This is a genomic window from Sporichthya sp. (assembly GCF_013815995.1).
Classification (GTDB): Bacteria; Actinomycetota; Actinomycetes; order Sporichthyales; family Sporichthyaceae; genus Sporichthya.
The window spans coordinates 1-57,671 of sequence record NZ_JACDFE010000002.1 but is presented as its reverse complement, the minus strand read 5'-3'; the positions used below and the strand labels follow the sequence as shown (position 1 = coordinate 57,671).

Annotated in this window: 53 protein-coding genes and 1 tRNA gene (1 of these 54 running past the window's edge); 17 read left to right on the top strand and 37 right to left on the bottom strand. The window is 68.3% G+C overall.

Translation table 11 applies throughout. The annotated features are described in order from the left end of the window. Positions 1-532: the 5' end (the start) of an NDMA-dependent alcohol dehydrogenase gene (locus H0X00_RS00595; RefSeq protein ID WP_293766522.1), read on the bottom strand. 587 nt of this gene lie to the left of the window's left edge; only the first 532 of its 1,119 coding nucleotides appear in the window; the start codon lies at positions 530-532; the stop codon falls past the left edge of the window. A 15-nt stretch (positions 533-547) separates the two neighbouring features. Continuing rightward, the gene (locus tag H0X00_RS00590; RefSeq protein ID WP_293766519.1) at positions 548-1,735 is read right to left on the bottom strand and encodes a cytochrome P450; all 1,188 of its coding nucleotides are present in this window, start codon (positions 1,733-1,735) and stop codon (positions 548-550) included. A gap of 122 nt (positions 1,736-1,857) precedes the next feature. Here H0X00_RS00590 and H0X00_RS00585 point away from each other — a divergent pair, with 122 nt between their 5' ends. Beyond that, entirely contained in the window at positions 1,858-2,733 is an 876-nt protein-coding gene (locus H0X00_RS00585; protein ID WP_293766517.1) for a hypothetical protein, read from the top strand. 12 nt (positions 2,734-2,745) lie between these two features. Here the strand turns inward: H0X00_RS00585 and H0X00_RS00580 are convergent, their stop codons facing one another. From H0X00_RS00580 to H0X00_RS00510, 15 genes are all read right to left on the bottom strand, one after another. Beyond that, positions 2,746-3,510, bottom strand: a complete 765-nt coding sequence (locus tag H0X00_RS00580) for a GntR family transcriptional regulator (RefSeq protein ID WP_293766515.1) — start codon at positions 3,508-3,510, stop codon at positions 2,746-2,748. 99 nt (positions 3,511-3,609) lie between these two features. Next, on the bottom strand, positions 3,610-5,736 hold the full coding sequence (locus H0X00_RS00575; RefSeq protein WP_293766512.1) for an acetate--CoA ligase family protein: 2,127 nt from the start codon (positions 5,734-5,736) through the stop codon (positions 3,610-3,612). A 38-nt stretch (positions 5,737-5,774) separates the two neighbouring features. Next, positions 5,775-6,233 carry a hypothetical protein gene (locus tag H0X00_RS00570; protein WP_293766510.1) on the bottom strand — a complete coding sequence of 153 codons (459 nt, stop codon included), beginning with the start codon at positions 6,231-6,233 and terminating at the stop codon, positions 5,775-5,777. Positions 6,234-6,244: 11 nt separating this feature from the next. Continuing rightward, entirely contained in the window at positions 6,245-6,769 is a 525-nt protein-coding gene (locus H0X00_RS00565; RefSeq protein ID WP_293766507.1) for a MaoC family dehydratase N-terminal domain-containing protein, read from the bottom strand. A gap of 71 nt (positions 6,770-6,840) precedes the next feature. Then, the gene (locus tag H0X00_RS00560; RefSeq protein WP_293766505.1) at positions 6,841-8,193 is read right to left on the bottom strand and encodes a cytochrome P450; all 1,353 of its coding nucleotides are present in this window, start codon (positions 8,191-8,193) and stop codon (positions 6,841-6,843) included. Positions 8,194-8,206: 13 nt separating this feature from the next. Beyond that, complete coding sequence (locus tag H0X00_RS00555) at positions 8,207-9,544, bottom strand: cytochrome P450 (RefSeq protein WP_293766503.1); 1,338 nt, start codon at positions 9,542-9,544, stop codon at positions 8,207-8,209. After that, entirely contained in the window at positions 9,544-10,884 is a 1,341-nt protein-coding gene (locus H0X00_RS00550) for a cytochrome P450 (protein WP_293766501.1), read from the bottom strand. Before H0X00_RS00550 ends, H0X00_RS00555 begins: the two co-directional genes overlap by 1 nt. Before the next feature lie 57 nt (positions 10,885-10,941). Next, complete coding sequence (locus H0X00_RS00545) at positions 10,942-12,474, bottom strand: FAD-dependent oxidoreductase (RefSeq protein WP_293766499.1); 1,533 nt, start codon at positions 12,472-12,474, stop codon at positions 10,942-10,944. Positions 12,475-12,491: 17 nt separating this feature from the next. After that, a complete protein-coding gene (locus H0X00_RS00540; protein ID WP_293766497.1) occupies positions 12,492-13,925 on the bottom strand; it encodes a CoA-binding protein in 1,434 nt (477 codons plus the stop codon). Next, positions 13,922-14,725, bottom strand: a complete 804-nt coding sequence (locus H0X00_RS00535) for an enoyl-CoA hydratase/isomerase family protein (protein ID WP_293766495.1) — start codon at positions 14,723-14,725, stop codon at positions 13,922-13,924. Before H0X00_RS00535 ends, H0X00_RS00540 begins: the two co-directional genes overlap by 4 nt. A gap of 14 nt (positions 14,726-14,739) precedes the next feature. After that, positions 14,740-15,519 carry a 3-oxoacyl-ACP reductase FabG gene (gene fabG, locus H0X00_RS00530; RefSeq protein WP_293766493.1) on the bottom strand — a complete coding sequence of 260 codons (780 nt, stop codon included), beginning with the start codon at positions 15,517-15,519 and terminating at the stop codon, positions 14,740-14,742. 6 nt (positions 15,520-15,525) lie between these two features. Beyond that, positions 15,526-16,689 carry an acyl-CoA dehydrogenase family protein gene (locus H0X00_RS00525; RefSeq protein ID WP_293766491.1) on the bottom strand — a complete coding sequence of 388 codons (1,164 nt, stop codon included), beginning with the start codon at positions 16,687-16,689 and terminating at the stop codon, positions 15,526-15,528. Then, complete coding sequence (locus tag H0X00_RS00520) at positions 16,686-18,704, bottom strand: AMP-binding protein (RefSeq protein ID WP_293766489.1); 2,019 nt, start codon at positions 18,702-18,704, stop codon at positions 16,686-16,688. Before H0X00_RS00520 ends, H0X00_RS00525 begins: the two co-directional genes overlap by 4 nt. After that, the gene (locus tag H0X00_RS00515; RefSeq protein WP_293766487.1) at positions 18,704-19,180 is read right to left on the bottom strand and encodes a MaoC family dehydratase; all 477 of its coding nucleotides are present in this window, start codon (positions 19,178-19,180) and stop codon (positions 18,704-18,706) included. Before H0X00_RS00515 ends, H0X00_RS00520 begins: the two co-directional genes overlap by 1 nt. Continuing rightward, the gene (locus H0X00_RS00510; protein WP_293766485.1) at positions 19,177-20,067 is read right to left on the bottom strand and encodes a CoA ester lyase; all 891 of its coding nucleotides are present in this window, start codon (positions 20,065-20,067) and stop codon (positions 19,177-19,179) included. The genes H0X00_RS00515 and H0X00_RS00510 overlap by 4 nt, the downstream gene beginning before the upstream one ends. A gap of 119 nt (positions 20,068-20,186) precedes the next feature. On the opposite strand from H0X00_RS00510, the gene H0X00_RS00505 reads away from it, so the two are divergent. From H0X00_RS00505 to H0X00_RS00480, 6 genes are all read left to right on the top strand, one after another. Next, positions 20,187-21,059: an LLM class flavin-dependent oxidoreductase gene (locus tag H0X00_RS00505; protein ID WP_293766483.1), complete on the top strand. Its 873-nt coding sequence runs from the start codon at positions 20,187-20,189 to the stop codon at positions 21,057-21,059. A 37-nt stretch (positions 21,060-21,096) separates the two neighbouring features. After that, positions 21,097-21,885, top strand: coding sequence for an SDR family oxidoreductase (locus H0X00_RS00500; RefSeq protein ID WP_293766481.1), 789 nt, complete (start codon positions 21,097-21,099; stop codon positions 21,883-21,885). Continuing rightward, on the top strand, positions 21,882-23,069 hold the full coding sequence (locus tag H0X00_RS00495) for a CoA transferase (protein WP_293766479.1): 1,188 nt from the start codon (positions 21,882-21,884) through the stop codon (positions 23,067-23,069). Before H0X00_RS00500 ends, H0X00_RS00495 begins: the two co-directional genes overlap by 4 nt. A 92-nt stretch (positions 23,070-23,161) precedes the next feature. Then, positions 23,162-23,932: a hypothetical protein gene (locus H0X00_RS00490; protein WP_293766477.1), complete on the top strand. Its 771-nt coding sequence runs from the start codon at positions 23,162-23,164 to the stop codon at positions 23,930-23,932. A 48-nt stretch (positions 23,933-23,980) separates the two neighbouring features. After that, positions 23,981-25,078 (top strand): nitronate monooxygenase, encoded by a 1,098-nt coding sequence (locus tag H0X00_RS00485; RefSeq protein WP_293766475.1) that lies wholly within the window; start codon positions 23,981-23,983, stop codon positions 25,076-25,078. A gap of 56 nt (positions 25,079-25,134) precedes the next feature. Beyond that, complete coding sequence (locus H0X00_RS00480) at positions 25,135-25,986, top strand: enoyl-CoA hydratase/isomerase family protein (protein WP_293766473.1); 852 nt, start codon at positions 25,135-25,137, stop codon at positions 25,984-25,986. Between the two features lie 4 nt (positions 25,987-25,990). Here H0X00_RS00480 and H0X00_RS00475 read toward each other — a convergent pair whose 3' ends face one another. The 3 genes from H0X00_RS00475 to H0X00_RS00465 are packed head-to-tail and all read right to left on the bottom strand — an operon-like array spanning position 25,991 to position 29,484. Beyond that, positions 25,991-26,953 carry a dihydrodipicolinate synthase family protein gene (locus H0X00_RS00475; RefSeq protein ID WP_293766471.1) on the bottom strand — a complete coding sequence of 321 codons (963 nt, stop codon included), beginning with the start codon at positions 26,951-26,953 and terminating at the stop codon, positions 25,991-25,993. Between the two features lie 33 nt (positions 26,954-26,986). Continuing rightward, positions 26,987-28,483: an aldehyde dehydrogenase family protein gene (locus tag H0X00_RS00470; protein ID WP_293766469.1), complete on the bottom strand. Its 1,497-nt coding sequence runs from the start codon at positions 28,481-28,483 to the stop codon at positions 26,987-26,989. Beyond that, the gene (locus tag H0X00_RS00465) at positions 28,483-29,484 is read right to left on the bottom strand and encodes an alpha/beta hydrolase (protein WP_293766467.1); all 1,002 of its coding nucleotides are present in this window, start codon (positions 29,482-29,484) and stop codon (positions 28,483-28,485) included. Before H0X00_RS00465 ends, H0X00_RS00470 begins: the two co-directional genes overlap by 1 nt. A gap of 119 nt (positions 29,485-29,603) precedes the next feature. On the opposite strand from H0X00_RS00465, the gene H0X00_RS00460 reads away from it, so the two are divergent. Next, positions 29,604-30,800: an FAD-dependent oxidoreductase gene (locus H0X00_RS00460; protein ID WP_293766465.1), complete on the top strand. Its 1,197-nt coding sequence runs from the start codon at positions 29,604-29,606 to the stop codon at positions 30,798-30,800. Positions 30,801-30,807: 7 nt separating this feature from the next. On the opposite strand, the gene H0X00_RS00455 is transcribed toward H0X00_RS00460, so the two are convergent. Further along, the gene (locus H0X00_RS00455; protein WP_293766463.1) at positions 30,808-31,227 is read right to left on the bottom strand and encodes a nuclear transport factor 2 family protein; all 420 of its coding nucleotides are present in this window, start codon (positions 31,225-31,227) and stop codon (positions 30,808-30,810) included. Between the two features lie 96 nt (positions 31,228-31,323). Between H0X00_RS00455 and H0X00_RS00450 the strand changes: the two genes are divergently transcribed. The 3 genes from H0X00_RS00450 to H0X00_RS00440 are packed head-to-tail and all read left to right on the top strand — an operon-like array spanning position 31,324 to position 34,717. Next, positions 31,324-32,157 (top strand): SDR family oxidoreductase, encoded by an 834-nt coding sequence (locus tag H0X00_RS00450; RefSeq protein WP_293766462.1) that lies wholly within the window; start codon positions 31,324-31,326, stop codon positions 32,155-32,157. Between the two features lie 47 nt (positions 32,158-32,204). Beyond that, positions 32,205-33,872: an NAD(P)/FAD-dependent oxidoreductase gene (locus tag H0X00_RS00445; protein WP_293766460.1), complete on the top strand. Its 1,668-nt coding sequence runs from the start codon at positions 32,205-32,207 to the stop codon at positions 33,870-33,872. Then, positions 33,869-34,717, top strand: a complete 849-nt coding sequence (locus H0X00_RS00440) for an SDR family oxidoreductase (RefSeq protein WP_293766458.1) — start codon at positions 33,869-33,871, stop codon at positions 34,715-34,717. Before H0X00_RS00445 ends, H0X00_RS00440 begins: the two co-directional genes overlap by 4 nt. Before the next feature lie 12 nt (positions 34,718-34,729). On the opposite strand, the gene H0X00_RS00435 is transcribed toward H0X00_RS00440, so the two are convergent. The 12 genes from H0X00_RS00435 to H0X00_RS00380 all read right to left on the bottom strand — a co-directional run bounded on the left by H0X00_RS00435 (position 34,730) and on the right by H0X00_RS00380 (position 49,141). Next, positions 34,730-35,836, bottom strand: a complete 1,107-nt coding sequence (locus H0X00_RS00435; RefSeq protein ID WP_293766456.1) for a zinc-binding dehydrogenase — start codon at positions 35,834-35,836, stop codon at positions 34,730-34,732. Between the two features lie 7 nt (positions 35,837-35,843). Beyond that, entirely contained in the window at positions 35,844-36,335 is a 492-nt protein-coding gene (locus H0X00_RS00430; protein ID WP_293766454.1) for a hypothetical protein, read from the bottom strand. Then, positions 36,332-37,600, bottom strand: a complete 1,269-nt coding sequence (locus tag H0X00_RS00425) for a hypothetical protein (protein WP_293766452.1) — start codon at positions 37,598-37,600, stop codon at positions 36,332-36,334. The genes H0X00_RS00430 and H0X00_RS00425 overlap by 4 nt, the downstream gene beginning before the upstream one ends. Before the next feature lie 41 nt (positions 37,601-37,641). After that, the gene (locus H0X00_RS00420) at positions 37,642-38,334 is read right to left on the bottom strand and encodes an ABC transporter ATP-binding protein (RefSeq protein WP_293766450.1); all 693 of its coding nucleotides are present in this window, start codon (positions 38,332-38,334) and stop codon (positions 37,642-37,644) included. Further along, entirely contained in the window at positions 38,327-39,064 is a 738-nt protein-coding gene (locus H0X00_RS00415) for an ABC transporter ATP-binding protein (RefSeq protein WP_293766448.1), read from the bottom strand. Before H0X00_RS00415 ends, H0X00_RS00420 begins: the two co-directional genes overlap by 8 nt. 65 nt (positions 39,065-39,129) lie before the next feature. Beyond that, positions 39,130-41,373 (bottom strand): ABC transporter permease, encoded by a 2,244-nt coding sequence (locus H0X00_RS00410; protein WP_293766447.1) that lies wholly within the window; start codon positions 41,371-41,373, stop codon positions 39,130-39,132. A gap of 358 nt (positions 41,374-41,731) precedes the next feature. Continuing rightward, positions 41,732-42,028, bottom strand: coding sequence for a hypothetical protein (locus H0X00_RS00405; RefSeq protein ID WP_293766446.1), 297 nt, complete (start codon positions 42,026-42,028; stop codon positions 41,732-41,734). Positions 42,029-42,042: 14 nt separating this feature from the next. Next, positions 42,043-43,533 (bottom strand): ABC transporter substrate-binding protein, encoded by a 1,491-nt coding sequence (locus H0X00_RS00400; protein ID WP_293766445.1) that lies wholly within the window; start codon positions 43,531-43,533, stop codon positions 42,043-42,045. A 122-nt stretch (positions 43,534-43,655) separates the two neighbouring features. Then, positions 43,656-43,982 carry a ferredoxin gene (gene fdxA, locus H0X00_RS00395; RefSeq protein ID WP_293766444.1) on the bottom strand — a complete coding sequence of 109 codons (327 nt, stop codon included), beginning with the start codon at positions 43,980-43,982 and terminating at the stop codon, positions 43,656-43,658. Positions 43,983-43,989: 7 nt separating this feature from the next. Continuing rightward, positions 43,990-45,459, bottom strand: a complete 1,470-nt coding sequence (locus H0X00_RS00390; RefSeq protein ID WP_293766443.1) for an aldehyde dehydrogenase — start codon at positions 45,457-45,459, stop codon at positions 43,990-43,992. A gap of 461 nt (positions 45,460-45,920) precedes the next feature. Further along, positions 45,921-45,997: transfer RNA gene (locus H0X00_RS00385), tRNA-Met, on the bottom strand. Between the two features lie 135 nt (positions 45,998-46,132). Next, positions 46,133-49,141: a UPF0182 family protein gene (locus H0X00_RS00380; RefSeq protein WP_293766442.1), complete on the bottom strand. Its 3,009-nt coding sequence runs from the start codon at positions 49,139-49,141 to the stop codon at positions 46,133-46,135. A 112-nt stretch (positions 49,142-49,253) separates the two neighbouring features. Between H0X00_RS00380 and H0X00_RS00375 the strand changes: the two genes are divergently transcribed. Beyond that, positions 49,254-49,922 carry a PPA1309 family protein gene (locus H0X00_RS00375; protein WP_293766441.1) on the top strand — a complete coding sequence of 223 codons (669 nt, stop codon included), beginning with the start codon at positions 49,254-49,256 and terminating at the stop codon, positions 49,920-49,922. A 6-nt stretch (positions 49,923-49,928) separates the two neighbouring features. On the opposite strand, the gene H0X00_RS00370 is transcribed toward H0X00_RS00375, so the two are convergent. From H0X00_RS00370 to H0X00_RS00360, 3 genes are all read right to left on the bottom strand, one after another. After that, a complete protein-coding gene (locus tag H0X00_RS00370; protein WP_293766440.1) occupies positions 49,929-50,987 on the bottom strand; it encodes a PDZ domain-containing protein in 1,059 nt (352 codons plus the stop codon). A gap of 57 nt (positions 50,988-51,044) precedes the next feature. Then, complete coding sequence (locus H0X00_RS00365) at positions 51,045-51,470, bottom strand: molybdenum cofactor biosynthesis protein MoaE (protein ID WP_293766439.1); 426 nt, start codon at positions 51,468-51,470, stop codon at positions 51,045-51,047. Between the two features lie 70 nt (positions 51,471-51,540). After that, a complete protein-coding gene (locus H0X00_RS00360) occupies positions 51,541-52,644 on the bottom strand; it encodes an NAD-dependent epimerase/dehydratase family protein (RefSeq protein ID WP_293766438.1) in 1,104 nt (367 codons plus the stop codon). A gap of 98 nt (positions 52,645-52,742) precedes the next feature. Here H0X00_RS00360 and H0X00_RS00355 point away from each other — a divergent pair, with 98 nt between their 5' ends. From H0X00_RS00355 to H0X00_RS00345, 3 genes are read left to right on the top strand one after another with little or no spacing between them, the layout of a single operon-like run. After that, on the top strand, positions 52,743-54,092 hold the full coding sequence (locus H0X00_RS00355) for a zinc-dependent metalloprotease (RefSeq protein ID WP_293766437.1): 1,350 nt from the start codon (positions 52,743-52,745) through the stop codon (positions 54,090-54,092). Next, positions 54,089-54,628 (top strand): NUDIX domain-containing protein, encoded by a 540-nt coding sequence (locus H0X00_RS00350; RefSeq protein ID WP_293766436.1) that lies wholly within the window; start codon positions 54,089-54,091, stop codon positions 54,626-54,628. The genes H0X00_RS00355 and H0X00_RS00350 overlap by 4 nt, the downstream gene beginning before the upstream one ends. Continuing rightward, a complete protein-coding gene (locus H0X00_RS00345) occupies positions 54,625-55,284 on the top strand; it encodes a PH domain-containing protein (protein ID WP_293766435.1) in 660 nt (219 codons plus the stop codon). The genes H0X00_RS00350 and H0X00_RS00345 overlap by 4 nt, the downstream gene beginning before the upstream one ends. 90 nt (positions 55,285-55,374) lie before the next feature. Here H0X00_RS00345 and H0X00_RS00340 read toward each other — a convergent pair whose 3' ends face one another. Continuing rightward, the gene (locus H0X00_RS00340) at positions 55,375-55,944 is read right to left on the bottom strand and encodes a M48 family metallopeptidase (RefSeq protein WP_293766434.1); all 570 of its coding nucleotides are present in this window, start codon (positions 55,942-55,944) and stop codon (positions 55,375-55,377) included. A 522-nt stretch (positions 55,945-56,466) separates the two neighbouring features. Here H0X00_RS00340 and H0X00_RS00335 point away from each other — a divergent pair. Together H0X00_RS00335 and H0X00_RS00330 are read left to right on the top strand one after the other, a co-directional pair. After that, the gene (locus H0X00_RS00335; protein WP_293766433.1) at positions 56,467-56,625 is read left to right on the top strand and encodes a DUF5679 domain-containing protein; all 159 of its coding nucleotides are present in this window, start codon (positions 56,467-56,469) and stop codon (positions 56,623-56,625) included. 106 nt (positions 56,626-56,731) lie between these two features. Beyond that, positions 56,732-57,671: hypothetical protein (locus tag H0X00_RS00330; RefSeq protein WP_293766432.1), on the top strand; the 940-nt coding region annotated here is incomplete at its 3' end.

Below are 57,671 nucleotides of genomic sequence, written 5' to 3'. Positions count from 1 at the left end.
CTCCCCACCCGGTGCCCACCGCACAGCCCAGCAGGCAGATCTTCGTGAGGTCGTACTCCTCGGGCACCTTCACCAGCGATCGCTGATCGACCAGCGTGTACTCCGAGAACGTGGAGGCCGAGGCGAGTTGGGCGACCGGCGCACCGTCCAGCGTCATCCGGAAGCTGCCGGGCTCTTCGAGCCGCTCGCCGGTGAAGGCGTGCAGGCCGTTGTTGCACAGGTTCTGCTGCCCCCGCGCGCAGTAGCGGCACCGGCCACAGCTGGGGATGAACGAGAAGACGACGTGGTCACCGGGCGCCAGGCCGACGACGGCCGACCCGACCTCCTCCACAACTCCGGCACCCTCGTGACCGCCACAGAACGGCAGCAGCGGCGGGATCAGGTCGCCCTTGGCAACGTGGTCGTCGGAGTGGCACAACCCGGATGCGACCAGGCGCACCAGCACCTCGTGCTGATGCGGAGTGTCGAGTTCGACGACAGCCGACTCGTACTCCCCCGGGGATGAGCGCAGGATCGACGCCTTTGACTTCACAGCCAGACTCCTCGTTCAGCCGACATTGGCGGCCGGCGGCTTGAGCCGAGGGCCTGGGGTGAAGCTGATGGGCAGGGACGTCACCGTGCGGGTCACGCCGCCGACGCGGACGACCTTCGAGCGATCAGGAATCGTGTAGTCCGGGATGCGGGTGAGAACCACGCGCAGGGCGGCCTCGAGCTCCAGCCGACCGAGCGGGGCACCGAGGCAGCGATGCGGCCCGGCACCGAAGGCGACGTGCTTCGAGGCGTTGCGATCCAGCTGCAGTTTCTCGGGTTCGGGGTACTGCTCGGGGTCGTGATTCGCCGCCAGGAACATCAACATCGCCCGGTCGCCCTTGGGAATCTTGCAGTCCCCCACTTCGAGATCAGCGGTCGCCGTGCGGGCCAGTCCGGGCAGCGGGGACACGTAGCGCAGCAGTTCTTCCATCGCGTTGGGAATCCGGCTCGGGTCCTCGATGAGCCACGCCCGCTGGTCGGGATTCGACTCCAGCAGGTCGAAGGAGTGCGCGCACGCGCTGACCACGGTGTCGAAGCCGGCAGAGAACACCGAGACGCACGCCCCGATGAGGTCCTGCTCCGGGATCGGCTCGCCGTCGACCCGAGCGGCGATGAGCATGCTGGGAATGTCTTCGCCCGGTTGCGCCCGACGCTGGCCCACGAGCTCGGCGAACGCCATGAACAACGGCATGGCAGCTTCGGGACCGCCGAGCTTGAGGGCGTTCACCGCGCTGCGCTCGATCTTCTCGGTCTGCTCCGGGTCGAGCCCGTACAGGTGCGAAAGCCCGACGGTCGCCATCGGGAACAGCACATCTCCCACGAGGTCGCACTCACCGCGCTCGATGACCTCATCGAGCAGGTCGTTGACGACCTCCAGCATCCGCGACTCGAGGGGCGCCAAGGCCGACCTGGACATGAGCGGCAGGAACATCCGGCGGTAGACCGAGTGGTCGGGTGGATCGCACTCGATCGGCAACAGGTTGATCGGGGAGTACCGGGGAATCGTGGCCCCGTTCTCGGCTGAGGACCAGGCCGCGGTGTCCAGCGCGGCGTTCCACACGTCCTCGAAACGCGTGAACGCGTAGAACCCTCCGTACTGCGAGGAGTGCGCAACCGGGCACTGCTCCCGCAGTCCGCGCACGATGGCGTAGGGGTCCACCTCACCGGCTAACGCGACGTGATCGAACTCCTCTTGGGCAACCATCCGGCGTCCTTCCGAGCCTCAGCGTCCTCGCAAACCGACGATCGCGCCGGGCAGCAGTCACAAAATATATGATATGACCGGGACGGGCAAGGTCCCCGAACGATCCGGGAAGGCGCACGCCGATGGACTGGACAACCAGCTTCAGCGACCAGGAGTGGACCGGGCTCGTCGGGCGCTACGACGCCCTGCTGGGTCCGGGCAAGCTCGACGAGGTCTTCGGCTTCATCCCGATGATGCACGACCTGCGGCCCGACACCCTCAAGCGGTTCCGTCTCGTCGCCGACATCGTGACCCAGGGCATGGGACTGGCCTCCGGCATGCCCAATCCCCCGGTGTGTTCGATGATCGCCGGCCACTACAACACGGTGATCGGCTACCCCGAAGGGATCGCCGCCGACCTGTTCCTGGCCAAGCGCATCGGTGGCCGACGGGACGAAGTCGCCGACATCCTCTCGATGGCCTGGTTGCACTCCGGCATGAGTGGGATGGCCACGGCGGCGCGTGTGTGTCAGCCACTGCTGGCGAGCTGGTCCCCCGCCGATGACGGCCCCGGACTGCCCTGGCCGCAGGGATGGGCTTCCGACAGCGAGGCATTCCGCAGTGGCGTGGACTTCGAGGACTACGACGGCGCCACCGAGGTGGACCCGGCCGACATCGCCGCGATCACGCGGTGGCACGAGAGGGTGCAGGGGGAGGTGCCGCCGTACGTTGCCTTCTTCGGCGAGCACTTCCCGCTGGCGTTGATCGGCTTCCGTGCCCGGTTCGAGACGAGCTTTTCCGGGGCGCTGCCGACGCAGTTCATCGCGTTGTGCCAGGTGCAGCTCGCGGCCTGTTGGAAACAGCCGGACGCCCTGCGCCGAGCCCTGTACATGGCGCGGCACTTCGGAGTGACCAAGGAACAGGCAGCCCAGGTGCTCGCCTACAGCCAGCTCTTCCTCGGTGATCTGGGGATGGATGCCGTCCTCACGGAGGCGTCGTCCTTCTTCGCCGACTGGTAGCGCGGCCGGACCTCAGCCCGAGGTCCGGCGTCGAGGGGCGCGGCCGTTCGCGGACGCGACCGACGCGACACTCCGACCCGCGGCCTTGACCTCGCCATCGTCGGTCCAGAGACCCTGCTCCTCGAGCGACGCGATCAGCCGGTCCGCGCCGGCGAGGATGTGGGTCTCCATGAGTCGACGCGCCTCCTCGGGCTTGCGCTTGCGCAGCGCGTCCAGGATCGCCGGGTGATCCTGCAGAGTCGCGTCGACGTGGCCCTCGATGGCCGCGTAGAAGCGGTTCGTCAGATGCTTGACGACCGATCCGAGCAACAGCGTCAGCCGATCAGAATCCGCCGCGATGTTGATCCGACGGTGAAAGCTGTGCCCTAGGCGTGCTACTTGATCGCCCGCGCTTTCGTTGACAGCACGCTCGTACTGGTCGAGCAGGTCGGACAGGTCCGCCAGCTCTTCCTCGGTCACGATCTTGGCGGCGCGCGCTGCGAGTTCACCGGCGACCATGCCCTGAACCCAGAACAGATCACGCACATCCTGACGCGTGAACTTCGCGACCACGAAACCGCGGCGCGGAACCAACTCCACGAAGCCTTCGTTGCGCAGGACCAGCAAGCCTTCGCGCACGGGGGTGTTGCTGACGCCCATCGCTTTCGTGATGGGTTCCATCCGCACGAACTCGCCCGGCCGCACCTCGCCGGACACGATCAGTTCGCGCACGTAGGCCGCGACCTGTTCCGGAAGCTGGTCGCGAGTGAAGCGGCCGGAGGAGATCTCGACGCTCACGGCAGTCCTCTCTACGCAGGGAAATGCTCGCATTATATATTAGGTTCGGGTCGGATAACAGGTGCCACGCCACGCGTGAGGCCGCGCACAACGCGCAGCTCAGAAGAGCGCAACCCGGGCGTCGACGAAACACCCCTCTCCGGAACCGTTGACCAGCAGCGGGTTGAGGTCCACCGACTCGACGTCTGGATGTTCGGCGAACCACTCACCCACCGTGCTCAGGTGGCGGACGAGTTCGCCCACCGCCGATGACGCGAGCCGTCCGAGCAACCCACCGATCCGCGACCGCTCGACCAACACCGGCAACTCGTCCGCCGCGCTCGGCCACGGCACGCTGAGTACGTCGCCATAAGCCTCGGCATAGCTGCCACCCAGGCCGAAGAGCACCATCGGCCCGAACTCCGGATCGCGTCGACATCCGACGAAGACCGCTAGCCGCGACTGCACGAAGCCTTCCACGATGACGCCCTCCCCCGCGGCGACAGCGGGCGGACCGGAGGGCCACCAGCGCGCCAGCATGCCCGCGGCAATCGTGCCCACCTCGGCTGCGCTGGGGACGAGGTCGTGGACGGCACCCACAGCGGCCTTGTGCACGATGTCGACGGAACTGGCCTTGACCGTGACCGGCATCGTCATCCGCGATGCCGCCGCCTCGGCATCCGCGGCCGTCGCCACGATGGCCGCGTTGTTGAAGGGCAGGTCGAGCTCGCCCAGGATCTGGCGCGACTCCCAATAGCCCAGGATGCGCGGCGCCGCCGCCAACGCTCCATCGCCACCGTGGTGCTGGCAGGACTGCGACCGCCGCCGGACGTGGCGGTCGAGTCGATCCGCCAGGCTGCCGGCGTAGTCGCTGTAGAGCCGCAGTGCTCCGACGAAGCGTTCGCAACCTTCGAGCACCGGCACCTGCCCAGCCGCCCACTCGAGTCGGGTGGGAAGGGCGTAGCTGGACACGACCCGGGAGGCCACACCCACCGGTCGGGCGTCCTCGGCGTGGTCGGCGATCCAGGTCGCGATCAGATCAGTCGCCGCGTTGGGCGGCATGTTCGACAGCGTGACGAGCAGGGCGTCGAAGTTGGAGTCCGCGGCCAGCGCCGACAGCGTGCTGTCGATCAGCGAGGGATCGGAGGTGAACTGAGCGGTGATGTCGAAGGGGTTGCCGAACTCGGCGAAAGAGAACAGCGGCTCCAGCTTCGCCACGGTGGCCGACGACAGCGGCGGGAGCTCGAAGCCGCTCGCTTCGGCGATGTCCGCGGCGATCGCGGCTTCGCCTCCGGACAACGCCGCCACGGCCAGCCGCCGGATCGGCGCGCGCGGAACTCCCCATCGCTGGAAGAGCTGGGCGACCTCCCACAGCTGATCGATGTCGTCGACCTGCACGACGTTCGCCTGGGCCAGCACGGAGCGATGCACCGCCGCCTCACCCGCGAGGGCACCGGAGTGGGTGGTGACGACCGCGGCGCCGGCCCGGGACGTCCCCACCTTCAACAGGAGGATCGGCTTGCGCGCCTCCCGCGCGGCCGCGGCGACGGCCAGGAACCGGTCGGGGTCCTTGAAGCCTTCGATGACCATCGCGATGATCTCGACGCGGTCGTCCTGGAGGAAGTACTCCGCGACATCCCACACGTCGATGTCGAACTGGTTGCCGGTGTGCACGACAGCGTGGACACCCACGCCGTGTAGCACGGCCTTGTTCAACGCGGTCAGGCCGAGGGCACCGCTCTGGGACACGATGCCCAGGTTTCCGGCAACCATCGTGTCGGCCGGGCCGAGGGAGGCGGCGCGCGGGGCGTACTTCGCGCGAAGGTTCACCAGGCCAGGCGTATTGGGGCCGAGGATCCGCATCCCGGTCTCATCGAGGGTGGCGCGAAGCGCCGTCCGGAACTGCTCCGCGTCGGCGCCCGCCGCACCTTCGGTCAGCCCGGCCGCCACCACCGTCGCCGTCCGGATGCCCCGCTCGGCGCACTCCCGCAGCACGGGCAGCACGGTGGCGGCGGGACTGACGATGATCGCGGTGTCCGGCACCTCGGGCAATGCCGCCACCGAGGGGTAGCAGACCCGGCCTGCCACCTCCTGGCGTCGGGGATTGACCAGGTAGATCTCGCCGCCGTAGCCGTGGGCGAGAAGGTGCGTCAGCGATCGGCCCGACATCCGGGTGCCCTCAGTAGCCCCGATGATGCAGACCGAACTCGGATTGATGATCGCGTCCAGTGCCTTGGTCGTATCCACGCCGCGAGACCCGCCTTCGGTTGAGCCGGACCGGATGGTCACGGCGTCTGCGCCACGGGCGTTCTCCGCGGCAGTGCGACCCGAACTACACCGGTCACGGCATCGCCGGTCGAGATCTCGGAACGCAGGGCGATCTCCACCAGAGCGCGATCGTCCTCGCTCCACTTCCTGGTCACGCTCGCCCGCACCGTCACCGTCTCGCCCGCCGTCGCGAACTGCTTCATCCGCAGCGGTCCGATGCGCACGATCACGCCGTCCAGACCGATGTACTCGCGGACGACGCGCTCCCACATACCGAGCAGCAGCACGTTGCTCGCGTACATGTCACCGGCGCCCTGTGCCCGGGCAACCTCGGTGTTGTGATGAATCTGCGCGAAGTCCTTGCTCGCGCCGGCGGCCACGATGAGCCGGTGCACGGACAGCGGGAAGCCCAGCGCGGGCAGGCTGTCGCCCTCCGCCACGTCCTCCCAGTACCGCTGGGACGTCCAGTCCGCCATGTCTGCTCCCGCTACCCGCGCACGCGGGCGACGTAGTTGTAGACCCCGAAGTGGACCTCGGCGATCAGCGCGTCCACCTGGTTGACGACCTTCGACTCCCAGGTCAAGAAAGCGCCGCGGCCGACTCGTGTCTCCTTGGGGGTGACGGAGGTCAGGATCCGCCCGCAGGAACGCAGCTTGTCCCCCACGGCGAACGGCCGCACGTAGTCGTACTGAAGGTCGGTGGCCGTGCGTCCGTTGATGTCCGGCCCTGGCGTGGGGTACGGATTCACCCGCCAGCGCGGGTGCGCATTGCGGTCGGCCCCGGCATAGATCGGCTCGTCGCCCGAGTTCCACAGCCCGGCCGAGATCCACGTCGCCAGGCCGCTGTACGGCGCGATGATCCCCGCATAGCCGTGGGCCGCGGCGACCTGCTCGTCGACATGCAGCGGACAGTCGAACTCCAACGGCTCAAGAAACCGCCGGACCGCGCCCGCCTCGATGGCGTCGAGGGCGTCGTACGAGCCCTCGGAGAAGTCCTGCCCGATCTGCGCCACCAGCGGGTCCCAGGCCCGCTCCCAGTCGTCGCGCTCGGCCCACGAGAAATCAGGGATGGTCGTTCCTCTTCTCAGGGAGCCGTGGCATTGGCCGCTTCGGCCTGGGGGTCCCACCGATCGAACACCACCGGGAACGACGTCCAGCGCACCACATCGATCGGCTCGCCTGCATCGTCGGTCGGCTGTACGACCTTCGCCGAGCGCGGCAGGATGGCCGGCGGGTTGTCGGGATCGGGACGCACGCCGACCGCGAAGAGCCGGGACAGCACGCGCAGGTGGGCGCCCCCCGTTCCGTCGCTGCCCATCACGACCCGCTGTCCCAGGCATTGGTGCGGCCCGACGCTGAAGCCGAGTCCGTAGGCCCGCAGATCACCCGGCGTCGTGCGGAGCGGGTTGAAGGCCGCCGCATCGGGACCCCAGACCGCGGTGTCCCGGTTCGCGGCCGGGATCGAGATATGAACTTCCTGACCCTTGATCACATCCTGATCGCCGATCCGGGTATCGCGGGCCGCCAGCCGGAAGAGATACGGGGCGAACGGAGACCGCAGCCGCAAGGACTCTTCCATGGCGGCGAACAGGAACTTGTCGTCCTCGCACCGAACCCGGTCCCCGGGGTGCTCTTCCAACCAGGCACTCAGGTCCGCGACGCAGTTGATGATCGTCTGGGTGCTGGTCCCGACCGATGCGTTGAACAGGATGAGCGACTCGCGGATGGCCTGCTGCTCATCCAGGTAGTCCGGGTGCGCTCCGCTGGCCACCAACTGCAGGAAGTTCATCGGCTCCGGATCAGCGTCCGGACCGGCGGCGTCCTTCTCCTTCAGCGCCAGCCTCTGCGCCTCCAGGGACGGGTAGTAGTACTCCTCGATGTACTTCGCCTTGGCATCCAGCGCCGCCGCGTGGATCTCGGCGCGGTTGTCGTAGAACGCCGAGCTGAAGGCCGCCGTGATCGGGCTGACGAGCGTCCGTAGCCGCTCCATCTGGTCGTCCGTGTCGAGCCCGACCAGGCCGACGAACTTCGCCGCGAAGTGCAGAAAGAGCCGGTCGCAAAACGGGTTGAGGTTGGCCCGGTAGCGGCCGTCGGCATCCGGACCGGTGACGAAGCGCGGCAGCAGGGTGACCGACTGGGGCTCGAGGATCTCGTCGCGGAATAGGTCCAGGGCGGCAGGTCGGACCAGTTGATTGAGCAGCTTGCGCCGGGTCCGATGGGCTTCCCCATTGGTGAACGTGATGTCGTTCTTCACGAACTCACGCAAGCAGGTCTCGGACTCCACGCCGGGCTGGTGGAAGATCCCGGCCCACATCTGGTCCGAGTTCCGCAGGTCCTTCGAGCGCAGCGCAGCCGTCGCCGCCGCCGAGCCGCGGACATGCGCCACGGGGCAGGACGTGAGCGGCGCGACCACCTCGTCGTCGTCTTGGATGCTCATCGGGTCCTCCATCTCATGGGCGCGCCGCCTCGGCCTGAGCCGGCGTCCAGTCCTCAAGCACAGCGGGGAAGTCGTACCAGCGCGGCAGGTCGAGCCCGTCCGACTTCGCGCCGGTGTCGGCCCGCTCGATCACGGCCGGTGGATTGTCCGGGTCCGGCCGGACCCCGGCGGCGTAGAGCAACTGCAGGACCCGAACGTGCGAGCCGCCGGTGCCGTCACTGCCCATGACCACGCGCTGGCCCAGGCACAGGTGCTCCCCGACCCCGAATGCGATGCCGTACCGGCGGACATCCTCGGGCACCTCACGCCGCGGGTTGAATCGGGCCGCGTCGGGCCCCCACACGCTCGGGTCACGATCGGCGCGCGGGATGGACACATGGAGCTCCTGGCCCTCCTGGACCGGCTCACCACCGATCGAGGTGTCGCGACGGGCCATCCGGAACACATACGGCGAGAACGGCGAGCGCAGCCGCAACGACTCCTGCAACGCGTCGAACAGGAACCCATAGTCGGTCCGGCGCTCGTGGTCCTCGGGATGTTCGGCGAACCAGCCGGCCAGGTCCGCCACCGTGTTGACGATGGCCATCGTGCTGGAGGCGACCGATCCGACGAACAGGATCACCGAGTCACGGATGGCCAGGTCCTGATCCGCGTACTGCGGGTCCGAACCCTCGAGCACGAGCTGCAGGAAGTTCATCGGCAGGTCGTCGGGGATCCGCCCGTCGGTGCCGGCCCGCCACTCGCGCTGCGCTTCCAGCGAGGGGAGGTAGAACTCCTTCAGGTACTGGTCCTTGGCCTCGAGCGCCTGCGCAATGATCGCCGCGCGGTCCTTGTAGAACACTGAGGTGACGGCGTTGGACAGCGGGGTGACGCACTCCCGGAGCCGCTCCATCCGCTCGTCGGTGTCGATGTCCACCAGCCCGATGAACTTCGCGGCGAAGTGGAGGAAGACCCGGTCGCAGAACTTGATCAGGTCGAGTCGGTATTTGCCGTCCTCGCCCGGTCCGTGGATAACGCGGGGCAGCAGCGCTGCCGCCTCCGGCGCGATGACCTCGTCCCGAAACACGTCCAGCGCGGCCGGCCGGACCAGTTGGTTCAGTACCCGGCGGCGGGTGCGATGGGAGTCGCCGTTCGAGAACGTCAGGGCGTTGCCGATGAATTCGCGGAGGCAGACCTCGCCCTGTCCGCCTGGCTCCGGGTCGCGGTGCGCGCCGGCCAGGATCGCGGCGGAATGAACGATGTCCTTGGACCGGAGCGTGGCGACCACGTCGTCCCAGCCGTCCACGGCGAAAGCCGGGCACGACGTGAGTGGCTCGACGTCGACTTCGGGATCGAATTTTCTGTTGGCCATCAGGAGTCGGTCGGGTCGAGGTCGTCGAGCACGACCGGGTACGACGTCCAGCGCTTCAGGTCCACCTCGAACGGGTCGGGCTGCTCCCGCACCACCCGCTCGATCGACTTCGGCGGGCTGTCCGGATCCGGTTGCACGCCCGCGCGGTACAGGGTCTGCAGAACGCGGACGTGCGCCCCGCCGGTGCCGTCGCTACCGAGAACCACCCGCTGACCCAGGCACTGGTGCGGGCCGGCGCTGAAGGCGATTCCGTGGCGGTTCCAGCCCTCGGGGGTTGGTCGCCGCGGGTTGAAGGCCGCTGCGTCGGGGCCCCACACCGAGGGATCCTGACCCGCGGTCGGCAGATAGACGTGGATCTCCTGACCCTCGGCCAGCGTGTGCTCTCCGACGACGGCTTCGCGGGCTGCGACCCGGGTGACGTAGGGCGAGAACGGGGAGTTCAGGCGCAGCGCCTCCTGGATCGCATCGAGGAGGAAGTTGTAGTCCGTGCTCTGCTCGTAGTCCTCGGGGTGCTCGGCGAACCAGGTGGTCAGGCCCGCGACGGCATTCACGATGGTCTGCGTGCTCGATCCGACGCTCGCCGAGAACAGCAGGACGGAGTCCCGGATGGCCAGCGCCTCGTCGTCCCATTCGGCATGCACGCCACTAGCGACGATCTCCATGAAGTTCCGCGGCGGCTCGACGGCGCCCGACTCATCCGCCGGACGGTCGGCGAGGGCGGCCCGCGCGGCGGCCAGCGAGGGGAGGTAGAACTCCTCGATGTAGCGGGCCTTGGCCTCGGCAGCCGCGGCCAAGATGCCGGCCCGATCCTTGTAGAACGCAGAGGCGACGGCGCCCGACAGCGGCCCGACGCACCCCCGCAGACGTTCCATCTGCTCGTCGGTTTCGGTCCCGACGAAGCCGATGAACTTCGCGGAGAAGTGCAGGAACACTCGCTCGCAGAAGGTCACGAGGTCGAAGCGGTACCGGCCCTCGGCGTCCGGCCCGGTAGCCAGTCGCTGGAGCAGCTCTCGCGACCTCGGCAGGACGATGGTGTCGCGGATGACGTCGATCGCTTCCGGGCGGACCAGCTGGTTCAGCAGGCGCCGACGACCGCGGTGGGACTCCCCGTTGGCGAAGGTGATGACGTTGTCGGTGTACTCGCGCAGGCAGGTGAGCGCCTCGGGGGTCGGGTCCCGGTGGGCAGCAGACCAGATTGCCGCCGAGTGCAGGACATCCTTCGACCGCAGCGTCGCGAACGCGTCCGCAAGGCCAGCGATCTTCTCCACCGGGCACGTGATGTCGATCCTCTCCACAGGACACGTGGTGCCCGGGGTCGGCGCCAGGTCGCTGCTGCTCACGGAATGCCTCCTACGGCGGCGGATCATAAATATATTATGCCTAATCTGCGCCAGGGTCTACCGGCGCGAGTCACCAGCTGCTCGTGCGGCCGAAGCACCGGCGATGGCTCCGCTGCACCAGGCCTCGGAGATCGAGGCGCCCTGAGCCGGGTAGAGCAGCCCGATCGCCTGTCCCAGTTCCCCGCCACTGAACAGACCCGGCACCGGTCCGCCGCGCACGCCGAGAACCTGGCCCTCGGCGTTCCGTTGTGGTCCCCCGGTCACGTAGGGACCACCGATGTAGAGCGGCACGCAGTAGTACGGCGGCTGGTCCAGCGCGATCAGCGTGTCAGCGGGACGCCCGAACGAGTCGCTCCCGGCCTGGCAGCCGCGGTTGTATTCGGCGATGGCCGCCTCGAACGCCTCCGGTGAACCGGCGCCCGCCGCGGCCGCCGCGGCCGCCGGCGTCGGACCCACCGAGATCCATCCGGCGTCGATCTCGCGCTGGTTGTCCGAGCTCCAGTCGTAGAGGCCCACACCGCAGGCGCCCCGGTCCTGGTAGGTCAGCGGACCCGACTGCCGACGGCGCTCGTCGAAGACGTAGAACGACGGCGAGCGGCTGTACCGATGGGTGTGCGGATCCACGTGCTGCATGTGGTGGAAGAAGGAATGCTGCTGCATCGCCTGGTCGTACTCATCGGCGTACCGGGCGCCCTGGTCGTCACAGATGACATAGCCGCCGCCCTTCATGATGACCATGAAGCCGAGCTCTACGCCGTCGGCAAGCGGGAAGCTCATCACGCCGCGACCCACCATGCGATTCATCCGCGCCAACGCCGCCCCGGCCGACATGGCCAGCTTGAGTCCGCTGCCGTCGTTGCCCGGGTTGCCGTAGAAGCGGGTGTTCGGGACGGACAGGAACTCCCGGATCAGGTCCCGACCGGCTCCGAACCCACCGGTGGCCAGGATGACTCCGCCCCGGGCGCGGAGTTCGCGCACGGTTCCGCCCTCGAGCCACCGAATGCCGGCCACCGTTGTGCCATCCGCGGTCTGGCGCAGAATCAGAGAGATCGGCTCGATCCCCCACCGCACCTCCACCCCGGCAGCCCGGACCGCGTGCATGAGTCCGCGGTACAACGCCTCGCCACCGAGGACGGTGCCCGTGGCCGTCGCCAGCCCGCCGGCCGCCGGGCAGGTGGACGGAAGGTCGGTCACGGTCCGCCAGACCCGGACCGAATCGGCGCCCGGGATCTCGGCGTGCTCGGCCCAGCTGTCCTTCTCCACATCCAGCCGGGAGAGTCCCCACGTCGCCGTGTCGGCGAGCTCGAGGTCGACGCCCAGCGCCTTGAGCTCCGTCGGCAAGGACACCGCGCCCCGGGCCCATCCGGCGATGAGGTCGTCCTCGACCAGACCCTGTGCGCATTCCGTCAGGTAGCCACGGCCGGCGACCTCATCGGTCAGGGTCATCAACCAGCCGCCGGACATCCGCGTGTTGGGCGTGTGCCGGTCCTCGGCTTGGTGCTCGATCATCGCTACTTCGGCGCCGGCTCGGCGGGCCGCCAAAGCGGCCGCGACACCGGCCGCACCGCAGCCGAGGATGAGAACGTCCACTTGCTCCAGCTCCGGCATCAGCCCCGAACTCCGGACGCTCGGCTCTCGCTGAATCTCACCAGGTGCCCGATCGCCCGGACGGCCCGGGTCGGATCGGTGTACGTCGGGACTCCGAGCCGGAGGAGTTCCTGGCGCGCCCATCCATTGCCCCCGGTCCACACCGCCACGAACGGCTTGACGGTGGACTCGTAGGCGCGGGTGAGACCTTCGACGATGACGTCGGCGCCCCGGTCGGAGTTGCCGAGCAGGACGAGGACGACGTCCGTCGAATCATGCGCCACGACCTCGGCGAGCACCCGCTGCAGCAGCGCGGGGTCGGTGAGCAACCGGCCGGTGACATCGATCGGGTTCTGGGCGGAGCCGAAAGCCGGTAGGCACTGCTCGAGCCCGCGACGATCGGACGCCGACCAGGGAGCCAGGTCCAGGCCTTCATGGACCGTCGCATCAGCAGCCAGCGCGCCGGCCCCGCCGCTCTGGGTGACCATCGTGACCCGGCGGCCACCAGCGCGCCGGCGCGGCCGGAAGACCAGCAGCGTGTCGACCATCGACTCCATGCCGTCGACCCGCACGATGCCCTCGGCCCGGGCCAGTTCGGCGAAGGCCTCGTCATCACCGGGATCCGAAGCGGTGTGGGCGGCCACGGCCCGGCCACCCTCCGGGGTCCGGCCGGCCTTGATCAGGATCATCGGCTTGTCGGCCGCCCGGGCCGTGGCCGCGGCTTCCCGGAGCACGTCCGGACGACGCAAACCCTCGAGGTGACCGGCGAGGATGTCGACGTCGTCGCGGCCGGCCAGATCGAGCAGGAGATCTGGAACAGTCAGGTCGGCTTCGTTGCCCGGGTTGGCGAAGTAGCGCACGCCGCCGCCTAGGCGCGCGAAGGTGCTGTAGATGAACGTGCCGACCGCGCCGCTCTGGGTGACCAGCGCGATCGGCTCGTCCACCACCGCCGTTGCCTCGTCGAACGCCGAGGAGAACGTCGCGAAGGCCTTCGCCGGCAGCGCGAAGGATCCGAGACAGTTCGGCCCGAGCAACCGCAGGGACGACCCGGCCATCGCCGCGTCGACCTCGCTCTGCAGGTCGGCGCCCCCGGCGGCGGCCTCGGCGAACCCCGACGCGAAGACGATGGCAACGCCGACGCGGGCCTGGGCGCAATCCGCCACGGCCGCAGGCACCAGGCCGGCGGGAACCACGATGACCGCAAGGTCGACTGGCGCTCCGATCGCCGTCACGCTCGGGTAGGTCGCGATGCCCTGCACCTCGGGGCGCAACGGATTGACGGCGTACACCGAGCCGGCGAACCCGAAGGTGCGCAGGTAGTCGAGCGGGCGACCGGAGAGCTTCGCCGGGTCGTTCGAGGCACCCACGATGGCGATGCTGGCGGGGGCGAAGAGCAACTCACTGATCGACTTGGCGCCCGCTACCCGCACCTGAACCCCAGCAGGTGAGGTCATCCCGCATCCGGGACGAACACCGGGGCCCGGCGCTCCCGGTGAGCGGCGACGCCTTCGCGAACCTCAGGACCACCGAAGCCGAGGAACTCAAGGCCGAGCGACGCCTCGAAGATCGGACCTTGCGCCCGGTACCAGTTGTTCAGCGAGAACTTCGTCCACCGGATGGCTTCCTGCGCTCCCATACTGAGGTCGGCCGCAATCGTGCGCGCGGTGCCGAACAACTCCTCGCGCTCCACCGCCAACGAGATGATGCCGATGCGTTCGGCTTCCGCCCCGGACATCTCCTTGCAGGTCAGCAGGTAGTACTTCGCCTTCGCCATCCCGCACAGCAGCGGCCACACCATCGCGGCGTGGTCCCCGGCCGTAACGCCGAGGCGAGTGTGTCCATCGATGATCCGGGCGTCGGTCGCGGCGATCGAGATGTCGGCGAGCAAGGCCACCACCAGGCCGGCACCGACAGCGGGGCCGTGGATGGCGGAGATGATCGGCTTCGAGCAATTGATCACGTTGTAGAACAGATCCCGCGACTCCCTAAGGACCCGCACGCGCACCGCATAGTCGTTGATCTGAGCATCAATCAGATCGAAACTTCCGCCGGCCGAGAACGCCTTGCCCTCACCGCGGACCAGGACGCACCGGACTTCCGGATCCTTGTCGATGACCGGCCAGATCTCCGGCAGCTGGCGATGCATCTCTTCGTCCACCGCATTCAGGCCAGGGCCTTCGAACACCAGCTCCAGGACGCCCGGGCTGGGGTTCTCGAAGCGGAGACGGTCAAACTCCTTGTACCGAGCGAGCATGGTCTACCTCTCGTTTAGATGCCACGGCCACCACTGACCTCCAGCACAGCTCCGCTGATGTAGCCACCCATCGGGGAGGCGAGGAACAGGACCGCGGCGGCCACTTCGTCCGGGGTTCCGGCGCGACCAAGTGGCACCTCGGCCTCCTTCGCCTGCCACACCTCCGGCTTCATCCGCTCGGTCATTGCGGTCCGAATCAGCCCCGGCTGAACGGCGTTCACGCGAATGCCGAACCCGCCGAGTTCCTTGGCCGCGGCCTTGGTCAGGCCGATCAGCCCGGCCTTCGCGGCCGAGTAGTTGGTCTGGCCCGGGTTGCCGATCTTCCCGGCCAGCGAGGACATATTGACGATCGAGCCACCGGACCCGGCGCGCATGAGCGGCGACAAGGTGCGGATTCCCAGCCAGGCCCCGCGCAGGCTCACCGAGATGACCTGGTCGAAGTCCGCGAGCGACATCTTCGGCAGATAGGCATCGCGATTGATGCCGGCGTTGTTGACCAGGACGTGCACGCCGCCGAGGTCGTCGCGGCAGTGCGCATGCACCGTTTCGTGGTCCTCCGGCGAGCTCACATCGGCGCACACGACCGAAGCGCTCCCGGGGCCGGAGGCCAGGTCGAGGGCGAGAAGCTCCAACGCGTCCCGATTGAGGTCGACGAGGACGACGTGCGCGCCGTGCTGCGCGAACCTGCGGGCAATCGCTTCACCGATGCCCTGTGCGGCACCGGTGACGACCGCGATCTGACTCTGCAGCAGCCGGGCGGGATCGAGCGCCGGCGCCGGCGCATTGCTCGTCACGCGGACTCAGTAGGACTTCGGGAGGCCGAGCACGTTGGTAGCGACGAAGTTCAGCACCATCTCCTGGGAGACGGGCGCGATCTTCAGCAACCGGGATTCCCGCCAGAGCCGTTCGATGTGGAACTCCTTCGAGTAGGAGAAGCTCCCGAACGTCTGCATCGCACGGTCACAGGCCTCGAAGCCCGCCTCGCTGCCGAGGAACTTGGCCGCGTTCGCCTCCGGCCCGCAGGGCAGGTTCTGATCGAAGAGCGCGGCTGCGTGCATGGCGACCCGCTCGGCCGCGTGCAGCCGGATCCAGGAGTCGGCCAGCGGGTGAGCGATCGCCTGGTTCTTGCCGATCGGACGGTCGAACACCACGCGCTGGTTCGCGTAGTCGACGGCGAGGCCGAGTGCGCACCGGCCCAGCCCGGTCTGCTCCATCCCGACGACAATCCGTTCCGGGTTGAGGCCGTCGAGCAGGTAGCGAAATCCCTTGCCCACCTCACCGATGACGTCCTCGTCTCCCACCACGAGATCGTCGATGAACAACTCGTTCGAGTCCACGCACGCCCGGCCGAGCTTCTCGATTTCGCGGACATCGATGCGGTCACGGTTGAGGTCGGTGAAGAAGAGCGTCATGCCGTCGAGCGGGCGCTCCTCGTTGCGCGGCGAGGTGCGGGCCAGCAGGAGGAGGCGGTGCGCGTTCTGGGCATTGGTGATCCACACCTTCCGCCCGGTGATGTGCCACTTGCCGCCCTCACGGACCGCCCGCGTCGAGATTCGGGAGGTGTCGAATCCGGCGTCGGGTTCCGAGACGCCGAAGGCCATCAGCAGCCGGCCCGCTGCGAGCTCAGGCAGGTACGTCCGCTTCATCTCCTCGGATCCGTGCCGCAGGATCGGGCCCGAGGGGAAGACCGAGAAGTGGATGGCGGACACTCCGCCGGTTCCCGCGCCGGAGAGCGCGATCTCGTGAAGCATGACGCCCGACTCGGTGAGTCCGAGGCCGAGGCCGCCGTACTCCTCCGGGATCATTGCGCCCATCCATCCGCCTTCGGCGAAGGCGCGGATGAACTCCCAGGGGTACGTACCGGTCTGGTCTTTCTCTCGCCAGTAGTCGAGGGTGAAGCGATTGGCGAGACCACGCACGGTCTTGCGAATCAGCTCGAGATCCGACTCTGAGGTCAGCGTCATGTAGTTCTCCCGTAGCCGTCGCTCTTGCCGGTCACGCCCGAGCTCGGACGGCCGGTGGCGGACAGTTCTGTTAGGACCGGTATTTGCTCCACCGGCGTTGCTGCATCCAGCGCGGTCAGGTCTCCCAGTGCCTCGCCGAGGTACCGCGCTCGGATCGTGCGCCGCATGGTCTTGCCGTTCTTCGTCTTCGGAAGTCCGCTCACCAGGTGCAGAGCACTCGGGACGAGAGAGCGACCGATCCGTTGCGCGACCTGCTCCTCCACGACCTTCAGCTCCAACGCCGCGAGGTCCTTGGGCACCAGGAAGGCCACGATGCGCTGGCCGCGCACGTCGTCGGGAACGCCCACGACTGCGGCGTCCTTCACCCCGGGCGCGGCCAGGAGGGCGGACTCGACCTCGCCGGGCCCCACCCGCCGACCGGCGATCTTCATCGTGTCGTCGCTCCGACCGAGGATGTCCCAGTACCCGTCAGGGCTCAGCTGGGCCAGGTCGCCGTGCACCCAGGTGCCCGGGAACTGCCGCCAGTACGTCGAGAGAAACCGCTCGTCGTCGTGCCAGAACCCGAGGGCGATGCCCGGCCAGGTGTTCAGCAGCGCGAGTTCGCCGGGCCCTCCGACGGTCGGGTCCCCGGTCGGGTCGAGAACCGCGACGTCCATGCCCAGCAGCGGACCGCAGAAGCTGGGCCCCCGATGCGGCAGGATCGTGTAGCCAGAAAGGATTCCGCCGCCGACCTCGGTCCCGCCGGTGTAGTTGAGGATCGGCAGCCGGCGCTGGCCGACGGTCGCGAAGAGCCAGGTCCACGAGGTGCTGTCCCAGGCCTCACCGGTGGAGACGAAGGCCCGCAGGCTGAGCGGCAACCCCGGCTGGAATCCTTCGGTCTGCGTCTGCAGGATCCGGGCCGCGGTCGGGGCCAGGCCCTGCACGGTCGCATTGCGGCGCCGGGCGATCTCCCAGATCCGGTCGGGGGTCGGATAGTCCGGCACACCTTCAATCAGCACGATCGTCGATCCGAGGTGCAGCCCGCCGACGATCATCAGCGGCGCCAGGTTCCATCCCAGATCCGCGATCCACGACAGGACGTCGTCGGTCTGAAGATCGAACGCGTACCCGAAGTCCAATGCCGCTTTCAGCAGGTATCCGACGTGCGAGTGCACGATGCCCTTGGGGCGACCGGTCGTGCCGGACGTGTACATGATCATCAGCGGGTGGTTCGGGTCCAGCCGCTCGGCGGCGGCACTGCGCTGCAGCGGTTGGAGCTCCCCCCACCAGAGGTCGCGACCGGCCACCATCGCGTCGGACCGGGGCTCGCCGGCCGGGACCACGACCACCGTGCGCACGCCGGGGGCGCGCAGCAGCGCCTCGTCTGCAATCGCCTTCATCTCGACCGGTCGACCGCGCCGGGTCGTGTGGTCGGCCGTCACCAGCAGGACGGCGGCGCAGTCGTTGAGGCGATCGGCGACCGGACCGGCGCCGTAGCCGGAGAACATCGGCACGGCGATCGCGCCCAAGCGGGCACAGGCCAGGAACGCGACAGCGGCTTCAGGCACCGCCGGCAGGAATAGGCCGACGCAATCCCCCTTCCGCACGCCGAGCTCGGCGAACGCGTCGGCGACGCGATGCACTTCGGCGGCCAGCATGCGGTGGCTGATCTCCCGGTACTGCCCGGCGTCACCCTCGAAACAGACGGCCGGCTTGTCCGCGTAGGACGCGATCGCGTGCCGCTCGACGCACGAGTCGACGATGTTGAAGGTGGCTCCGACGAACCAGCGCGGGAACTCGGGACCGGCCGAGTCGTCGCGGACCATGTGGAAGGGCGAGCTGAACTCGATGCCCAGGTCCGCCGCCACAGCCGGCCAGAACCACTGCGGATCATCGACCGAGGCCTGGTGCAGGGCGGCCACATCGTCGTAGCCCCACGACTCCATGGCCGCACGCAACCGGCTGCGCTCAAGGTCCTTTTGGGACGGCAGCCAGGTCGCCCCGTCCGCCGTGGCGAACAAGTTGGAGCCGCGCATCAGCCGCCGCCTGCGGTCACGGGTTGGGGCTCCCGGTAGTACATCAGCGCCACCCGCCGGCAGTCGCACACAATCTCGTCGCGCTGATTCATTCCGAAGTGCCGCCACCGCACGATGCCCGAGTCGGTCCGGCTCGACGAGATTCGCCGGTCGAGGATCTCGGTGCGGACGTGGATGGTGTCGCCGTGGAAGACCGGCTTGGGAAACCGGACGTCCTCGAAGCCGAGATTGGCCAGGGTGGTGCCTTGGGTGGTCTCGGGGACGCTGATGCCGGTGACCAGTCCGAGCAGGTACAGGCTGTTGACGAGCCGCTGGCCGAACACGGTGCCCTTGGCGTACTCCTCGTCCAGGTGGACGGCCGCGGTGTTGAGGGTCAGCGCGCAGAACAGCGTGTTGTCGGTCTCGGTGACTGTCCGTCGGATCGCATGGTCGAAGACGAGGCCCGGCTCGCACTCCTCGTAGTAGAGACCGGTCATACCGACAGCCTCTGGCTGAGGGCCACGACTTCACGCGCCGTCTTGATGTGGGCATAGTCGATGTGTTGGCCGGCGTAGTCGATCGCCGCGATGCCGTCGCGCTCCGCCACCTCGAAGGCCTGGATCATGCCCTCGTAGAAGTCGACCTCTGCCGCAGACGGCGAGAACACCTCATTGACCACAGGGACGTGCGACGGATGGATGACCACCTGACCGCGGTAGCCGAGGCCGCGATTATCGAACGCGAACTGGCGGCATCCCTCGAGGTCGTGGATGTCCTGCCAGAGCCCGATCAGAGGGTGCTCCAGGCCCGCCGCCCGGGTGGCGAGCAGAGCCTTGCTCCGCAGGTACAAGGTCTCGAGGCCGCCGGGAGTGAACCGGAAGCCGACGGAGCGCGCGACATCAGCGTCACGCGCCGTCCCGGCGAACAGGGTGGCCACCCGAGGCGAGGCGGTGGCGAGCTGGTCGCACGTCGCGTAGGCCTCCGCGGTCTCCAACGCCAGGATGTATTCGAGCGATTGCTCGGGCAGGCCGGCCCGGCGCTCGGCCTCCGCGACCAGCGCATCGAAGCGCACGACGTCGAGCGGGCCGTAGGTCTTGGGCAGCACGAACCCGTCGAGTCCGGCCACGCCGACGGCCTCGAGGTCGTCGGCGACCAGGCCGCTGTCCAAGGAGTTCAGCCGGACGTAGAGACCGAGATTCGGGTGCTGACCGCGAAGTTCCTGAACGGCCGCGGCAACGGTGCGCCGGCCCTGCGCCTTCAGGTCGGCCGGCACCGAGTCTTCGAGGTCGAAGATCAGTGCGTCCGCGCCGCTGGCCACCCCCTTTGCGCCCCAGGTCGCAGCACGGTGCCCGGGGACGAACAGGAGGGAACGCAGCAGCTTCACCGATTCTCCGTGATCTATCGTGGATTTAGCATGATATATTATCACCACAACCGGATGGCAGGCAATCAGAGAAGCGGCCGACGACTGTGAGACGCCCATCGCTCGGGATCCGCTTGCCGATGCCCACCGCATCGCTCACGCCCGCGGACCTGTTCGCGGTCTGTGAAGAGGCCCACGGCCTGGGCTACCGGTCGCTGTGGCTGGGCGACCACGTCGTGCTGCCGCGCCGGACTGAGTCCTCGTATCCGCACACCGCGGGCGGATCGGTGCCGTTCTCGGCCGAGACGCCGTGGCTCGATCCCCTGCTGACCCTCGGCTGGCTGTCGGCGCGACTTCCGCCCACCATGCGTATCGGGACAAGCGTCCTGATCCTGCCGTTGCGCAACCCCGTGCTGCTGGCCAAGCAACTCACCAGCCTGTCCTGGCTGACCGAACGCCCGATCAGCCTCGGCGTCGGCAGCGGCTGGTTGCGTGAGGAGTACGACGCGATCGGGGCCCCGTTCGAGAAGCGGGCGTCGGCGGCGCGCTCAGCGATCGGCACGATCCGCGAGCTGTACCGCGACGGCGGGGCCGACTTCACGGTGCGGGGCCCCGACAACGTCCCGACCCTCACTCCGTTCACCCTGCTCCCGCCGGGGCCCGGCCCGTTGGAGTTCCTGTGGGGCGGCGTGAGTCCGGCCGCGCTGCGACTGGTCGCGGCGGTCTGTGACGGCTGGCTTCCGGCCAAGCAACCGCTGGACGCGTTGCCACCGTTGGTCGACGCTTTGCGCGCCGCGTGCGACGCGGCCGGTCGCGACTTCAGCGAGCTGCGCCTGGTCGCCAAGCCCGGACCGGGACCCGACCCGGAATCCGGCGCGATCGATGCGGCCGGCCTCGACCGGTACGCGGCGCTGGGCTTCAGCGAGCTCATCCTGGAGATGCCGTACGAGTCGGGCGGTCCGGGGCCGGCCATCGAGGTGCTGCGTCGCGTCGCCGAACGCGCCGACATGTGACTGCTCCGATCTTCGGAGCCGTGAAAGGTGAGAGTGGATGGACCAGAGCTGGGTGCAGGACCTGTTCGGTCTGCGGGGCAAGGTTGCCCTCGTCACCGGCGGGAGCCGCGGGATCGGGCGCGGGATCGCCGAGGGTCTGGTGCGCGCCGGCGCGAAGGTATACATCAGCGCGCGTGATGCTCAGGTCTGCCAGGAGGCGGCCAGCGAGATGCTCCGCTGGGGCGATTGCACCGCGCTCCCGGCCCACCTCGGCACCCTGGACGGGTGCGAGGAACTCGCCCGGCAGATCGCGCTGCGCGAGCCGAAAATCGACCTCATCGTGAACAACGCGGGCGCGCTGTGGTCCGCGCCGCTCTCGGAGTATCCCGAGGAGGGCTGGGACAAGGTCTTCGATCTCAACGTCAAGGGCGTCTTCTTCCTGGTGCGCGAACTGCTGCCGCTATTGGAGAAGGCCGGCACCCCCGAGGACCCCGCCCGGATCATCAACGTGGGTTCCATCGACGGACTGCATGTCCCCAGCCACCCGACGTACGCGTACTCCGCGTCGAAAGCGGCCGTACATCATCTGACCCGTCACCTCGCGCGCGACCTCGCTGCCCACAACATCACCGTCAACGCCATTGCGCCCGGCATGTATCCGAGCAAGATGCTCAAGGGGACGTTGGAAACACGCGGAGCGGAGTCGATGTTGGCGCGCACTCCCATCAAACGATTCGTCCAGGATTCGGACATGGTCGGCACCACCCTGTACCTGGCCTCGCGAGCCGGCGCGTACGTCACTGGCGTGGTCCTGCCGGTCGACGGCGGTACGGCGACGACGCTGTGAGCGCCAGCGCCTCGCCCCTGGCCGGCATCCGCGTGATCGAGATCGGCGGATACATCGCGGCGCCCTACGCCACCTCCTTGCTGTGCAGCCTCGGCGCCGAGGTCATCAAGATCGAGCAGCCCGAGGGCGGCGACGCGTTCCGGCGCAACCTCAACGACCGCAGCCCCTACTTCGCGCAGTACAACTCCGGTAAGCGAAGCGTGGCGATCGACCTGCGCCATGTCGACGGCAATCGCGCGGTACGCAAGCTGATCGCCACCAGTGACGTGCTCCTGGACAACTTGCGACCCGGCCGACTCGACACCCTCGGGTTGGGGCGAACGGCCATGCGGGAACTCAACGCTCAACTGATCCAGGTCTCGGTCACCGGCTTCGGAGCCGAAGGCCCGCTGGCCGCGCGACCTGCCTACGACAGCGTCGGCCAGAGCTACGGCGGCCTGTACTCACTGCTCAACGACGAAGCTGACGAGCGGCTCACCGGTACCTGTTTGGCCGACCTCATCACCGGGCTGGTGACGGCGACCGGCGTGCTGGCCGCCCTGAACGGCCGATCCCGGACCGGCGCCGGCGGGGACGTCGACACCTCCATGCTGGAAGGCATCTCCACGATCACGATCGACGCTATGACCCAGCTCTCGGAGCTCGGGCGAGCACCCAAGCGAGAAGCGCGTCACCCGCAGGCACAGAGCTTCGTGGTCACGACCGCCGACGGCGGCAAGTTCACGCTGCACCTGTCGTCATCCCAGAACTTCTGGGGACGACTCGTCACCGTGATCGGGCGCGAGGACCTGCTTACCGACCCGGACTACGTGACCTACCCAGACCGGGTCCGCAATTACGTCGCGCTCCGCGAGCAGATCGCGCCGGCCTTCCGGTCGCGATCGAGCGCAACCTGGGATGCGGCGCTGACCGGGGCCGATGTTCCGTTCGCGCCCGTGCTGGACCTCGCTGAGGTCACCGAACTGCCGCAGGTGAAGTTGTTGGAGATGTTCACCCAGGCCCCGGACAACCTCAACCTGGTCCGGGCGCCTTGGCGCTTCGACGGCTCACGGCCGGAACGCGACCTACGGGTGCCCCGGCTGGGCGAGCACACGATCGCGGTGTTGAGCGCTGTGCTCGGAGCTGAGGAAATCGCGTCGTTGCTGGCCGCCGGCACCGCAGTCAACGCAGAGCCCCCGACGTAGTCGCGCGTCGGCCCGAACCGGGGTCTTTCGGATTCCCACGCAAAATATATAATGTTGCGGTAGCGCTAGACCCGAACCGAGAGGGAGCCCCGATGACGTTTCCGGTGCGCAGCCAGATCGCATTGGTCTGGTGGTCGATCGGCTTCACTCTCGTGTACGCGTTCAGCATGATCTTCTTGTGGCAGATGGTGCCGCCGCCGCCGGCCGGCTGGTCCTCCGAGCAGGTCAAGAACTGGTACTTGGAGCGGGACACGAGCATCAAACTCGGCGCGACCGTGGCGTCCTGGACCGCGGCGTTCCTCGTGCCGCTCTTCATCGTGCTGGGGATTCAGGTCGGACGGCACGAGAAGGGCTACCCGGTCTGGTCCATCGTGACGATCGTGAGCGGGGCTCTGACGTCGATTTTCCTTGCCCTGCCGCCCATTTTTTTCGGCACCGCCGCATTCGCCCCCGAACGTGCCGCCGATGCGACCGCGATGCTGCATCAGCTCGGCGTGCTCACGTTCTTCACCACCGACCAGTTCTACATCTTCGGGTTTGTCGCGGTGGGCGTGGTGAGCCTGAGGGCCCCGGTCGCAGATCACTCACCGTTCCCGAGGTGGTACGGCTACTACAGCCTGTGGCTGGCCACCTTGTTCGAGGCCGGCGCTCTCGCATTCCTCTTCAAGTCCGGCCCGTTCGCCTGGCGTGGACTCTTCGTCTTCTACATTCCGCTCATTACCTTCGCCACCTGGCTCATCGTCACGTCCTGTCTCCTCCTAGGTTCGCTGAAGAAGCAACTCCTGGACGCCAGCGCAGACGCAGAGGCATCGAAGTCCACCGCGGGAGATGACGTTCTCCACGGGACACGAGTGCCGGCGTAGCCACTCCCTGACTGCTCGACCCGCCTTGATCGCGAAACCGGAGAACCCGTGCGTACCGAGATCTGTCGACGGCTCAACATCGAGTACCCAATCCTGGCGTTCAGCCATTGCCGGGATGTCGTGGCGGCCGTGACCCGCGCCGGAGGCATGGGTGTCTTCGGCGCGCAGCGCTACACGCCCGAGGAGCTGGACATCGAGCTCACCTGGCTGGACGAGAACACCGACGGCGGTCGATACGGGGTCGACGTCCTGATCCCGGCCTCCCGGACCGAAGGCGACTTGGGCGCGCTCAAGGCACAGATCCCCGCGGAGGTCACCGAGTACGTCGACAAGCTGCTCGCGGAGTTCGGCCTCCCTAACGAACCGGTGAAGCTCACCACCTACGGCGGCATCACCGCGACGCACAACCAGGCGCGGGATTTGCTCGAGGTCGCGTTCACACACGCGGACCGGGTGGCCTTCATCGCCAGCGCGCTCGGCCCGGCCCCGGCCGATGTACGGGATCGCGCCCACGGATTCGGCATGCAGGTCATGGGAATGGCCGGCAGCGTGCGGCACGCGACCAAGCAGGCCGAGGCCGGCACCGACATCATCGTCGCGGTGGGCACCGAGGCCGCGGGTCACACCGGCGACATCTCGACGATGGTGCTCGTCCCCGACATCGTCGACGCCGTTCCCGGCATCCCCGTGGTGGCCGCCGGTGGCATCGGCGGCGGCCGGCAGCTGGCCGCCGCGCTGGCCCTGGGCGCCGAAGGTGTGTGGTGCGGGTCCGTCTGGATGACCACGGTGGAGAGCGAGGTGGACCCGATCGTTCGCGACATGTTGATCGCGGCCACCGCCGGCGACACCGTCCGGAGCAAGTTCACCAGCGGCAAGCCGGTGCGATTCCTGCGCACGCCCTGGAATGAGGCCTGGCTGCGCCCGGGGGCACCAGCTGCGCTGCCGATGCCCCTGCAAGGTCTCGCGGTGCAGAACGCCATGGAGACCATGAAGCAGAATCGGCGCTTCGAGCTGCTGGGGACGGCCGCCGGCCAGGTCATCGGTCGCTTGAACAAGGTGACCACGAGCCGCGACGTCGTGAACCAGATGGCGGTCGAGCTGGCCGACACGGTCGAGCGGCTTTCGCGGCTGGCCGACGAGGACTGACCCCCTTCGGGGCGCGGCGCTATCACCATGAGCCCCGGGCAGGAGAGTGTGAGGCCATGGCTGACTTCCCCACGCTGATCGTCGAGCGCGACGGACCGGTTCTGACGATCAAGGTCGTCCCTTTGCGGGAATCGCACTCGGCGGCGGTCGGCGGTGATCTCCATCGCGAGCTTGGGCTCTTCCTCGACCAGCTTCGCCATGACTACTCGGTTCGGGTCATCGTCCTCACCGGCGCCGAGGACGGCGAGTTCATCGTCTCTCCACCGCGCCCCGAGCAGGGCCACAGTGCGAGCAGCTCCCGGGCCACGACCCCGGCAGGGCAGTGGTCGATCTTCATGGGGCTGACCCACACGATCCAGACGATGGTCGATCTGGAGATCCCCATCGTCGCCAAGGTCAACGGCGACGCCGTCGGATTCGGACAGAGCGTCATGTTCGCCTGCGACCTGATCCTGGCCCGTGAGGACTCGATGATCACGGACATGCACCTGAGCATGGGCGACGTATACACGACGGACGGCCGGGGTCCGATCGGCCTGGAATGGGGCGTCGCTCCCGGGGACGGTGCCGGTGCGCTGGTCCCGATGTCCATGTCACCGCCGCTGGCCAAGGAGTACCTGATGCTCTCGCGACGCCGCACCGGGCTCGAGCTGGCCCGCGCCGGGGTCATCAACCGGGCCGTCAAGGCCGACGAACTCGACGACATATGCGACTCGTTCGTACGCGAGCTACTGGCACGACCGCCGTATGCGTTGGGGTGGACGAAGCGGATCGTGAACGCGCGGGTCAAGGATCAACTCAACCGGTCGCTCGATGCCTCCGTCGCCTACGAGATGGTCGGCTTCATGCACCAGGCCCACGGCGGGGCCCCGACCGGGTACCCGTCCGCGGCGGACCACGAGAGCTGACGGCTCAGCCTCGCTCGGGCACCTCAAGGCCTGCAGCCCGCGCCATCTCGTCGATCTCGGGATTGCGCAGCGCCAGTAGTCCGGTGGTGAACTTCGCCAGCTGGTCCGCGCCCGGAAGCACGAACGGCGCGCGGACACCACCGGCAGCGCCCGGCAGCTTGAGCACGCGCATCGCCATCTTGATCCACAGCGGCGAACCGCCCCAGTAGTTGGTGAACTTGTCGAAGCGCCGGATGTCGGCGTACACGCTATTCATCTCGTCGTACTTGGCCGCCTCATACAGATCGATGTAGTGGCGGAACGTGCGCGGGATGACATTGGCGTGATTGCCCAGTAACCCGGCCGCACCGAGCCCCAGGGTGTGGAACGAGCCGCGAATCGGCACGTAGACGCGAATCCCATCGCGGGTGAGCAGGTCGTTGAGCTGGATCAGGTACGAGTCCTCCAGGCTGGCCAAATTCAGATTGACCACCTCGACGTTCTCGTGGCGGTTGCAAATCTCGGCGAACAGCCGAGCGGATGGACGGAACCCGTTGGTGGCCCACGGGTTGGGTGACAACGCAACAGGGTGGTCGACCGCCCCCAGCACCGTGTCCAGATGACGCGCGTACTCCACGGCGTTCGGCTTGTAGTCATGCCGACCGGCCGGTCCGTAGATGCACACCGCTTCCACGCCGGCCGCGACGGCCATCTGCGCCTGACGAATCGTCTCGGTCGCGGTATGACCCTCCGGGGGGTTCGCGTAGACCGGCACCTGCCCTTTGCAGGCGTCGACGCCGATCTCGTACAGCCGGCACAACTCGGAGTCCGCAAGGGCGTACCCCTCCCCCGATCCGCCACTGGCTAGATAGACGCCGAGACGGGCGTCGACCAACCGCTGCAGGTGCGCTCGATACGCCTCCTCGTCGATGCTGGAGTCCGCCTTGAAGGTGGTCGCCGATCTGGTGAGCACCGTGATTCCGGCCATTCTTGTCTTACCTTTCGATTGGGTGACGCCTCGTCAGTTTCCGACGCCCATCCAGACAGCCTTGAGGTAGAGGTACTCGTCGAGCCCGTGATCGCTGTACTCGCTGCCCCACCCACTCATCTTCGCGCCGCCGAAGGGCATCGCCGGATCGAAGTTCCCGTAGGTGTTGACCCACACCACACCGCTGCGCAGCGCCCGCGCCATCCGGTGTGCGGTGCCGAGATCACGGGTCCACACCCCCGCCCCCAGTCCGAACTGGGTGTCGTTGGCCCGCACGACGACATCCTCGACGTCGTCGAATGGCAGAATCGAGGCGACCGGGCCAAAAATCTCTTCCCGGGCGATACGCATGTCGTCCTGCACGTCGGCGAAGACGGTCGGCGCCACGAAGTAGCCGTTGGCCAGGCCACCCTCGGTGATGCGTGCACCGCCCGAGGTAGGGCGGGCGCCCTCGGACCGGCCGACGTCCAGATAGTTCAGCACCTGATCCAGCTGACGGGCGGACACGATGGGGCCGATCTCCGTCTCCGGATCCAGGCTGTCGCCGACCCGCAGCGCCTCGGAGAAGCGGGAAAGCCGCTCGACGAACTCGTCATAGACGGGGCGTTCGACGTACACCCGGGTGCCGGCGCAGCAGACCTGTCCCGTGTTGCGGAACACGCCCATCGCGGCTCCGGGCACCGCACTGGCCAGGTCGGCGTCAGCGAACACGACGTCGGGCGACTTCCCGCCAAGTTCGAGAGTGAGCCGCTTCAGGTTCCCCGACGCGGCCCGCACGATCTGCTGCCCCGTTGCGGTCGAGCCGGTGAAAGCGACCTTGTCGACGTCCGGATGTTCGGTCAGCGCGGCGCCCGCCTCGCCGAAGCCGGTGAGAATGTTGACGACTCCGTCGGGCAGATCCAACTGCGCCATCAGCTCGCCGAGCCGAAGCGGCGAGATGCATGCCTCCTCCGCCGGCTTGAGCACCATCGTGCAGCCCGTCGCGAGCACCGGCGCGATCTTGGCAATCGAGGAAACCAGGGGACCGTTCCAGGGAATGATCGACGCGACGACGCCGACCGGCTCCTTCAGCGTGAAGGAAAACAGGTCCGCAACCGCGACGGAGTTGTTCACCGTCTCGCCCTGGATGCGCATCGCGGCTCCCGCGGCGAACCGCAGCACATCGACGGAGAACTGGTACCCAGCGGCGCGGCTGATCGGGGCACCCATGTCCACCGAGTCGAGGTAATAGAGCTCAGCGAGGTTGGCCTCGACCAGGTCGGCCAACTGCAGAAGGACACGCTGTCGGTCCTTGGGCTTGAAGCGAGCCCACGGTCCGGTGAACGCGGCGCGGGCCGCGGCAACCGCCAGATCCGCATCCCGTGCGTCGGCCTCGGCCAGGCGCGCGATCACCGTCCCGGTCGACGGGTTGACTGTTTCGAAGGTCCGGCCTGAGGCCGAGTCGACCCACTTACCGCCGATCAGCAGCTGCTTGGGCTCGGGCCCGAGGAACTTCGTCGTGTACTTCGGGTCAAGATCGCCTGGAGCCATCAGTTCTGCGTCCCTTCATTCCGAACCTCATCAGCTTCATCAGCAAGGTCGAGCAACTCGGCGAGCCACCGCACGCGGGCGGACTTCGCCTCCAGCGAGATCGGCGCACCGGGGACCGACCAGTCGAAACCGTGGAAGCCGCCTGGCCACACGCGCAGTTCGGTGGGCACCCCGGCTCTGCGCAGGCCGGCAGAGAACTCGACGGTCTCGTCGTGGAACAGTTCGGCCGACCCGACGTCGAGGAACGTGGGCGGCAGCCCGGCCAGGTCGGCGCGCGCCGGTACCGCGTAGTCCGGGAGCCGGGAGCCGCCGCGGGCATTGCCAAGCACGGCGTCCCAGGCAACCCGGTTCGCATCGACACCCCAGGTGCCCTCACGACCCACGTCCAAGGGTGCGGCCTGCCCGCCGCGGTCGTCCAGCATCGGGGCGATGAGCACCAGGCCACGCACAGCCGGGGTGTGGCGGTCGCGCGCCATCATGGCGAGTCCCGCCGCGAGGTGTCCGCCGGCGCTCGCCCCCGCGACGACGATCCGCGTCGCGTCGACGCCGAGCGGAGTTGCGTTGCGGGCCAGCCACTCCAGTCCCGCGAACGCGTCCTCGAGCGGAGCTGGGAAGGGATTCTCGGGTGCCAGCCGGTATTCGACCGACACCGCCTGCACGCCGAGCCGCAACACGAAGTCGATGAGGATGCCCGCGCCGGTTCGGCTGTCTCCGGCGATCATTCCCCCGGGGTGCAGGAAGTACACGGCCGGAACTGGCGAGGACTGGGCGCGCGCGGGTCGGAGCCACAGCACGTTCAGCGTGGTGCCGGCGGCCGGCCCCGGAATCGCGAGCTCATCGACCAGCACGCGGCCTCCCGAGCGGAGGCTCTCCAGATCCGGACGCCCGGCCGCGGCCATCCGGCGCAGCTGTTCGATGAAGCGATCACCGCGCGGATCCGGAAGGACCTCCCGGATCGCCCGCAGCGCCTCGACGAGCGCGGGGTCGAGCTTCACGTCCATCGTTCTTGTGACCTCGTCTGGGTCGGGGTGGTCTGCGCTCAGCCTCCCCCGTTGAGGAGCGCCGTGGGAAGTGAGCCATACTATATATTATATACGTCAATCCCAGGTCGGGAGGCTGAGTGGACACCGCGCCGCGGGAGATCGCCATCGTGAGCGCCGGGCTTGCCGGCGTGAGCGCCGCCGAGGAACTGCGGCGCGAGGGCTTCGAGGGCCCGATTCACCTCGTCGGCGCAGAGAAGCACTCCCCCTACGACCGACCGCCGCTGTCGAAGCAGATCCTGGCCGGGACCTGGGGACTCGACCGCGCCGATCTGCGAACCGAGCAGGAGTACGCCGACCTCGATCTCACCTGGCACCAGAACACCGCTGCGACGGAGTTCCGGCCGCGTGACTGGTGCCTGTCCTTGGACTCGGGCTACGACCTCCGCTGCGACGGCCTGATCATCGCCACCGGCGTACGCGCGCGGGAGATCACGAGCGAGCGCCCTGCGGGCGTCCATGTCCTTCGGACCCTCGACGACGCCCTCGCGCTTCGCGACGATCTCGTTCAGTCCTCGCACCTGGTGGTGATCGGAGCCGGCGTACTCGGCCTGGAGGCGGCCGGCTCCGCGCGGCGGATGGGACTGGACGTCACCGTGCTCGAGGCCGCTCCGGCGGCGATGACGCGGACTCTGGGCAATGCGCTCGGGGCGCTGCTCTGCAACATCCACACCGACGAGGGCGTCGCCGTCCGGTTCGGCGTTGATGGACTGTCCTTCCGTGCGGCCGGCGGGCGGGTGGATGCCGTGACTCTGCCCGACGGCTCCGTGATTCCCGCGGATGTCGTGCTGGTCGCCGCCGGCGCCATCCCCAACATCGAGTGGCTCCGCAGCAGTGGCGTCGCCCTCGGCAACGGGGTCCTGGCCAACGAGTTCAACGAGGCGTTCCCGAAGGTGTTCGCGGCCGGCGACGTTTGCGAGTGGGACCACGTCGGCTACGGCCGCCGCCTCCGTCTGGAACACCGCAACAACGCCGCCGAACAAGGGCGGTCGGCCGCCCGGAACCTACTCGGCCGCAACGAGCCGTTCACGCCCACCCCGTACTTCTGGACCGACCACTACGACCACAAGATCCAGGCCTACGGGCTGGTCGGCGGAACGGCCGACATGGTGGTCGTGGAAGGCGAGCTCCAGGCGCGGGCCTTCGTCGCGATCTTCGTCGCGGATTCGACGGTGATCGGCGCAGTCTCGTGCAACATGGCCCGCGAACTGCGGCCGTACCGGCAGCTCGCCAGTCAGCGCGCTCCGTGGACGGGCGCCGTCAGCGTCCAGAGGTAGCTCCCGCTCAGCCGGCACCGGGCATGGAGATGGTGGCGCCGAGGGCGGTCGCCATCACCAACGTGTCGAGGTACTCGACGTGACGCAGTACCTGGCCGTCGCGCAGCGTGAATCTGGCGATGTAAAAGTTCTTGTAGGGCAACCCGGTCGGCTTGATCCAAGCGTCGCTCTGGTACAGCGCGACGTACTCGTCGGGGCGAGCGAGGGCTTCTACCTCGGTGACCGTCAAGTTGAGGGTGTCGATCATCTGGCCGTAGCCGCCGACCAGCTCCAGGATCGCCGCTCGCCCTTCGTGACGGTCGGCCATGCCCGGAGGGGCGAAGGGCACCTGGATACTGGCGTCCTCGGCCACGATCGCAGCGAGGGCTTCCGTGTCGAACGTGGAGATCGCTTCCAGGTACTGCCGAATGACCGCTTCCCCGCTCATGCCGCTCCCCTTGCGTACGCGCTGGATGGAATGTTGACCCCCACTTCCGGGGGATCTAATATATTTTATATTGTCGCTGGGCCTGGAGGAAGATCGATGACCAAGCTGATGCAGGACAAGGTTGCTGTCGTCACCGGCGGCGCCTCGGGCCTGGGCCGGGCCACGGTGGAGATCTTCGCTGCCCACGGCGCCAAGGTGGTCATCGCCGACGTCAACGACGACCGTGGGGCCGGGACTGTGAAGGCAGTCGAGGCGGCCGGCGGCGAGGCGGTCTATCTGCGCACCGACGTCGCCCTCTCGGCCGACGTCCGCGCCGTGGTCGAGTGCGCCGAAGACACCTACGGCAAGCTCGACGTGATGGTCGCCAATGCCGGCATCTCCGGCCCGATCGGCAACCTCGAGGACATCGAGGATGAGGACTTCCGCCACGTGTTTGAGGTCAACTTCTTCGGCGTGTGGCGGTGCCTGAAGTACGCGGTGCCGGCCATCCGCCGGGCCGGCGGCGGATCGATGACCACGACCAGCTCACTCGGTGGGGTACAGACCCTGGGTGGGATCCGGCGGGGGCCCTACTCCTCGACCAAGGCCGCGGTCAACGCGGCGACGTCGTACTTCGCCGTCGAGCTCGCGAAGGACCGAATCCGGGTGAACTGCGTTGCCGCCGGTGGGATGAGCACCAACATCAGCGAGAGCTACCCCCTCACGCCCGAGGAGCGCGCAGCGATGGATCGCGTGCCCAGCCGCCCGAAGCGCGTGTACGGCGAGTCGATGTTCCCGATCTGCGAGCCGCACGAAGTCGCGCAAGTGCACCTGTTCCTGAACTCCGACCTCGCCTCGTTCGTCAACGGACAGGTGATCCTTGCCGACGCCGGCGGCTTCGACACAACGATGGCCTGGGCGTTTCCCAAAGCCCTCACGTTGGACGAATAGACCGCCCACCCGTCGCCGCAGGTGAACCACACAAGGATTAGGTGGCAGTGCCAGACACCGATGAGCACTCGGCTCCGCCGCAAGCCCTGGATGTCATTGTCATTGGCGCCGGCATTGCCGGGATCTACGCCGTCCACAAGCTGCGAGGGCTCGGCTTCAGCGTGCAAGCGCTCGAGGCGGGCGATGGGGTCGGTGGTACCTGGTACTGGAATCGCTATCCCGGGTGCCGCGTCGACATCCAGAGCATCGAGTTCTCGTACAGCTTCTCCGACGACATTCAGCAGTCCTGGGACTGGTCCGAGACCATGGCCGACCAACCGGAGCTGGAGCGGTACCTCAACTTCGTCGCGGACCGGTTGGACATCAGGCGGCACATCCAGCTGAACACCCGCGTGACGGCGCTGACCTACGACGACTCCGGCGCCTGTTGGACCGTCAGAACAGAAGCCGGCGACGAATTCGCCGCGCAGTTCGTCGTCTGCGCGACTGGCTGCCTGTCCGAACCGTTGGCACCGCCCATCCCGGGGCTGGAGACCTTCGCCGGTCAGATCCTGTACACCAGTCGCTTCCCGGCCCAGGGCTTCGACTTCACCGGCAAGCGCGTCGCCGTGGTCGGCACCGGGTCCTCGGGCGTGCAGGCCATCCCCGTCATCGCTGAGCAGGCCGCCGACCTCTACGTGATGCAGCGTTCGGCCGCGTACACCCGCCCGTCTCCCAACCGCGCGCTGGCGCAGCCGGAATGGGAACAGATGAAGGCGGGCTACGCCGACGTGCGGGCTCAGGAACGGGCCTCCTTCGCGGGCACCATCTACTTCCCGATCCTGCCGACCCCGGGCTCCCCTCCCCTGACCAAGAGAGTCGTGGACTCCACCCCGGAGGAACGCCGCCAGGCGATCGACGAGTTGGGCTGGGACGCTCCGTGGTCCTGGGCCGATGTGCTGGAGAACCTGGAAGCCAACGCCTATGCCGGGGAGATGTACGCCGAATTGATCAGGCGGGTCGTGGTCGATCCCGAGACCGCCGCGGCGCTGATCCCCACCTACCCGGTCGGCTGCAAGCGGGTCATCATCGAGAACGGGTACTACCAGTCCTTCAACCGCGAGAACGTCCACCTGGTCGACCTCAAGAAGGGCGCCATCACCTCGATCGAACCCGCCGGCATCCAAACCGAGCAGGACTTTTTCGAGCTCGACGTCCTGGTCTTCGCCACTGGCTTCGACGCGATGACAGGCGCCCTCACCCGCATGGACATCACCGGCCGGGGAGGTCGCACGCTCCGCGAGTTCTGGGCCGCCGAAGGTCCGGTGACGTACCTGGGCCTTCAGGTGGAGGGCTTCCCGAATCTGTTCACCGTCAGCGGGCCCGGCAGCCCCTCGGTCCGCAGCAACATGTTCCAGTCGATCGAGCAACACGTGGAGTTCATCGCCGGCGCCCTGGAGTACCTGCGCGACAAGGGCTGCCGGGTGATCGAGCCCCGGCCGGGCGCGGCCGACGAGTGGACCAGCTATGCGGCGACGCTGGTGAACAGCACGATCATGGAAGCGGACAGCTGCAACTCCTGGTTCCTCGGGGCAAACATCCCCGGCAAGAAGCGGGTCTTCATGCCGTACTTCGGCGGCCTGTTCAGCTATCGCGAACGGTGCGAAGACATCGTGCGCGCCGACTACGAGGGCTTCGAACTCAGCGAACCTGACGCCGAAGGGAGCACCGGGTGACGCATGCCCATCTGTTGGAGGGCCGGGTCGCGGTCATCACTGGCGGCGCCTCGGGTCTTGGCCGAGCCACGGCCGAGTTGTTCGCGGAACACGGGGCCAAGGTCGTGGTTGCCGACGTCCACGATCAGCGCGGTGCGGAAACTGTGCAGGCAATTGAGAAGCGCGGCGGTGGTGCTACCTACCTGCACACCAACGTCGCCGTGGCCGACGAGGTCCGGGCGGTGGTGCAGATGGCGGAGGACACCTACGGAAAGCTCGACATCATGGTGGCCAACGCGGGCATCGCTGGTCCGCAGAAGCATCTGGAAGACGTGGACGACGACGAGATGCGCCTGGTCTTCGACGTGAACTTCCTCGGCATCTGGCGGGCGTTCAAGTACGCGGCGCCGGCAATACGTCGGGCCGGCGGTGGCTCGATGACCTCCACCAGCGCGGTGTCCGGCGTGTACACCATGGGCGGGATCAAGCGGGGCGTGTACACCGCCACCAAGCGGGCCACCAACGTGATGACGTCGTACTTCGCGACCGAGCTCGCGCCGGATCGGATCAGGGTGAACTGCGTTGCCCCGGGTGGAATGAGCACCAACATCACCGAGAACTACGGGATCCCCCAGGCAGCTTCCGCAGCGGCGCCTCCCCCGCTCCCGACGCGGAAGCTGCGCGAGTTCGGTACGGCCAACTACCCGATCTGCGACCCCCTTGAGGTGGCGCAGGTGCACCTGTTCCTCAACTCGGACCTGGCTTCGTTCGTGAACGGCGAGGTCATCGTCGCCGACGGCGGCGGGTTCAGCACCACCGTGGCCGCCTTCTTTCCGCAGGCGTTGACGGGCGAATCGCAGCAGTAGGCCCTAGAAGCCCTAGAACATGACCACCCAGCGGCCGTTGAGGCCGCCCTCGCGCATGGTCGCAAAGCCGGTGTTGATGTCCTCAAGCGCGATGTGCTTCTCCACGATGCCGGCCACGTCGATCCGGCCTTGCCGGTCCAGGTCGATGAAGTACGGCAGGTCGGTGCGGAATCGGTTGGCGCCCATCGCCGCGCCCTGGATCTTGCGGCCGGGGATGAACATCCGCATGTCGAACTCGGGGCGCTGCCCGGTGCCGATGCCGATGATCGTCGCGAGGCCACCGGGTCGGAGCATGCAGAAGCTCTGCTCAGCGGCAGATTTGAGGCCGACCGCCTCGAAGGAGTAGTCGACCCCACCGCCGGTGAGTTCCAGGACCTGCGCGACGACGTCCCCACTCGAGGCGTCGACCGAGTCGGTGGCGCCCATCGCCTCCGCCGTACGCAGCTTCGCGGCCGAGGTGTCGATGGCCACGATGCGACGGGCACCGGCTACCCGGGCGCCCTGGATCGCCGCCAGCCCGACGCCTCCGCATCCGAGCACGGCAACCGTGGATCCGGGCCGCACCTGGGCCGCGTTCAGAACCGACCCGAGCCCGGTTGCGACACCACAACTCAGGACAGCCGCGCGATCGAGTGGGTATTCCGGGTCGATCTTCACCACGGCGTGCTCGTGGACCAGCAGCAGTTCAGCGAATCCGCCGAGGTTCGAGAACTGACCGACCCGGGTCCCGTCCGGCAACGTCAGCCGATGCGGTGCGTCCGCGGGTCTGGGGCCCGGGCTCTGCCGACACAGCGTCGGAATGCCACGGAGGCAGAACTCGCACTCACCACAGAACTGCGCGGGGTACGTGATGACGTGATCGCCGGATCGCACGTAGGTGACGTCGGCGCCCACCGCCTCGACGACCCCGGCGCATTCATGGCCCAACAGAACCGGCAACTGCACACCCACAGGCGTCAGCGCGAGCGTCTTCGGGTCGTCGAGATAGTTCAGATCGCTGTGACACAGCCCGACCCCGACGTTGCGGATCAGGACCTCCCTGGCCGCGGGGCGGTCAATCTGCAGATCGGTGATCCGGAGTTCGCCGCCGGCAGGGTCTTCGAGAATTGCCGCCTTCACCGTGCGGTCACGAACCCTTGAAGAACGACAGGGTGCGACCGAACTCCGCGACCGTAGGCCCGAACGGGGCAATCGACGGACCGTAGTCCTCGCCAGCCTTCCGGCTGCCCTCGGCGAGAGCGTCGATTCCCGGGTTGACGACGGGATTGATGGCGCTGAACTGGCTGCTGCTCTCGATCCCGGCGGTGAGTTGGTTATGGCCCTCGGTCGAAATCGCTGCGCAGCCGTCGTTGAGTTGGGTGCTGAAGGGCGACATGGCTTCCGCCGCGCCGAACTGACCACCGCCCGCCAGGAGGATCGACCCTCCGAGCGCACACATCAACGGCAGTCCCACGGTCGCCCCGAAGTCGAACATGCGCAGCGTCGGCGTCACCACGGCGGCATCGCCCGACTCAGCCGGGTCGAGCGCGGCCGCCGAAGCTCCGGGCGCGACGGCCCCGACGATCAGGGCCGACGCACAGCCCACCAGCAGCGCGCTTCGCAGATGGATACGGGTCATGCCGAGGTCCTTCCGAGACGGACAGCGAGGAATCCCACGAGTTGCGTGCCGACCAGAGCGAGGACCGCCGCGAGTGCGAGCAGGCCGTACAGGAGCTCCGCGGAGCCCAGCCCGAACGCTGACGCCGCCGACAGCACGGCGTTCGGTGCTGCACCAGTTACGGCCGACGGCGCCGTGGCGAGCTCGGCGGTCGGTGGGAGACCCCCGATTGTGTTGGGCAGTAGGCCGATTCCGTCAGCAACCGCGCCGGGCACGCTCGCCGGGCTGCCGGATTCCGGTCCACCACCCAAACCGTCCAGGACCCCCGGCGCGAGAGCCGAACCGGCACCCGCGTCATCCGCGGTGGCCGAAAGGAAGACCTGGCCCAGGGTCGTGGAGGTGACCACCAGGCCGAGATCCTTGATCTCTCGCGCAATGTCGATCTGCAGGCCGCCGGAGTTGAGGGACTGGATGGCCTTGCCCCGCTGGGGCGACCCGGTGTTGGTAGAGCCGTCGGAGTAGACATAGGTCGCCGGAAGGAACCTCAGCGTTATCCCGGACTCCTTCAGCGACGCGTTCAGCGAGTCGATCATGTCCGGGGTAAGCGCGTGCTCGGCGCCGAAGCCAGTTCCGGCTGCCGTCACGGTGCCGAGTTTGGTGATCACCTCGTAGACCGGGGCTTCGCCGGCCCGTTTGCTCATGGTCGCGATCGAACTGACGTTGCCGATGTCGACCAGTCCGCCGAGGTTGAGTAGATCGGCTCCGGCCGAGGCCACGATGCCCAGGCTGCCATCGGGGTTCACCAAGGTTCTCGCGGAGGAGAACATCGTCGAGTGCTCACTCGCGGCGAGCGCACCACCCATAGCCACGCTTCCTTCGGCGCGCTCAGGCTCGGCGTGCGCCTTGATCGCGTACACACCCTGCGACTGATTGTCCGCGGGGCGGTCCGGTGAGCTCGCGGAGACGTAACCCGGCAGGGGGGGCAGCGGCGGAAGCGAGCCCGATCCGACGCCGTTGACAGTGCCCGGCAAGGAGTTGGCCAGCGGCGAGTAGGGGGCGCCCGCGTCCGCGAAGCTCGTTCCCAGGCTGTCGATCCTGGCCGACGATCCATAGGCGCCGGCCTCGTAGGTGGAGACCAGCGGCGCCTGGGGAACGGTGATCAGGAACTGAAGGCTTTGGGCCTGGGCGCTCAAGGTGTAGTTCTCGATAACGGCCGGGGAGTCGGCCTTCGCGATGGACGACCCCAAGCCGACGAACCCGAGCAAGGCGGCCGCTGGAATAGCCACCGCCCGGGCCACGCTTCGTGTGGAGCCCAAGTTCGACGAGATCATGCCCCGACCCCCAAGTAGGACTCCGCAACCATCTCTTCTCCGATCTCGCATGGTTCGCCCGCAAAATTGATGCGACCGCGCTTGAGGATATGCACGTAATCGGCCAGCGCGAGTGCCTTGCCGACGTATTGCTCGACCAGGAGCATCGCCGTCCCCTGGGCTGCCAGGGTGTGCAGGTACTCGAAGATCTCGTCGACGATCTTGGGAGCGAGACCCATCGACACTTCATCGAGAAGCACGAGCTTGGGGTTACACAGATATGCGCGAGCAAGCGCCAACATCTGCTGCTCGCCGCCGCTGAGGGTCCCGGCCAGCTGGGACATCCGTTCACCCAGGCGCGGGAACACTTCGACTGCCCGTTCGGCCATACGACCGCCACCCGGCGGCGTCTGCAGGCGAAGGTTCTCCGCGACCGATAGTGCAGGAAATATTCCGCGGCCTTCGGGGATGTGGCAGACACCCGCAGCGGCGAGGCGATATGGGGCCGAGCCAGTCATGTCCTTGCCTTCGACGAGCACTCGACCCTCGGTCGGTGCCAACAGGCCAGAAGCAACCCGTAGCAGCGTGGTCTTCCCGGCGCCGTTTGGTCCGAGCAGCGCCACCACGGCTCCGGGAGGAACGACGAGGTCCACGTTCCGCAGGACCACTGCGGAGTCGTAGCCGGCGACGATCCCGGAAAGCTCAAGCATGGGCCAGACCTTCCGCTGCCGCCGAAACGCCCTCGGAGCCTAAATAGGCCGCGCGGACGATGTCGGAAGACATCGTTTCGGCGGTCGTCCCCTCGAAGATCTTGCAACCGAAATCGAGCACGTGAATGTAGGTGCACACGTCCGCCACCAGTGCCATGTCGTGTTCCACCAGGAGGACCCCGATGCCGGTCTCGGCGACGAAGGTTCGCAGGATCGCGCCGAACTGCTCGGTCTCCTGCACATCCAGTCCGGATGAGGGCTCGTCCAGGAGCAGAAAGCGGAACGGGCTGGCGATCGCTCGGGCCAGTTCCACCAGACGACGTTGGCCGGTCGAGAGGTCGCCGCTCGTCCGGTTCGCGAGTGCACCCAGCCCGCACAGGTCGATCGCGGTGGACGTTCGGGACCTGATTTCCCGGGCCTCCTTCGCCGGGCAGAACAACTGGCCCCAGGGGCGCCGGGCGGACATGGCGGCCTCGGGCCCAAGCGCAACGTTCTCCCGGACCGTCATCGAGTCGAACAGCTCCATGCGCTGGAAGGTCCTACCCAGCCCGTGCGCGGCCCGCGACGCCGTGGAGCGGCCGTTCAGACGGCAGTCGCCGAGGTGGAGCGTTCCAGCCCACGCCGGTACCACACCGGTGCAGGCGTTGAACGTCGTCGTCTTGCCCGCACCGTTTGGGCCGAGCATCCCGGTGATGCTTCCGGAGCCCGCAGTTAGGGAGACGTTGTTCACGGCCGTCAGGCCACCGAAACGGACCGTCAGATTCTCGACAGTCAGGTCCGGAAGTTGCCCAGTCGTCATACCCAAGCACCTCGCAACTGCAGGTCGCGGCGTGCCCGGACGGGCCCACCCTCCGGCGTGCGCAGCGCACCGCGCCGACTCGGCTGCACCCTGGCGATACCGGGAACGACGGCGACCGCCAGCGCGAGCGCCCCGAAGAACACGCCCTGATAGTCCACGAAGAATCCGCTGTCGAACGGCGGATAGATCTTGAGCACCACGAACAGGAAGGCGGCCGCGATCGGGGAGAGCAGCGGCTGCCGGCCACAAAAGGTCAGCACCGCGACCATCACGAGGGAGTTGAAGTACCCGAACGAGCCACTGGGGTTCCCGCTGGCCGAGGTGGTGACTCCCGCGATCAGCACCCCGCCCACCGCGGCCATGGCAGCGGAGATGCAGAACACGAACAGCCGAGTGAGCCGGGTGTTGGCACCGTGCGCGTCCAGGGCAACGGGCGAATCGGCCAGCCCACGCAGGAGACGTCCCAGCCGGCTGCGCCGGACCGCGACCACGGCCAGCGCACAGACCCCGGCCACGGCCAAGGACAGGTAGTAGTAGCCCCGGTCGCCGGACATGTTGAGCGCGTCGGGCCGCGTGACCTGCTGGTTGTCGAACTTCCCGAACATCAAGAAGGTGCCGTAGAGCAACTTCTGGAACAGCAGGCCGACGCCGAAGGTAATGACCGCGAGGTAGGTCCCGGTGAGACGGAACGAAGGGATCGCGACAATCGCCCCGACGGGCACCGTGACAGCGACGGCGAACAGCATGGCCAGCAGCCAGGGCACTCCGTTGTGCTGGGCGTGCGCGAACGACGTGGCACCGACGGCCGCGAAGGCCATGTGGCACAGCGAGATCTGGCCCGAAGTCCACAGCAGTAGCCCGAGCGACATGAAGATCACGACGAAGCCGACCCCGGTCGTGTACTGCGTCAGGTCACCAGGACCAACCAGATCGGGGATCAAGAGCGCCACGGCCACAACGGTGGCGGTGGTCCCGTACACGGCCTGCCGGGGGAAGGCCCGGATCGGCCGGGCGCGCCGGACGCGCCGGGCCCCGCGCTCGACCAACCGGCGAGGCGGTAGCAAGGCCAGCGCGGCGACCAGAACCAGGAACGGAACCTGGGTGTAGAACGCCGAGATCGTCAGGTTCTGGTTCGAGGTCAGCTGACTGGCGAGCAGGTTCATCGAGACACCGATGACCATCGCTGACGCGAAAGCCAGCGGCAAGCTTGAGAAGGAAGCAACCGCCGCCGCCCCGAAGGCCGCAATAAACAGCACGAGCAATTGGTTGACGTCGATCCCGATCGCGGGCGCCACCAGCATGCCGGAGATCGACACGAACGAAGAACCGATTGCCCAGGCATAGCGACGAACCTTCACCGGGTTCGTGCCCTGCAGGGCCAGCAGGTTGGAGTCGTCGACGACGGCCTGCATGCTGATGCCCAGGCGGGTGGACTTGAAGAAGAGGAACAGCCCGATGGTCGCAACGATGGCCAGCGCCACCACAATCATCTGGTTCACGCCGACGTTGACCGAGCCGATCTCGACAAGACCGGTCGGCAGGAAGTCGTCGAACGCGATGGTGGCCGTGCCGTATAGGCCTGTCAGCAGCGACTGCAGCAACACGAGGAGGCCGATCGTGGCGACCACGCGTCGAACCGCCGGCGCCTCCGCCAGCCACAATGCCAACCGTTCCAGGACTAGTGAACCGACGACGCCAACGAGCAACAGCGACAGCAGGGCCGCGATGGGCCAGGGCATGCCCGCATCGACGCGGAAGCTGTAGAAGACGTACGCCGATGCCGCGGCCTGCGCACCGATGGCAAAGTTGAACACGCCCGAGGTCTTGAAGGTGAGGACCAGACCCAGCGCGGCCAGTGCGTAGATGGAACCGTCGGTCACACCGGTGACCACGAAGGGCCAGAGGTGGTTGGCTTGAACCCACGGGATGCCGATGACGAGGACAGCTATGGCAGGCAGCGCGGCGAGAACGGCCGGCCGGTGATCGGCCAACGGCCCGGCTTTCCGCGCACGCGCAGAAGCGGTTGCGCTCACGGCTTGCACACCCCGCACGGCATCATGCCGGATTCCGTCGCCTCCGCCTTCGACGTGTGGCGGACCGGGCGGTTCGCGACGAAGGTGCATTCGAAGCGATGAATGAAGCTCGCCCCCGGAGTCACCAGCACTGCAACAGCCCCCTGCAGGATCGCCGCCGGCGGAGCGACCCGATCCCGTGGCCGCAGCAGCCTGGCCTCGGTGCACAGTTCGCGCTGGCGCTCACCCACGGCACGGCGTCCCCGCAGTAGCCACAGGGCGTGGCTGATGCCGCTGACCATGAGCGCGACGATGGCCAGGAACAGCGGACCTGCCTGGTCCGACTCGCGAGCCTGTCCGGAGGAGATGGCCCACGCCACGATGCACAGGACCGCACCAACAGCCGTGGGCACAGCCCACCGGAGGAGGTCCGCCCGGTTCCAGGGGAGGTGGTGGACCGTCGCCGACGCAAGGTCGGCGGGGCGGACCAGGTGCGCGGGACCGCGCAGATCAGGCCCGATGTCAGGGGCGACCGAGGTTGGCGGCGCTTGGCGCGGCCGGGATCGGGCGGCTACGGACGACCCCCTCACCGCGCGTCCTCGGCTACCAACAACTCCTCATGCTGGCGATTCACGCTGCGCTCGAGGCTGTCGAGCTTGTACCACTCGTCGCGCAGATCCGCGGAGAGCCAAAGCATCCCACCGAGGCCGAGTAGGAACATGCCGCCGATGCCGCCCGAGATCAGGTACGGCATCGCGTTCGCCATATAGGCGGCACCACTGACGCCGACCCAGCCGACGATCAGGGCGAGTGCACCGACACCGATGCACACCCACGCGGCCACGCGGTCCCACTGCAGCTTGAGCCACTTGCCGATCTCCACCGTCGTCTCCTCGGTCAGCAGCTGGTCTTGAGGCCCTGGGGGGCGGTGTAGCGCCCGTTCTCGATACCCTGGAAGAACACACAAAGTGGGGCCTCGTAGCGGCCACTGGTGAACGTCAGCGGGATAGTCAGCCCGCCCAGGGTTTCCTTCTTCAACTCGCGTAGTCCCTTGAGCCATTCGGTACCGGTCGGCTTGTCGCTGAGGTACTTCGCCCCGGCCAGCGCCAGCTGCCCAGCGGTCCATGCGTTGGAGATCTCACCGTTCAACCGGCCCAGAAGGTACGAGGCGTACTTGCCGAGGGCGGTGTGAAAGGCAGCGGTCGCCGGGGTGCTCGAGACGACCGAAGGAAAGACCGGACTGGGGATGATCGCACCCGCCAGGTTCGGCTCGCTCGGCACGGCCGGCGACGCCAGCCCGACCATCGCGAAGTTCGGCTTGTAACCCTGAGCCGCACAGTCGCGGACGAAGCGGGCGACGCTGGCTCCCTCGGCCAGGATCCAGATCCCGGAGGCCCCGGAGTTCTTCGCGTTGATGCAGGTCGAGGTGTAGCTGGGCGCCGTGAGGGAGACCGGGGCGTTGTACACAATGTCGGCGCCAACCTTCGCGGCCCACTTGTGAATCAGCTCGTTGTTGGCCTTGCACACGAACGCGACCTCGATGCAGTAGAGCGTGGCGATCTTCGGACCGCCGATCTCCACCAGCTTCTGCGTCCCGATCTTCATCTGGGCTTCGAAGGAGCCGCCCTGGGGGAAAGCGATGGGCGAGGTCGTCCAGGCCGGGTTCGACAGGTCACCACCGATGAGCGGGACGCCCTTCGAGGCGGCGTAGTTGGAGATGGACTCGAACTCGAAGAGCAGAAAGTTGTTGACAAAGGCGATGACGCCTTCCCCCTCGACCATGTTCTTCGCGAGGGTCAGCGCCTTCGACGGGTCACCGCCGGTGTCCGCGGTGATGACCTGAACGGGGTGCCCGTTCAGCCCGCCGTTGGCGTTGGTCCACTTCGCCCAAACCTGCAGCGAAGCCGGGATGTCGCCGAAGATGCCACCCAGCACGCCGCTGTACGGCCCGATGTTCCCGACCTTGATCAGGGACTTGTTCGCGATGGCCGGAGCCTGGGCGCCGGCACCCGTCGATCCGGGAGCCGGTGCGCCACCCTTCGAGCCCGATCCCTTGGAACCTGCGGCCGCAGTGGAGCCCGCGCCAGCTGATCCAGATTCCGTCGTGGCGGTCCCAACTGAGCCGCCTCCAACCGCCCCGGCGCCGGGCGTCGCCGTCCCCGACGTTGCCGGGTCGGCTGCTCCTGTACCGGTGGCGCCGACCTGTGCGTCCTGCGAGCCAGAGTCCTCCGTCACCGTCGTGGTGCCGGCGGCTGCGCGGATCTCGTCCTGGGACAACCTCGTTGCGCATCCGGTGGAGACCATCGCGACGACGGCGATCACCGCCACCATGCGTCCGCGCACCCGCGCCGACTGGAAGCCCATCTGCGACGTCTGCCGAGCGCTCATCCCGGCGCCTACCTTTCGTACATTGTATATTCTATGTGTCCCCACAGTACCATCTGCGTCGATTTGTGCAATGGGTCACGGTGGCCCGGATAGCACCTGCGGGGAGCTGTGAACGCCCTTGTTCAGACGACTTCGGAGGGCCGTGGGAGGTCTTTGATCCACTGAGGATCGTGCTCCAACCTGCCGGCCTTCGACGCGCCACCCAGGGATCCCAGGTCCCGGAAGAAGGCATGGCCGTTCTGGCTGAACATGCTCCACTCCCCCGGGACGTCGTCCTCGTAGAAGACCGCCTCCATGGGACACGCCGGCTCGCAGGCGCCACAATCGACGCACTCGTCCGGATGGATGTAGAGCATCCGCTCGCCCTCGTAGATGCAGTCGACCGGGCATTCCTCGAGACAGGACTTGTCGAGGACGTCGACGCAAGGCTCAGCGATCACATAGGTCACGGTGCGACTACCTCGTCGGAAGGTCGGCGTGCCGGGCGAACGACCCGGCCCCGAGAAGAATCGACTGGAGGGCGAGGTATTCGTTCAGCCCCTCCGGCCCCATCTCCCAGCCCAGCCCGGAGTTCTTCATGCCGCCGAAGGGCGAGCATTCCTGGAACCCGAACCCATTAATGGCCATGATTCCGGTCCGCACCTGCGCCGACAGCGCGAGGGCGTGGTCGACATCGCTTGACCAGATCGAGCCGCCGAGCCCGTAGTCGCTGTCGTTGCTGATCGCCACCGCTTCCGCTTCGTCGGAGTAGGCGATGATCGAAACGACAGGGCCGAAGATTTCCTCTCGGGCGATCCTCATCGAGTTGTCGACGTTGGCGAAGACGGTCGGCTCTACGAACCAGCCCTTAGCCAAGTGCGCCGGGCGCCGGCCACCGGTGACGAGGGTCGCTCCCTGCTCCACACCGGAGAAGATGTAGCCCTCGACACGGTCGCGCTGCCGCTCGGAAATGAGCGGGCCGATGAACGTCGTCGGATCGAACGGATCGCCGACCTTGAGAGAACTGGCCATCGCCCCGAACGCTTCGACGAACTCGTCGTGTCGGGACCGGGGCACGAGGATTCGTGTGTCGGACATGCAGCCTTCGCCGTTGTTCACGTACGAGTTCAAAGCTAGCCCGCCGACCGTGGAGGCGAGGTCGGCGTCCTCGAGGACGATGGCGGCGGACTTTCCGCCGAGCTCAAGAACGGTCGACCGGAGCCGACCTCCGCAGATGGCGGCGATCTTCTTGCCGACCGCGTCGGAACCGGTGAAGGAAACCTTGTCCACACCGGTGTGCGAGACGAGGTGCTCCCCTACCTCCGCGCCCCCGGGCACGACACTCAGCACACCTTCGGGGACCCCGGCGGCTGCGGCCGCCTCGGCCATCAAGTTGGGGCTGAGCGGCGTCTCCGGCGGAGGCTTGACCACCACGGAGCACCCGGCCGCCATTGCCGGTGCGAGCTTGAAGATCGCGAGGGGCCACGCGCCGTTCCAGGGAACGATCGCGCCGACGACACCTACGGGGACGCGCCGGATCAGGCTGCGCCCGCCGCTCCCCTCACGAACCTCCTCGGCGATGAGTTCGGCCGCCAGCTTCGTGTAGTACCTGATCACGTCCAGCGAGGGCCCGGAGCCGACGGCTGCGACCTGAGATACCGGCGCGCCCTGCTCCGAGACCTGGGCGGTGACGATGTCGTCCATCCGCTTCGAGAGTTCCTCGGTGAACCGAGCCAGGACCGCGGCGCGTTCCGCCGCGGAGCTGCGCCCCCAGTCGCCGTCTACAGCTACCCGGGCCGATGTCACCGCCGCGTCGATGTCCGCGGGGCTGCCCTCAGGGACTTCGCCGATCAGCTCCTCGGTCGCCGGGGAGAAGACCTCGATCACCTGGTCGGACTGCGGCTTGACCCACCGGCCGCCGATGAATAGTTCAGCGCGTCGATCCACCGCTGTGCCCCTCGTCCGCCGAGTGCGCCCGGCCGTCCGGCGAGCGTTGACACATAATATATTTAAGCCTTCGGGCGTCAAGGCCCCCCGCCACGGGGCGCATCAACAGACCCCTCCAGGCCGCACCCTTCACGAGCCTCAAGGACCGAGCAAATACCCACTGCTCCCTTGGATCGGGCAGGACCTTCGCCATCCGTCGCCAGTCCGTCGCCCGCAGGCCACAGTCAACTTCGCCCCCTCGAATGCGTCGAGCCCGGTTAGCGCCCGGCCTCGAACCGTGGCCCGGAGAAATCGACGTCGCGCCGCCGACGCGACCCGATGAAGGTCCTCGTCCGCCGCCGTCCCTACCAGTCCAGGACGGTCCACATCGGCGTGTCGCGAAAGTATGCTGACCAACTGCTGACCAACGATCAAGGGCCACGATCACAATTTCGTGATCATGGCCCTGACCTGCGGAAACGTGGTAGCGGGGGTAGGATTTGAACCTACGACCTCTGGGTTATGAGCCCAGCGAGCTACCGAACTGCTCCACCCCGCGTCGGTGTGTCCTCAGGCTACTGGCGGCGCACACCACCCTGCAAATCGGTTGCCGGAGCCTTAACGGCCAGGACGTCCGAACCGGCGAGCGTGATAGCTCACGATGGTTCGGACGTCCCGGCTTCAGACGGCCGCGTTAGGTGTTGCCGGCCGGCGGGGTCTCTTCAGGTGGTGTGCTCGGGACCGGTGTTGGTGAGGGCACCGGGGTCGGGGTCGGCACCGTTCCGGCACCGCCACCGGCCTTCTTGTTCTGCAGGGTGGCCGCGCGGGTCAGCGCCGCCTCCAACTTGTCCTGCTGCTTGCCGTACTCGGCGAAGTTGCCCTTGGCGAGAGCGGCCTGCCCGTCGGTGTAGGCCTTCTGCGCGGCGGCGATGGCGTCGGCGAGTTGGGCGTTGGTGCTCTGCCCACTTCCCGACCCGTTGCCCTTGTCGGGCTCGACGGGCACCTCCGCGCCGGAGTTGCCCTCGAAGACCTGGTCGAGCGCCTTCTCGAGCGTCTCCGCGATCGCGATCTTGCTCCCGAAGGACACGATCACCTGCTGCAGCAGCGGGAACGAGGTACCGGTCGCGGCCTGCACGTAGAGCGGCTCGACGTAGAGCAGGCCGCCGCCCACGGGCAGCGTCAGCAGGTTCCCGAACGTGACCTTGTTGCCGACCCGCAGCGGGAGCACGACGTTGTTGACCGCGGGATCGGCCTTGATCGCGTTCTGTACCTGTCCCGGCCCCGGGACCGTGGTATTTCGCGGTAGCTGCAGGACCCGGATCTTGCCGTAGTCCGGCCCGGGTGTGGCGTTCACCGCCATGAAGGCGGCCAACTGTTGTCGCTGGTTGGGCTCGAACGCCGTGGTCAGCGAGAACGCGGGCGCGGTCTGGCCCGGCATCTGCAGGGTCAGGTAGTAGGGCGGCTGCGCCTCGCGGTCGCCGCTCACGCCGAGCGCGGCCTGGCTGTCACCGGTGCCCGGATCGCGCGGCACCTGCCAGAAATCCGCGCGGCCGTAGAAGGTCTGAGCATCCGTCACGTGATAGCGCGAGAGCAGTTCGCGCTGCACCTTGAACAGGTCTTCGGGGTAGCGCAGGTGACCGAGCAGCGCGGCGGGGATCTCGGACTTGTCCCTCACCACGTCGGGGAAGGCCTTCTTCCAGGTCTTCAGCACCGGGTCCTGTTCGTCCCAGGTGTAGAGGTTCACCGAGCCTTCGTAGGCATCCACGGTGGCCTTCACCGAGTTGCGGATGTAGTTGACCTCGTCCCGCGGCGCGATCACCCGGCGGTCCGCGGTGGTCAGCGTGGTCTCGGTCGCCTCACCGAGGGTCGTGCGACTGGCGTACGGATAGTTGCCGCTGGTGGTGTAGCCGTCGACGATCCATTGGATCCGGCCGTCCACGAGCGCCGGGTACGGGTCCCCGTCCAGGGTGAGCCACGGCGCAACCTTCTCGATGCGCTGACGCGGGTCCCGGATGTAGAGGATCTTCGAGGCCGGGTCGATGTCGGAGGAGAGCAGGATCTTCTCCTCCTTGAACTTCACCGCGAACAGCAGCTGCTTCCAGAACGAGCCGATCTTCACCCCGCCCTCGCCGGCGTAGGTGTTGTTGGCCTGGCCGTTGGGCTGCGCGTCGGCCGGGTAGTCGAACTCGCGGTTCTGCCCGTCGCTGCGCCCGACGATCGAGTACTCCGGGGATTCCTCCCCGAAGTAGACCCGCGGCTCGTAGTCCCCGAGCACGCTGGTGTCGGAAATCCCGGCGGAGACGTAGGTCGGCTCGCCGTCGACGTTGACGGTGTTGCCGCGCGCGGCCACGAAGCCGTAGCCGTGGGTGTAGATCAGGTGGTCGGAGATCCAGTTGCGCTGTGCGGCCGGGATGGAGCTGAGGTTCAGCTCGCGGACGGCCGCGACCACGTCCTCCTTCTTGCCGTCGATCGTGTAGCGGTCGACGTTCAGCGTGTCCGGGAAGGAGTAGAAGCCGCGGATCTGCTGCTGCTGCTGGAAGGTCGGGGAGATCAGGTTCGGGTCCAGCAGGCGGATGCTCGCCGTGGTGTCGGCGTTGCCGCGCAGCGCTCCGGCCAGCGCGGTGGTCTTCGCGTCGTACTCGGTGACCTCGGCGCCGTCCAGGCCGTAGGCCGTCCGCGTCGCCTGGATGTTGCGGTCGATGTACGGCGCCTCGCGGGTCACCTCGGACGGGCGCACCTTGAACTGCTGCACGATCGCCGGGTACACCCCACCGATCAGCACCGCGGACAGGATCAGCAGGCCGAGACCGATGCCGGGCAGCATCCAGGTCCGCCGCCAGACGTTGACGAAGAACAGCACCGCGCAGATCAGCGCGATGCCGACCAGGATCGTCTTGGCCGGCAGCAGCGCGTTCACGTCGCGATAGCGCAGACCGGTCCAGCCGCTGACCCGTTCGAACCCGCCGCCGTTCACCGCCAACCCGTACCGGTCCAGCCAGTACGCGACGGCCTTGAGCAGGACGAAGACCCCGAGCAGCACCGAGATGTGCGCCTGCGCGGCCGGGGTCGACTTCTCCCCCGGGGTCTGCAGGCGCAGCCCGCCGTAGAGGTAGTGCGTGACCACGGCGGCCAGCAGCGCGACCAGGGTGACGGCGAAGAAGAAGCCGAGGACGAAACGCCACCACGGGTAATCGAAGACGTAGAAGGAGACGTCCCTGTTGAACTGCGGGTCCTTGACGCCGAAGTCGGTGCCGTGCCGCCACTGCAGCCAGGTGCGCCACTCCCCCGCCGCCGAGGTGCCGGCCAGGATGCCGAGCAGCAGCCCGACGCCGATCACCAGCCAGACCCGGTACGGGTCGATGCTCACCCGGTAGCGATCGAGGTTCTGCTGCTCCGCGGACATCCCCCGGAAGGCAGGGCGCAGCCGGTAGGCGACGACGATGTTCAGCACCACCAGCACGGCCATCAACAGCCCGAACACCGCGAACAGCGCGAGCCGGGTGGTCAGCCGGGTGGTGAAGACCTCAGTGTGGTCGACCGACTTGAACCACAGCAGGTCGGTGATGAAGGAGGTGAAGACGCCGAAGCCGAGGACGAGCAGCACCATGATGACCAGCGTCGGGATCAGCGCCTTGGGCCGCTTCCTGGCCGTGCTGAACGGTCGCCGGCTGGGTTGCCCGGACTCGGGGGGATTAAAGGTCACGCCAGCCGTCCTGTCGCCGCTTGATCCTGCTCAGCTGTTGATCACGCCGTGCCAGGGCAACTTACCGGCGGTCCTTGTGGTTCCCGACGCCGCCTCACTTAGGGTGGCCGCCGTGAACCCCTTTCTCCACACCGCCCTGGTGGACATCGAATCCCACGTCGCCTCCGCCGGCTGGGATCAGCCGGCGCGGCTCTACGCCCTGGTCGAGACGGCCGTGCTGCTGCGCGAAGAGCCCTCCTTGATGGCGGAGTTCAAGTCCCTCGGCATCGACCGACCGCCGGCGTTCACCCCGGTCGAGCAGGAGGACCTGCCCGACATACCGCTGGACGAGGTGCTGGCCCAGATCACCTGGGGCGAGCAGGTCACCGGCTGCGCCATCGCCGTGGAGCGCCTGGTGCTGCCCGCCGAGGTCGAGGTCGAGGTCCCGCACGACTCCCCCGAGATGCCGGCCTACGTCGCCGCGCACCCGCTCCGGGAGGAGATCCGCCTGGTCGCGGTCGTGCTGCGCAACGGCAACCGGGACTGCGCGCTGCGGATGCGCTCCAACGACTCCGACGAGCAGGTCCTCTTCGGTCAGGACCTGGCCCCCGGCCTGCTCGAGGCGCTGCTGGAGACCTTCACCGAGTACGAGTACGAAGAGGTCGACGAGGCCGATCTGACCGACGAAGAGCGCGTCCTGCTCGCCGAGGAGCGGGCCGCCCAGGCCGACCACGAGCACGGCCCGGGCTGCAACCACGACGACGACAAGGGCGACGGTCACGGCCACGGGCACGGCCACTGACCCCAGCTAGCAGGTGGGGACGTCCCCACCGTTGCGGATCGCGGCCAGCGCCTTCACAGCGGTGGCCAGGGTGTCGACCTTGACCAGCACAATCCCCTTCGGCGCACTCGCGGCCGCCTCCCGGCAGTTCTCCGCCGGCACCATGAACACCGTCGCGCCGGCCTTCTTGGCGCCCAGGATCTTCATCTGGATGCCGCCGATCTTGCCGACCACGCCGTCGTCCTCGATCGTGCCCGTCCCGGCCACGTGCCGCCCGCCGGTGATGTCCTCGACGGTGAGGCGCTCGATGATCCCGAGGGCGAACATCAGGCCGGCGCTGGGCCCGCCGACGTCGTCCAAGGAAATCGTCACCTGGAACGGGAACTCATACGAGACGTCCGGGGTGATGCCGACGAACGGCACCGCCGGGTCGTCCGGATTCGCCGCCGCGGTGAGAGTCTCGGTGACCTTCTCGCCCTTGCGGTTGACGACGAAGGTGACCTTCTCCCCCGGCTTGTGCTTGCGGACCAGCTCCACCACCTGGGCCGGGCCGGTCACCGCCACCCCGTCGATCTTCTGGATCCGGTCGGCGACCTGCAGCTTGCCGAAGGCGGGGGTGCCCTCGGTGAGGGCGGCCACCACGGTGTGCGCGGTCAGGGCGATCTTCAGTTCCTTGAGCGCCGCCGCAGTGGCGTGCTGCTGGGAGAGCGCCATCTCCTCGACGTTGCGCGCCTCGATGTCCTCGGCCGAGACGTCGTCCGGGTAGATGGTGTTGCGCGGGACGACGGCGACGCCGGACTGCAGCCAGCCCTGCATCGCCTCGAACAGGCTCATGTTGTGGCCGGGGTTGCTGATCGCGACCGTCGTCAGGTCGAGCTTGCCGGTGTCGGGGTAGGTCTTCGTCCCGGTGATGACGATCAGCGGCTTGCCGTTGGCCTCACCCAGGGTGTTGGTGGCCGGTCCGGGCGAGAGCCGGGCGTAGGGCACCGGCAGCAGCAGCAGAAACGCCACCATCACCAGGAGCAGGACCCCGGTGACGGAGAGGGTGACGGTCCGCGCCTGGCGCGCCCCGAGTCGGTTCAGCACGGGGTGACCCTACGTGAGAGGCCTTGGCCCGATGCGGAGCATCGACCCGGATGGCGGTTACGGCGTGCCCACCCATTCGGTCGACCCGTCAGCGAAGATCTGGTGCTTCCAGATCGGGGTCTCGGCCTTGAGGGTGTCGATCAGGTCCTTGCAGGCGGCGAACGCCTCGCCTCGGTGACCGGTGGAGACCGCGACGACCACGGCGACCCCGCCGATCGGCAGGTCGCCCACCCGGTGCACCGCGGCCACCCTGATCACGTCGTGCTGGGTGGCGATGCGTTCGCAGATCTCGCGCATCTTGGCCTCGGCGCTCGGGTGCGCCGAGTACTGCAGGCCGGTGACGTTCTTGTCGTTGTCGTTGTCGCGCACCGTGCCGACGTACACCGCGAAACCGCCCGCGGCCGGGTCCTGGACCACCGCAGTGATCGCCGCCTGGTCCAGGTCGACGTCCCGGATCTCGACCAACCGAACTGCGTCGCTCATGCGTCACCGCCACGGACTTCGTCCTCGCGGGGCCGCATTCGGGTACCTCTGGTTCGCTCGCTCCGCTCGCTCACGCGCGTCTCCTTCTCCGGGCCTGGCGCAGGATCGCCGCCGTCCCCATCATGGCCACCGCCGCGCCCGCCGCGCCAAGTGAGGTCCGGTGCCCGCCGCTGGGCCGGGCACTGAGATCGGCAAGCATCGCCTGCAGCGCCGAGGTGTTGTCGTGGGCCGACCGCCAGCCGGCGGTGCGCAGCCGGTCGCTGGAGACCACCCACGGATAGGCGACGTAGCGCAGCTCGCTGGGTGGCGCCCCGCCCACGCCGAAGCGGCCGAGCCGCTCGGCGGCGCCGAAGGCCAGCGACGAGGGCAGCGTCACCCGTCGCATGCCGGCGATCAGTTCGACGTCCTCCTGCTCCAGCCAGCCCTCGCAGCCGACCGTCACCGCACCGGACACCTTCCCCAGCGCGGCGTACTCGAGCGCGGCGAGCAAATCGTCGACGTGGCAGAACTGCCAGGCCGGGCGCACGCCCTGCAGGTGCAGCAGGCGGGTCGACTCGAAGTGCCGGGTGAGCACGGTGTCGGTGCCGTGCCCGACCAGCATCGCCGGGCGCAGCACGGTCAGCGCCGGCGCTCCGGAGGGCCGGGCGGCGCGGGCCAGGTCCTCGATCTCCATCAGCTCGGCGACCAGACCGCGCTCCGGGGCGGCGCGCAACGCGGCGTCCTCGTCCAGCGGCATCGGGTTCGCCTCGTCGGCGCCGTAGACCATGGCCGACGTGCACAGCACCACCCGCGGCACGTCCGCGCGCCCGGCGGCGTCGAGAGCCGCGGCCGCGACCGGGACGTTGGCCACGGTCGGCTCGGCGGCGAAGGAAATCTCCAGGTGCACCAGCACCGAGGCCCCGGCGAGCAGGTCAGCCATCAGCGGCTCGCCGGCCGGGATCGGGCGCAGCTGCGCGACCTCCGGATGCCCCGTCAGACGCGCCACGAGGCCGCGCCCGAGATCGGTGTCGGCGCCGGTGATCGCGATGACCAGGCCCTTGCCGGTACCCCGTCCGCCGGCGGCCCGCGCCGAGGTCCAGCGCTTCTGGGCCGGGGTCCGGCGCGGGGTCGCCGCACGCGTCTGCGAGCGTGCGGCAGTGCGCCCAGAGCGAACCGGCGGCTGCGACGGATTCATCGCAGCGAAAGCCCGACTAGGTTGGAAGACATGAGCACCGCAGGCTCGATGTCGTGGGTCACGGCATCAATCATCCCTGACCGGGACGGTTCCCCACGATGAGCACGCCTTTCGGCTTCGGAATGTCCCCCGGCGACGACGATCCCAACAAGGGTCCGGGCCCGGACAACCCCTTCTCCGCGCTGTTCAGCGGCGACCCCAACGCGCTCGGCGCAATGTTCACCCAGCTCGGCCAGATGCTGTCCTACAGCGGCGGCCCGGTGAACTGGGATCTGGCCAAGGACACCGCCCGCAAGACCGTCGCCGCGGCCGGGCCCGACCCGTCGATCAACGCGGCCGAGCGCCACGAGGTCGACGAGGCGATCCGCCTGGCCGAGCTCTGGCTGGACCCGCTCACGGTGATGCCGGCCGGCGCGAACGCCTCGTTGGCCTGGAGCCGCGCGGAGTGGATCGAGAACACGCTGGCGGTCTGGAAGCAGCTCGTCGAGCCGGTGGCCACCCGCGTCGTCGAGGCGATGGGCGGCGCGATGCCGGCCCAGCTGCCCGAGGAGATGCGCGACGCCGCCGCTCCGCTGCTCGGGATGATGAAGCAGATGGGCGGCGCGATGTTCGGCGCCCAGGTCGGGCAGGCGCTCGGCTCGCTGGCCGGTGAGGTGCTCGGCGCCACCGACATCGGGCTGCCGCTCGGTCCGGCGGCCCGCGCGGTCCTGGTGCCGGCCAACGTCGCGGCCTTCGGCGAAGGCCTCGGGGTACCGGCCGACCAGGTCCGGCTCTACCTGGCGCTGCGCGAGGCCGCGCACCAGCGGCTGTTCGCCCACGTGCCGTGGCTGCGCACGCACGTCCTGTCCGCGGTGGAGGCCTACGCCGGCGGCATCTCGGTGCAGATGGACAAGCTGGAAGAGATCGTCTCTGGCCTGGACCCGATGAACCCCCAGGCCATCGGTGAGGCGTTCAACGAGGGCATGTTCACCCCGGAGAACACGCCCGCCCAGCAGGCCGCCCTGGCCCGCCTCGAAACGATCCTCGCCCTGATCGAGGGATGGGTCGACGAGGTCGCCGGTTCCGCCGCCGCCGAGCATCTGGCCGCCGCGCCGCAGTTGCGCGAGGCGATCCGTCGTCGCCGCGCCTCCGGCGGGCCGGCCGAGCAGACCTTCGGCACCCTGATCGGCTTGGAGCTGCGCCCGCGCCGGCTGCGTGAGGCGGCCGACCTGTGGCAGCGCCTGTCCGAGGCCCGCGGCATCGACGGTCGGGACGCGATCTGGGCCCACCCGGACCTGCTGCCCACCGCCGAGGACCTGGACGACCCGGCTGCGTTCGTCAGCGGCAAGGAACTCGACATCTCCAGCCTGCTCGACGGCAGCCTCGGCGAGGCGCCACCGGAGGGCGAGATGCCCGGTTCCGACGCCGAGGGCGACTCGCCCGACTCCCCCGGCACCGACGAGAAGTGAACCTGCACGCCGACGCCGTCAGTGTTCTGACGGAGTATCAGCCCGTCGATGCGCAGCAGCGGACCCTGCGTGACGAGTTCCTGGCCTACCTCGCGGAGCACCCCGACGCGATGACGCGGGAGAGCCGCCCCGCGCACCTGACCGGCAGCGCGATGCTCGTCGACCCGACCGGTACCCGGGTGCTGTTGAACCTGCACGCCAAGGCCAAGAAGTGGCTGCAGTTCGGCGGCCACGCCGAGGACGGCGACAGCTCCCTGGCCGACACCGCGCTGCGCGAGACCCGCGAGGAATCCGGCATCGACGAGCTCTACCTGCTGCCCGGCCCGGTGCTGCTGGACCGGCACCCGGCGCCGTGCGGCGCGGAGGCGCACCTCGACGTCATGTACGTCGCGATCTCGACCCCGGACGCGCACGAGAAGGTCAGCGAGGAGTCGATCTCGCTGGGCTGGTTCGACCCGGCGGCGCTGCCCGAACCCACCGACGACGCCGTGCGCCGACTCGCCCGCGCCGCGGTGGCCCGGGTGCGCGGAGGATGACCACCGCAGTGCTCGGGCTGGGGCGGGTCCCCTCCTCGCTCGCCGGTGGACGGGTGCTGGTGCGCCAGCCCGGCGCGCTGGTGACCGGGCTCTTCCTCGCACTGGTCTTCGGCACGATGGCGGTCGTCGTGCTGATCGACCCCGGCCCGGAGAACAGCACCGGGCGCGCGTTCCTGGACCGGTGGGTGTTCGGGGCGGTCGTCGTCCCCGCGCTCTTCGGCATCCGGCGGTTTCTGCTCCGCCCCCGGATCGTCGTCGACGAGACCGGGGTGCTGCTGGACAACGCGTTCTCCTCCTGCGCGCTGCCCTGGGCCGACATCGAGGGCGCGCGCGGCGGTGGTTACGTCGAGGTGGTCGGGACGGACGGCGACTGCACGCGCGCGCTGGTCTACGGCCCTGCCTTCTCCGGCCCGATGACCCGCGAGGGCCGCCCCACCGCCCTGGTCGCCCTGATTCGCGCCGAGGCGGCCCGCCGGGCGGGCCGGGACGGGCCGTCGGAGGATTACGCCGCGTCCGCCCTGGTGGCCGATGAGGGACCGCGGGCCGTCGCCACCGATCCGGTGATCCACCCGCGCGCGGACTACGGCATCGCCGAAGGCGTCGCCCTCGCCGTGGTGTGGACCGTGGCCTGCGCCATCGCCGCCGGCCTCGTCTGACCCTCACACCACGGATGGCATCCGCAGCGACAGGCAACGGATGTCATCCGCAGCGACAGGCAACGGATGTCATCCGTTGCGACAGGCCGGTCAGGACTCGACGAGGTCCGCATCTTCGGACAGGTCCAGGCCGGAGGCCGAGGAGACGCCGTCGAGGTAGCCCCGGGCCCGCTCGGTGCGCGGGTACGGCTCCAGCAGCTTCCAGAACGCGGCGCTGTGGTCCGGGACGATCAGGTGCGCGAGCTCGTGCAGCAGCACGTAGTCCACGACGTAGCGCGGCATCCCGCGCAGCTTGGTGGACAGCCGGATGGTGGCATCGATCGGGGTGCAGGACCCCCAGCGGTTGGCCTGGTTGTTGGCCCAACGCACCGAGACCGGAACCGCCCGGCCCTCCAGGTAGCGATTGGACAGTTCGCGGGCCCGAGCCATCAGATCGGCGTCGGTGGGGCGGCCGCGGGCCTCTTGAGCGGTCAGCCGGGCCAACATCGCCTCGACCCAGTACCGCTCATCGGCGCGGGTCATCCGGGCCGGGATCAGGACGACAGTGCGGCCGTCCTCGCGGTAGGCGGACACGGTGCTGCGCCGACGCGGGCTGCGCCGTACCTCGACCTGGTCGAAGGCGACCTCGGCCGGCTCCGCGGCACGGGGGCGCGAGCTCATGCTCCAGCCTCACCTGTCACATCCATGACGCTACCGGCCAGGAGCCCCTTGCATCGGCAGACGCCACAGTCGTGACCAGAAATCCACACCCTCATGACCAAGTCAGCCCTGCTCAGCGCCTTGATCACCAGAATCCGGGAAGGTTTCCCACAGGGTTGTCCACAACCCGGTCGGCCCCCCGCGCCACCTTGCGCCGAAAGTGCACTTCTGCAGGTGTTTTCGCCGGTTTTTGCCTGCGGTTCTGCACTTTCGGCGGCTGTGGGCGGGCGGCAAGCGGGCGGTGCGGGCACGCCTGCGGCGCGGGTTGAGGGGTGAGGGAGGAGGGGTATTTCTCACGCCAACCGCCCCGGTTTGTCCGCTTTTGGGCGATTTGACGGGACGCGCCGCGTGGCGACGCACCCCCAACTGGCGTGGCGCACGCTCAGCGGGGGCTAGTGTGTGCCGCTGTCCGGCGGGGAAGACGCGGACAACCGCCGACACGGCCGGCGCCTGGCGCAGGCCACGACACCGAGGGAGACCGACATGGGCGAGAGCTACACCGGCGAGGCGTACTGCGTGAAGTGCAAGGAGAAGCGCGACTTCACCGGCGAGGTGAAGGTCAGCGACTCCGGCCGCCGCATGGCGCAGGGCATTTGCAAGGTGTGTGGCACCAAGCTCAACCGCATTCTCGGCAAGGCCTGAAGCACCGCTTATCCACAGCCCGCCCCCGCGTTCTGACGCGGGGGCGCCGGCTGGGGCAAGCTTCCCCTCCTCGGCCCTATAGGGGCCCGGTGCGGAGGGTTGAGGCGTGGGCGCAGCCCGGGTCGACGAGCAACTGCGGCGCCCCCGGCTGAAGACGGGCCTGGCCCGCCTGCGGCGTGGCCCGTCGACCGTCCAGTTCGGGCTCGATCCGGACCGGGCCGTGCTGCTCACCGGCATCGACGCCGCCCTTGACCGCTGTCTGGACCGCCTCGACGGCTCCGTCCACCCGGCTGAGCTCGCGGCGGACCTCGACGTCCCGGTCGAGCGACTCGCGGACCTGCTGCGCCTGCTGGCGACCGCCGACCTGCTCGAGGACGCCGCCGTCACCCCCGGCGGCTGGCGACAGGTCCCGCTGTCGGCCCGGGACCAACTCGCCCCCGACCTGGCCTCGCTGACCCTCACCCACCCGGGCCCGGACGCGGGCAAGGACGCCCTGGGACGACGCCTGTGCGCCCTCGTCGAGGTCCGGGGCGCCGGACGCGTCGGCGCCACCCTGGCAGGCCTGCTCACCGCCGCCGGGGTCGGCCGGGTGGACGTCCTGGACGAGGGAACGACCGCTCCCGCCGACCTGGCCCCCGGCGGGCTGACCAGAACCGACCTGGGCCACCCCCGCGGCCCTTCGGCGGCGCGGGCCGCCGCCCGGGTCTCCGGGGTCGCCTTCCCGGCCGAGGACGGCGTGCCGGACCTGGTCGTGCTCGCCGACCTGCCACCCGCGATCGGCGTCGGGGACGACCTGCTGCGCGCCGGCATTCCGCACCTGGTGGCCGCGCTGCGGGAAACCGAGGGCCTGGTCGGGCCACTGGTGGTGCCAGGACGCTCCTCGTGCCTGCACTGCCACCACCTGACCCGGACCGACCGGGACCGCGCCTGGCCGCACCTGGCGGCTCAACTGGCCGTCCCGAGCCCGCGCGCGGCCTCGGTGCGTCCCTGCGACGTCGTGCTGGCCACCACCGTCGCCGCCCACGCTGCGCTGCAGGCCTTGGCCT

Bases quoted from the DNA above. Each gene is read 5' to 3' on its own strand.
- H0X00_RS00590 (WP_293766519.1), bottom strand. From the start codon at position 1,735: ATGGTTGCCCAAGAGGAGTTCGATCACGTCGCGTTAGCCGGTGAGGTG.
- H0X00_RS00585 (WP_293766517.1), top strand. From the start codon at position 1,858: ATGGACTGGACAACCAGCTTCAGCGACCAGGAGTGGACCGGGCTCGTC.
- H0X00_RS00570 (WP_293766510.1), bottom strand. From the start codon at position 6,233: ATGGCGGACTGGACGTCCCAGCGGTACTGGGAGGACGTGGCGGAGGGC.
- H0X00_RS00560 (WP_293766505.1), bottom strand. From the start codon at position 8,193: ATGAGCATCCAAGACGACGACGAGGTGGTCGCGCCGCTCACGTCCTGC.
- H0X00_RS00555 (WP_293766503.1), bottom strand. From the start codon at position 9,544: ATGGCCAACAGAAAATTCGATCCCGAAGTCGACGTCGAGCCACTCACG.
- H0X00_RS00540 (WP_293766497.1), bottom strand. From the start codon at position 13,925: ATGACCTCACCTGCTGGGGTTCAGGTGCGGGTAGCGGGCGCCAAGTCG.
- H0X00_RS00535 (WP_293766495.1), bottom strand. From the start codon at position 14,725: ATGCTCGCTCGGTACAAGGAGTTTGACCGTCTCCGCTTCGAGAACCCC.
- H0X00_RS00525 (WP_293766491.1), bottom strand. From the start codon at position 16,689: ATGACGCTGACCTCAGAGTCGGATCTCGAGCTGATTCGCAAGACCGTG.
- H0X00_RS00520 (WP_293766489.1), bottom strand. From the start codon at position 18,704: ATGCGCGGCTCCAACTTGTTCGCCACGGCGGACGGGGCGACCTGGCTG.
- H0X00_RS00515 (WP_293766487.1), bottom strand. From the start codon at position 19,180: ATGACCGGTCTCTACTACGAGGAGTGCGAGCCGGGCCTCGTCTTCGAC.
- H0X00_RS00505 (WP_293766483.1), top strand. From the start codon at position 20,187: ATGCCCACCGCATCGCTCACGCCCGCGGACCTGTTCGCGGTCTGTGAA.
- H0X00_RS00500 (WP_293766481.1), top strand. From the start codon at position 21,097: ATGGACCAGAGCTGGGTGCAGGACCTGTTCGGTCTGCGGGGCAAGGTT.
- H0X00_RS00490 (WP_293766477.1), top strand. From the start codon at position 23,162: ATGACGTTTCCGGTGCGCAGCCAGATCGCATTGGTCTGGTGGTCGATC.
- H0X00_RS00480 (WP_293766473.1), top strand. From the start codon at position 25,135: ATGGCTGACTTCCCCACGCTGATCGTCGAGCGCGACGGACCGGTTCTG.
- H0X00_RS00475 (WP_293766471.1), bottom strand. From the start codon at position 26,953: ATGGCCGGAATCACGGTGCTCACCAGATCGGCGACCACCTTCAAGGCG.
- H0X00_RS00470 (WP_293766469.1), bottom strand. From the start codon at position 28,483: ATGGCTCCAGGCGATCTTGACCCGAAGTACACGACGAAGTTCCTCGGG.
- H0X00_RS00465 (WP_293766467.1), bottom strand. From the start codon at position 29,484: ATGGACGTGAAGCTCGACCCCGCGCTCGTCGAGGCGCTGCGGGCGATC.
- H0X00_RS00455 (WP_293766463.1), bottom strand. From the start codon at position 31,227: ATGAGCGGGGAAGCGGTCATTCGGCAGTACCTGGAAGCGATCTCCACG.
- H0X00_RS00450 (WP_293766462.1), top strand. From the start codon at position 31,324: ATGACCAAGCTGATGCAGGACAAGGTTGCTGTCGTCACCGGCGGCGCC.
- H0X00_RS00430 (WP_293766454.1), bottom strand. From the start codon at position 36,335: ATGACCCGTATCCATCTGCGAAGCGCGCTGCTGGTGGGCTGTGCGTCG.
- H0X00_RS00420 (WP_293766450.1), bottom strand. From the start codon at position 38,334: ATGCTTGAGCTTTCCGGGATCGTCGCCGGCTACGACTCCGCAGTGGTC.
- H0X00_RS00400 (WP_293766445.1), bottom strand. From the start codon at position 43,533: ATGAGCGCTCGGCAGACGTCGCAGATGGGCTTCCAGTCGGCGCGGGTG.
- H0X00_RS00365 (WP_293766439.1), bottom strand. From the start codon at position 51,470: ATGAGCGACGCAGTTCGGTTGGTCGAGATCCGGGACGTCGACCTGGAC.
- H0X00_RS00360 (WP_293766438.1), bottom strand. From the start codon at position 52,644: ATGAATCCGTCGCAGCCGCCGGTTCGCTCTGGGCGCACTGCCGCACGC.
- H0X00_RS00355 (WP_293766437.1), top strand. From the start codon at position 52,743: ATGAGCACGCCTTTCGGCTTCGGAATGTCCCCCGGCGACGACGATCCC.
- H0X00_RS00345 (WP_293766435.1), top strand. From the start codon at position 54,625: ATGACCACCGCAGTGCTCGGGCTGGGGCGGGTCCCCTCCTCGCTCGCC.
- H0X00_RS00340 (WP_293766434.1), bottom strand. From the start codon at position 55,944: ATGAGCTCGCGCCCCCGTGCCGCGGAGCCGGCCGAGGTCGCCTTCGAC.
- H0X00_RS00335 (WP_293766433.1), top strand. From the start codon at position 56,467: ATGGGCGAGAGCTACACCGGCGAGGCGTACTGCGTGAAGTGCAAGGAG.